The organism is Bacillus cereus, from assembly GCF_002561295.1.
Classification (GTDB): domain Bacteria; phylum Bacillota; class Bacilli; order Bacillales; family Bacillaceae_G; genus Bacillus_A; species Bacillus_A cereus_S.
In genome coordinates this window covers 1-57,671 of sequence record NZ_NTUG01000031.1, presented here as the reverse complement: position 1 = coordinate 57,671, position 57,671 = coordinate 1, and the positions used below count along the sequence as shown (strand labels likewise).

Here is a 57,671-nt window from a genome sequence, read left to right as displayed (position 1 = left end):
ACACGTTTTTTCATGACATGTGTCCCCCTATATAAAAGTTTGTTAACTGTTCTCACACAGATTTGCTTTTGACAGCCTGTCTGACTGACAAATTCATCGTAGCACACAAATTGCCGGAAAAAAGATGGAAAAAAATACATAGACTATAAAATTACCTAATTTATCCTAGAATAGAATAAGAGATAAATTAGGAGAAAACTAGATTGTAAAAGGAATTTTCAGCATTTTTCATTCAGGTGATGAGGGGTGTATTTTGGTTAAACTTACCTATATAGAAGTTAGAGAAACCTATTGTACCAAGGGTTTCTCTGCTTTTTTGAGGAATATAATGGATGGATTTTTACAAAGTTGTAATCTTTTTGTTGTTCTTTTTTTATAGACAGTAACATATTTTTAATCTTGTAGCGAATAAAAAAAGCGGCTATCTCTTTACATAGAAGAAGGAGATAGCCGTTTTCATATTGTTACATATATTACGAATTGTATTCAGTTGCCTCTAATAATAAATCTACAATGTGAATGCCTCTCATCTTATGAGAGAGTTTTTCTCGTTCAATACCGAGCTTCATCTGTAGTAAACAACCTGGATTTGCAGTGACAATGGTTGTTGCCTCTGTTTCATGAACACGTTCCATTTTATAATCTAAAAACTCCATGGATAATTCAGAGTGTACAATATTATAAATACCAGCAGAACCGCAGCAACGATCTGCCTCTTTCATTTCTCGATACGTTATGCCTTGAATAGCTTGCAGCAATACACGTGGCTCTGAAGCTGTTCTCATGACGTTACGTAAGTGACAAGAATCTTGATACGTAATAATTTGCGGTGGAAGGCGTAAATCAGTTCGTTTATGAAAATCTAATTCTACTAAAATAGCAGTAATATCCTTTATTTTCGCAACAAAATGTTTTGCACGTTCTGCCCATTCAGGATCATCTTTTAATAAATGATCATAATCTACAAGAAACGCTCCGCAACCACCAGCATTCGTAATGATATAATCAATTTTTAAATCTTCAAAGGCTTTGATATTTCGTTTTGCCAGTTCTTTTGCGCCACCTTTTTCTCCAGCGTGGCCATGAAGTGCTCCGCAACAACTTTGCTCTTTCGGGATGACAACATCACAGCCGGCAAGCTGAAGGAGTTTCATTGTCGCATTATTTGTTTCTAAGAACATTGTATCCATTAAGCAGCCAGTAAAGAAAGCAACGCGTTTTTTCTTTGTTGTTTCAGCTGGTAAAAACTCAGGACGATTTTTCATTTCTTTCATTTTAGGAACTTTCGGTAAGACAAGATCCATTGTTGCAAGTGTGTCTGGGAATAACTTCATAATACCTGTTTTATGCGTTAACGTTTGTAAGCCAGAACGCTGATAAAAACCAATGAGCCCTGTTAATGTTCGCATGCGGTTTTGATGAGGGAATAAGCCCTCAAAAACAACTTTACGAACAGCTTTAACTGGTATAGAGAATTTTTTATTTTGATTAATAATATCGCGTGCTTCTTCTAATAAATGTCCGTAGCTTACACCAGACGGACAAACAGGTTCACAAGCGCGGCAACCAAGACAAACATTTAATGTATTTTCAACATCTTCATCTGGCTCAATTAAACCATCAACAACGCCCTTCATTAAAGCGATGCGACCACGTGGAGAATGAGATTCTTTATAACCAGATTGAATGTAAGTAGGACAAGTCGGTAGGCAAAATCCGCATCGCATACAGTTTAATAATTCATCTTCGCTTAGACGCTCTTTAAATTCTTTTTGAATTTGTTCTTTGTTTAGAGTTGTCATCTTTCTACCACCACTCTTTTGCGAGAGTCATTAGCAAACATCTTTCCAGGATTCATAATGTTATGTGGGTCGAAAGCTTGTTTAATACCTTTCATAGCAGCTATGCCTTCTTTTCCTAACTTCAACTCTAAATAAGGAGCTTTCATAGCCCCAACGCCATGCTCCCCTGTAATCGTACCACCAAGTTCGATTGCTTTTTGGAAAATCTCTGCAAAGGCTTGTTCAGCACGGTGCATCTCTTCTTTATTACGAGCATCTGTCATACATGTTGGATGTAAGTTTCCATCACCGGCATGTCCAAATGTACAAATAGGGATGTCATATTTTTTTGCAATCGCATTAATTGCCTCAACCATTGGGGCAATTTGAGAACGCGGTACAGTCGCATCTTCTAGGATTGTTGTAGGTTTTAGTCTGGCTAAAGCAGAGAGCGCGCTACGGCGTGCTGTACGAAGTGCATCTGCTTCTGTTTCATCCTTTGCAACGCGAACATCAACTGCATGCATAGAACGGCAAACTTCAGCCATTTTTTCAATATCACGGTTCACAACTTCAGGAGATCCATCTTGTTCGATTAGAAGAATTGCTTTTACATCGGTTGGTAAACCAATCTGTGCGAACTCTTCTACTACTTCAATTGTTGGTTGATCTAAAAATTCAAGTGTTGCTGGAATAATTTTATTAGCAATAATTGCTGATACAGCGCGAGCAGCTTCATTAATGTCTTGATATAAAGCAAGCATCGTTTTCTTTGTTTCAGGCATTGGAACAAGTTTTAAAATCGCTTCTGTCACAACACCAAGTGTGCCTTCAGAGCCGATGAATAGGCGAGTTAAATCGTAGCCAGCTACATCCTTTGCTAATTTACCACCAGTGCGAATGATATCACCATTTGGCAGGACAGTCTCAAGTCCCATTACATAATCTCGTGTTACGCCATATTTTAAACCACGTAAGCCACCAGAATTCTCATTAATGTTACCGCCGATTGTAGAAATTTTCATGGAGCTTGGATCTGGCGGATAAAATAATCCTTTTTCTTCGGCAGCTTTAATAATATCAAGTGTAATAACACCAGCTTGTACAGTAATTGTTAAGTTTTCTTCATCAATTTCTAAAATTTGATTCATATGGCGGAAAATAAGAACAACTCCGCCTTCAAGTGGACACGTTCCAGCACAAAGGTTTGTCCCAGATCCGCGAACATAAACAGGAACTTTATGTGCATTACATACCTTTAATATTTCAGCTACCTCATTTGTATTACGCGGTGCGACAACTGCATCAGGCATCGCTTGGAAATTTGGAGTCGCATCGTAACTATACGTTAAGCGTCCCATGTTGGACGTATCTACATTATCTTGGCCAACAATTGATACGAATGAATCGATAATATGTTGTTCTAACATTAGAAAATCCCCCTCAAACTGTTAACTTGTTTATCTTATTTATTATTCAGTGGTATCTGACGAATGATTGTAAGAAAATAAGGTTATACACGTTCTAACAGTGTTTTCATTATAATCATAAGAAAGTAGGGGATATCTTTCTATGTGTAATCAACCGAATATTAATTGATTTTGTTATCTTTTTTTTGTGTGATTATCTAATAAAAGAAGTGCGAAGTATAAAATAATTAGATCTTTAAATTGTTTTGGATCAAGCCCGGTGTAATCTTCTATTTTTTTTAGTCTGTAATGTAAAGTATTAATATGAATGTGCAACATTTCTGCTGTTTGTTTATACGATTGATTATGGTCGATGAATAACCGCAGTGTTTGCATGAGTTCAGTTGCAGGAAGTAAATGATAAATCGTACGTTGAAGAAATTCTTCACGAGTTTCAGTTGTAATATCTTGTAGGCACATTTCTAAACGTAAATCTTCATTAAATATAATGCCTTTCGTTTCAATGGCTACTGAAAGTGCACGCAATGCTTGCTCGTACGAGACATGCATCTCATTTGGCATGACAGTTTGTCCAATACCGATATAGAGTGTAATAGGAAATAAAGATTCACAATCTTGTTTTAATCTCTTTAAAAATTGAAAGGTTCTCTTCTTTGTTTCTTTTGCTGTAAATAGTATAAAACGGTCATTTCCCCAGCGGACAAATAGTTCCTCTTTTGTTAACAAGTTGCGAATATGCTGCCAAATTTTGCGTTGTAGCATTGTGTCATCTTGATCAAATGAAAATAAAATAAGTTGTTTTTTTGTATGTAAATCAATGCCGAGTGTTTTCGCCCGATCAAGAAAACTAGGAGACCAATCATTGCTTTGTAACCAGTCAAAAACAAAGGCTTCATAGGAACGGTGCTCAAGTTCTAGTTGTTCTAAAAAATAATTTTCGTGAATTAATAATTCGGTCATTTTCCGTAATATTTCTCCGTATTGTGAAATGTTTTCAGGTTCCCCTGTAATGCCGATGACACCAATTACTTCATCGTGGAAAAGAAGCGGGAGATTCATTCCTGCTTTTACTCCCTGTAAATGCTGCTCGTCTGTCTTTGTAACAATAACAGTTTTCTTTTCTTTCGCGCAGCGAAGGGCACCTTCGTGGAATTGTCCAATTCGCGCTATATCTGTACTAGCAATAATTGTTCCTTTTATATCAATAATAATAATATTTTCATCAATTAGCCTTCGAACCTCACGGACAATTTTGTTTGCTAAATCGGGAAAAAGCATAAATTGTACACCTCTATTTCTATTTGTTGTACCATTATATATAAATCCAAGTTGAAAAACTAACATCAAACCATTCTTTTTATGTGGGCGAGAGCATCAGGCCATGCATAGGAGCGGTCAGTGCTTTTTTCGTCCCGTGCCTTGAGGAAATAAGTGGAGAACTGTTTTTGTTTTCATAACCGCAGCTACTATGTCGAAAAATCAAAATGTATTTATATATATGTAGTTTTATTAAGGTAGAAAGATTTCACACTTTCCTCACAAATCTTTGCTATTTTACAATTATAACGAAATGATCTAAAGATGGAGGGAATCTTTTGAAGAAATACTTTTTTCTGCTATGTTTTTTGTTTCTGTTAGCAGGATGTCAAGGTAATTCATATACACCAATTGCTAAAAATAAAAGTATCATCATAACAGCCAATATCAAAGAAGGTAGTGTTAGTTTTATTGATGAAAAGTCGAAAAAGACAGTAACAACATGGGACTTAAAAGAACCGATCACAGGGGTCACGCTATTGCCAAGTGGGGAAGAGATGCTTGTATATGGAAAACAGTTAGAATACGCATATATATACTCCTTAACAGAAGGAAACCTAGTGGACAAATGGAAGACGGGAAAAGGGATTACGAATGTCATTGTTGCAAATGATGGAAAACAATTATTTATGGCGGATCAAAATGAACAAAAAGTACGTTTCTTTACGACAAGTGGAAAAGAGACTGGAAGTGTTTCGGTAGGGAAAGGCCCGTTAACAATGGTGCAAAATGATAAACAGTTACATGTATTGAATTTTTATGATACGCAGCTATCTACGATTGATTTAAATCAAAAGAAAGTTGTTCATTCATTTATGGTACCACCAGCATCAACAGGTGCCATGGTTAGCGCTGATGGAAAGGAAATATGGATTGGCGGGCATGGTGATGGTACGCAAGTGAATGAGAAAGTATTGGTCTATTCTTTAGAAAATGGACAGATGCTACGTTCTTTACATGCACCATTTATGCCAGTTAGCCTTGCGGGAGATGAAAAGTTCGTGTATGCATTAAGTCACGGATCAAATATATTAAGGAAATTTGATACACAAACATACAAAGAAGTGGGAGCCCTTGAAGTAGGATCTAATCCATTTTCTTTTTTGAAGAGCGAAAAAGAAGGTTATGTAGCTAGCTATGATAGCAATGAAGTGTATGTAATTGATATACAGAATATGAAAATAAAACAAACGATTTCAGTTGGTAAGGGACCATTTCAACTCGTGCAGCGAGAAGGGAGAGAGAAATGAAGAAGTATAAAGTGCTACTTGTAGATGATGAAAGTGATATGAGACAGCTTGTTGGCATGTATTTAGATAATTTCGGATATGAATGGGGAGAAGCGGAGAACGGAAAAGACGCCCTTCATATGCTTCAGGCAGAGCATTATGATTTTGTTATTTTGGATATTATGATGCCAGAGATGAATGGGATTGAAGTTTGTAAAGAAATCCGCAAAACCTCTGATGTACCAATTATTTTTTTAACAGCGAAAGGGGAAGAATGGAATCGAGTGAATGGCTTACGAATGGGAGCAGACGATTATATTGTGAAGCCATTTAGTCCTGGGGAACTGATCGCTCGTATGGAAGCAGTATTAAGAAGATACACAAAGCAAGAAGAACAACAAGAAGAGCTTCAATTTGGTTCAATTCGGATTAATGAAAAAAGCAGAAAAATTGAGACGAACGGTGAAACAATCTCCCTGACGGTAAAAGAGTTTGATTTACTGCATTTTCTTTGTGAGCATAATGGACAAGTGTTCAGTCGCGAGCAATTGCTTGAAAAAGTATGGGGATATGATTATGCAGGAAGTACAAGAACGGTAGATACTCATGTCAAAACGATGCGTTTAAAACTTGGAGAAAGTGGAAACTACATTCAAACGGTTTGGGGTGTAGGTTATAAATTTGAGGTGTAGCATGTTTACGATGGTACAAAAACTTTGGCTTACGGTAGTATGTGCAGTATGTGTCACGGTTTCTTTTCTATATTTCGTGTCCTTATATTCATATGAAAAGTTATATGTTCAAAATATTGAAGATTCATTAGTAACGGAAGGGAATCGACTTGTATCAAAATATAATAAATATGAAGATGTTTCGGTATTTGAAGAGAAAGTCCGTGCGTTTGACGGTATCTCGAGTGCGGATGTACTTTTTGTGAGTAACCCTCGTGATTTAAGCGCTTGTTTGCCTTTTGATGTACATCACCAATCTCTTATTAGTGAGAATGATAGACAAACATTGTTAGATGGGAAGACACTTACAAAAGTTGGATATGAAGAGCACTTTAATCGTAATATTATGGGGGTTGTCATTCCTGTTTTAGAAGGTAAGAAGTTAGTTGGGATTGTGTACTCGTATATTCCATTAAAGAGTATAAAAGATTTAATTTATGATATGGGGCTTATTTTGGCTCCGTTAGCTCTAGTTATGATCTTACTTACAATCTGGATTGGTCGAAAAATTATTATTGCAATTACAAAGCCGATTTCACAAATGGAGCGAGTGGCTAATCATATGGCGACAGGAGATTTTTCTGAGCGTATTACTGTTTCGTCGGAAGATGAAATCGGGCGTTTAGGAAAAGCATTTAATAAAATGGCCCATTCATTAGAAACGGAAGATGCTAAACGTAAGGAGTTTTTAGCAAATGTTTCTCATGAATTGCGGACGCCACTTAGTTATATTAAAGGGTATAGTGAAGCAATTTTAGATGGCGTAGCAAAAGGAGAGCAGCAATCGAAATTTATGCAACTTATCCATAAAGAAGCGGGGCGTATGCAGCGGCTTGTGCACGATTTGTTAGACTTAGCACAGTTAGAGGGAGAGCATTTCCCATTAAAAAAACAACCAATTGTATTCGCGCAACTGATTGAAGATGTACTTGAAACGTATGAATTGAAATGGACAGAGAAACAACTGCGTATTTCAAAGGACCTTGACCCAGATATTATTGTAATGATTGATGAGGACCGGATGCAACAAGTGCTTCATAACTTGTTAGATAATGCTATACGGTATACAAATCAAAATGGTAGTATCGCCATACGTTTGGAGAAAAAAGACAATTCTTGTGAACTGAGAATAGAAGATACGGGAATCGGAATTGATTCGGAACATCTAGAGCAACTTGGAGAAAGGTTTTACCGAGTAGATAAGGCGAGAAGTCGTCAGCATGGTGGGACTGGTCTAGGGCTTGCTATTGTAAAACAAATTGTATATATCCATGAAGGAGAGTGGCAAGTCGAAAGTGAGAAGGGAAAAGGGACGACAGTCATTATAACATTATATATGAAGGAAGAAGGAAGTATGTGTTAGAAAAAGCATGCTTCTTTTTTATCCTGATATTTGCAGGCTCTCTTCAACATGAAAAAAGATAAGGTATGTAAATAAATGATAAAGGTGAAAGATACAGAAAAACACCATATATAACCCAATAATGGATATAATAACCATTATTTCCCTCCATATAGTAAAAAAATGACGATTTTATGAACAAAACATTTGTACTTCTTACCAATTCGTTCTAAAATAAGTATGGATGCTAAGTTCTTATAAATCGTTTTAATTGTTGTTTGGATGATACTGAGGTGATTTAACTGGAATACAAATCTATTAAACCGAAAAAAATTTACGAAGAGGTATCTGAAGCCATTTTAACAATGATTAAAAATGGTACATTAAAACCTGGTGACAAGCTTCTTCCTGTTCATCAATTAGCTGAGCAGTTTCAAGTTGGCAGATCTGCAGTTCGTGAGGCACTGAGCGCATTACGGGCAATGGGCTTAATTGAAATGAAGCAAGGGGAAGGAACATATGTGAAAAACTTTGATTCTTCAGCATTAACAAAGTCTTTAAATCATACGTTGTTAACGAAGAAGGAAGATATTTTGGATTTATTAGAAGTACGAAAAGTGCTTGAAGTGGGGGCAGTTCGGGCAGCTGCAGCAAGACGTACAGAAGAGAATTTACAAAATATGAAGCATTGGTTAGATGAAATGGCAAAAAGCATTGGAGATGAAAGAGCTGGTGAAAAAGCAGATTTTCGTTTTCATATGGGGATTGCAGAGTCTTCACATAATAACATTTTGCTTGAACTCATGAATCATGTTTCAGAAATGATTGCTGAAACGATTGGTGAATCAAGACGCATTATTTTATATGGTGAACAAATAACAGCAGAACGACTTTTAGAAGAGCATCAAGCTATTTATGATGCGGTATTGGCGCGAGATGTAGAATCTGCACAGCAAGCAATGCTAGATCATTTAACAAATGTAGAGCATATTGTCACAGGTAGAACAGATATGAATTCGTGATTCAGTCTTTCGAAAATTCAGTTTTCTGATAAAGTAGAGAAAGATTGAGTAAGCGTTTTCTTTTAGAAAAGGGGAAGAGATAGGCAAAGTTGGCATGTCTGGCTTCTTCTCTTTTAAGTCATCTGATGACCATATGATTGTAGACGAAGTTGTAATGAGGGGGAATTATAATTATGAAAGTTACTTTGTTTGTTACTTGCTTAGTTGATATGTTTGAAACAAATGTCGGTAAAGCAACGGTTGAATTGTTGGAGCGTTTAGGTTGTGAAATTGAATTTCCAGAAGCCCAAGTTTGCTGTGGACAACCAGCATATAATAGTGGTCATGTAGAAGCGGCGAAAGAAGCGATGAAGCATATGATTGAAACTTTCGAAGATGCAGAATACATCGTTACGCCATCGGGTTCTTGTGCGACAATGTTTCACGAGTATCCACACGTTTTTAAAGATGACCCCAAATGGGCAGCACGTGCACAAAAAGTGGCAAATAAAACATATGAACTTACACAATTTATTGTAGATGTGTTACAAGTTACAGATGTGGGTGCTAGCTTAGAAGGAACAGCGACTGTTCACAAATCTTGTCATATGACACGTTTGTTAGGAGTCAAAGAGGCACCAGGGATTTTACTATCAAATGTAAAAGGGCTAACTGTAAAAGAATTACCAAACGTACAAAATTGTTGTGGGTTTGGGGGAACGTTTTCAGTTAAAATGACACCTATCTCTGAGCAAATGGTAGATGAGAAAGTTGATAGTGTAATGGAAACAGGTGCTGATTATTTAATCGGTGCTGACTGTGGGTGTTTGTTAAACATTGGCGGACGTATTGAGCGCTTAGGTAAAGAAGTAAAAGTAATGCATATTGCTGAGGTATTGAATAGTCGCTCATGAAGGGGGAACATAAGCTATGTCTATGAAAATCAGTGAGAAAAAATTTAACGATCGCGTTGGCGATGGGATTCAAGATTCATTTATGCGCGGGGCAGTATCTTCTGCACAAACGCGTTTATACACAAATCGATTAAAAGCAGCCGATGAACTAGGAAACTGGGAAGAATGGCGTGAACTTGGTGAACAAATTCGTCAACATACGTTAGAAAATCTAGATTATTATTTAATGCAATTAAGTGAAAATGTATCTAAAAGAGGCGGACATGTTTTCTTTGCGAAAACGAAAGAAGAAGCAGCACAGTACATTCAAGAAGTAGCGAAAAAGAAGCAAGCTAAAAAAGTCGTGAAGTCAAAGTCGATGGTAACGGAAGAAATTAGTATGAATCATGCGCTTGAAGAAATAGGCTGTGAGGTGCTAGAGAGTGACCTAGGTGAGTATATCTTGCAAGTGGATAACGATCCACCATCTCATATTATTGCACCAGCACTGCATAAAAACAGAACGCAAATTCGTGATGTATTTAAAGAAAAGCTTGGATATGAAAATTCTGATGATCCATATGAAATGACAAAGTTTGTTCGTAAACAACTTCGTGAAAAATTTATGGATGCTGAAATTGGGGTAACAGGATGTAACTTTGCAGTTGCAAATACAGGATCGCTTTGTTTAGTAACAAACGAAGGAAACGCGGACCTTGTTATGTCGATTCCGAAAACACAAATTGCAGTAATGGGTATGGAGCGTATGGTTCCAACGATGGAAGAATTAGATGTTCTTGTTGGTTTACTGTGCCGCAGTGCGGTTGGACAAAAACTAACAAGTTACGTAACGGTAGCAGGACCAATTCAAGAAGATGAAGTAGATGGACCAGAAGAATTCCATTTAGTTGTTGTAGATAATGGCCGCTCGCAAATTCTTGGGTCTGAATTCCGTCAAGTGTTGCAATGTATTCGATGTGCTGCTTGCGTAAACGTATGCCCTGTATATCGTCATGTTGGTGGTCACTCTTATGGGTCTATTTACTCTGGACCAATTGGTGCTGTATTAACTCCGCTTTTAGGTGGATATGATGATTATAAAGAATTGCCATATGCATCTAGCTTATGCGGCGCTTGTACAGAAGCTTGTCCGGTAAAGATTCCATTACATGACTTGTTATTAAAACATCGCCAAGTTATTGTTGAACAAGAAGGGCGCGCACCTCTCGCTGAGAAATTAGCAATGAAGATGTTTAGTATGGGCGCCTCTTCAGCAGCCTTATACAAAATGGGTTCTAAAATGGCACCAACTGCCATGAGTCCATTTACATCTGGTAATCGTGTAACGAAAGGTGTAGGACCGCTGAAAAATTGGACGGATATTCGCGAGTTCCCAGCCCCAAGTAAAGAAAGATTCCGTGATTGGTATAAAGATCATAAGAAAGGCGGGGACAAGTGATGACAGGGACAATTCAAAACCGTGATTCTTTTCTAGAGAACATTGCGAAAGAACTTGGTCGTGCGCGTAAAACAGAAGGCGTGCAGCGTCCAGTTTGGAAAAGTAATGTAAACGTGGAAACATTGAAAGATTATTCAGAGGAAGAATTGCTGGAAGTATTCAAAAGACAGTGTACAAACATTCATACGACTGTAATTGAAACGACAAAAGATGGATTAAGTACAGCGATGCAAAAAGTAATTACTGAAAACGGTGGCGGACCTATTTTATTATCAGAAGACGATCGCTTCGCTACATATGGTCTGGAATCGCTATTTTCTAAAGAGCTTCCAAGTCAAAACGTTGAAGTAAACACTTGGAATCCAGAAAAAAAAGAAGAGAACATTCGCTTAGCTGAAAAAGCGAATATTGGTATTGCTTTTAGTGATTATACGCTAGCAGAATCTGGTACAATTGTTGTGCAAAGTCATAAAGGGCAAGGCCGTTCTTTACATTTCTTACCTACGGTTTATTTTGCAATCATTCCGCGTGAAACGATCGTACCACGTATTACACAAGCAGTTCAGGATATGAACACGCGTGTAGAGAATGGGGAAGCAGTAGCCTCTTGTATCAACTTCATTACCGGCCCAAGTAACTCAGCTGATATTGAAATGAATCTTGTTGTAGGTGTACACGGACCATTAAAAGCATATTATTTTGTAGTGTAAAATGGGGAAAAGCAGGCTAAGAAATAGCCTGCTTTTTTATTAGAATAGAGATAATGCGAAATGGAAGTACCACACTCTTTTTGTTATATTTTTTGGGGAAGGAGAGGATGGTATGACATTTTATTTATATGCTTTTGTGATAGGAACGGTTCTTGGTTCTTTTTATACGGTTGTAGCAGTACGTATTCCAATAGGGCAATCTATTATTACTCCGTGTTCGTATTGTCATGGCTGTCATCATACGCTAAGTCCGAAAGAACTGATTCCAATTGTTTCGTTTTGTTTGCAAAGAGGCCGCTGCACGCATTGCAAAATGAAAATCCCCTTTATTTACACATTGTTTGAGGTGATAACAGGAGCCGTATTTCTTTTCTTTACGTATGTGATTGGAAGGGAGAAAGAACTCATTTTTATATGGACGTTACTTTCTTTACTCATTATTATTACGATGACAGATTTGTTTTATATGTTGATTCCGAATATAATTTTAGTCTTCTTTGCTTGTTTATTTCTAATAGAGCGTATTTTTATTCCTCTCGTTCCTTGGTGGGATAGCTTGATAGGCGGAGTAATGATATGTATTGTACTATATTTCGCTCAAATCATATTTCCGAATGGACTTGGCGGAGGTGACGTGAAATTACTTTCACTACTTGGATTTATAGTAGGGGTGAAAGCGATTTTTATTGTACTTTGCTTTGCTTCTAGCTTGGGTCTTTGCTTTTTGGGAATAGGTATGTTGCTAAAACGTATGACAGCAAGGCAACCATTGCCATTCGGACCGTTTATCGCACTGGGGATGGTATGCTATTTGATCATAGTATATTTGGAGTGAAAGGAGAGATAGAGAGTGAACGTATATATGGATGATCAAAGGCCTTGTCCATTCGGTTATATGTTAGTAACAACGGTGGAAGAGGCTATCAAAATTGTTAAGGAGCAGGATGTGAATGTCCTATCTCTCGACTATAATATGGGATGGCGTCAAAAAAATGGTTTGGATTTTTTAGAAATCTTTTGTACAGAAGGTCTTTATGCAAAAGAAATTCATTTACATACAAATGATTCAATTGGTATGCAGTATATGTTAGAGCGGATAAATAAGGGGAAAGAAGCGAGAGAAATTCCCTCAAATATACAGGTGAAATGTACGGGAAGTTAAAAAGTTCCAAGGGATTCCTTGGAACTTTTTTAGTGTTTCATATGTGCTTGTAAAGGTATAATTTCTTCTTGTTGAATTGCTTCTAAGTTATCTTCTACTACTTTAGGCTCTGGATTTTCTTTAGTTAAATAATGATATACCATACCAACGAATACAGATCCGCCAATAATGTTCCCAATTGTAACTGGAATTAAATTATGAATAGCACCAGCGAAAGAAATTGTATCAGGGTGCGGTGATACTAAAGATAATGCAAATAGTGATAAGTTTGCAATGCTATGTTCATAACCAGATAAAAAGAAAGTAAAGACAAGAAACATCATCATAAGTATTTTTGCTGTATCTCCTTTTACTTGAGAAGGAAGAAAACATGCAAGACATACGAGCCAGTTACATAAAATTGCCTTAAAAAATAATTGCATTGTAGTTGCTCCCATTTTTCCTTCAACGACTGTGTTCATTAAATGTCCATGATCAATTGATCCGAAAATACCAGTTGCATAAAATAATAATGCGAAAAAGATTGCTCCTGCTAAGTTACCTAAATAACAAGCTCCCCAATTGCGAAGTGTATCGGCAATTGTTGTTTCTTTTCGTAAAGTTGAAACTGTAAAGTACATTGTATTCCCTGTGAAAAGCTCGGCTCCACCATAGATGATCAACATAAGTGCGATTCCAAAAAACATAGAAGCTGCTAAATATGTCGCAGGTGAATTAGCGATATGGAAAAAGTTCCCTAGTTTAAAGCATAATACGATAATAAAACCGATATAGACGCCAGCAAGTGCTGCGCGAATGAAATATTGCATTGGGTTTGTATCCAGCATTTGTTTCTTCTTCTGTGCAAGTTGTACAACGTAAGCCAACCCTTGTTCTAGCATAAATAATACGCTCCTTTAGTACATTATCTGTAAATACTCCTTATATGAATAAGGTACACGTATTTCCTTCTCGTTTCAATAAGTTTGTGCAACATTTCACAAAAAGGACATACCTCCAAAATGAAAGCGTTAACAGAAAGTGTTATAATATTATATGTTTGAAAAATAGAGGGGATTGTAGGAAAGTAAAATCTAATGGATTCGCTATTTTTATCCGGCTATTTGCGGGCAGTAAGATCCTCATCTCAAGATTCGGCGAAAGAAATGTCCCTACCATTTTGACTTTTCTAAAGAAGATAGGTGGGGGTTCAACTAATAATCAGTGGGGATGAAGAACCCCCACTGATTAAAGTTTCACTTTATCTATTTTTGAGGGGCTAGTGAGTGAAAGCAATAAAAAAAGCGCTGTTATTACAGCGCTTTTTCATCCATATTCTTTTGTGTAGTTTGGACACTTGTATCTTTTGAGAAGAACCAACCGCCAGCTGCGATTCCAAGTAATACAGTCCAGAATATTAATTTCCATGTAGTAGACTCTGGGAAACTGTGTGGAATAACACCTAAAGCAGGGTGAGCTAATGTGTAAATAGCTAATTTAACACCAACCCAACCAACAATTAAGAAAGCAGCAGTTTCTAATCCTGGTTTACGTTTTAATAGTTGTACGAACGCAGTCGCAGCAAATCGCATAATAATTAATCCGATCATTCCACCTGCAAAAATAACTAGGAATTGTCCTGTATCAAGACTACCAATTGTACCAAGGCCTGTTTTTGGTAAAGTCATTGCTAATGCAACAGCCGCTAAAATAGAATCAACAGCAAACGCAATATCAGCAACTTCAACTTTAAATACTGTCCACCAAAAATTTTCTTGTTTCTTCTTTGCTTCTTTTGCTTCATTTTCTTCATGTGAATTTTTCTTAACGTATGTTTTGAATAAATGGTTACCAGCGATAAACATTAAGTAAACCGCACCGATTGCTTGCACTTGCCATACATCGACTAGGAAAGAAATCATAAACAATGATCCAAAGCGGAAGACGAAAGCACCTGCTAAACCGTAAAATAGCGCCTTCTTTCGTTTTTCTTCAGGTAAATGTTTTACCATGATAGCAAGAACGAGGGCGTTATCAGCTGCTAAAATTCCTTCTAGTGCAACTAAAATTAATAATACCCAACCATACTCCAATAATAATGATACATCCATGTACATTCTCCTCTCGTTTGTATAAATATTAAACAAGTGAAGAGGTTTCCCCACTGTTTAGTCTCCCCATACTCCAGCCTATCAACGGTGGGATAGACTGGAAAAAACAAAAAAGACCTATGCCGTTGATAGGCAAAGGTCTTGCTAGACATATGTAATGAAAATGCCAACAAAGCCGGAAGAACAGAGTTCTACGTAATGACGACTTTGTTTCCAAGAATAGATTCTTGGACGCTACTCCCCTTTGGAGATATGCTATTGTATTTTCATTATATGGGTGATGTAAAAGTTTGTCAACCTGTTAAAATGTCCTCGTTCGGATATTTTATCTTTCTTTGTTTTTTTCGTGCAAAAGAAAATGCTAATGTTAAAGGACCCATCTTGCCGAAAAACATCATAAATATAATGGTTAGCTTTCCGATTATTGTAAGTTCAGGCGTAAGCCCCATACTCAGACCGACAGTCCCAAATGCCGAAAATACTTCAAAGGCACTCATTAGGAGGGGGACATGTTCAGTGATACTTAAAATTAAAATGGCGAAGAAAATAAATGAGATTGAAATAACTACAATGGCAAGAGACTTTACAATCAAACCGTCTTTGATTGATTTTTTAAAAATAACAATATCATCTTGCTCTTGTAAAAACTTCAATACGCCTAATAACATAATTAAAAAGGTTGTTAATTTAATACCACCGCCTGTTGAGGCACTGCCAGCACCAATAAACATCAGTAACATCATTAGTAAAAGCGATGGTTTTGTTAATTGTGCCATATCAATAGTATTAAATCCAGCTGTGCGTGTAGAAACAGCTTGGAAATAGGCTGCGAGCCCTTCTTCAAACGGTGTAAATCCTTTCATGGAATTTGGATTATGGAATTCAAATATAAAAATTAAAATGGTAGCAGCTATATTTACGATAAGAGTAGATGAGAGCATAAGTTTAGAGTGTAGCGTAAGGTTTTTAAAGTTACGTTTTCTCTTTATATCGACTATGACTGTGAAACCAATTCCACCTAAAATAATAAGAGAAGAGATCACTATGTTGACGAGTATACTATGAGATTGTGACATTAAGTTATCAGTCCAAATGGAAAATCCAGCGTTGTTAAATGCCGAAATAGCGTGGAAAAAACTATAATATAATCCCCTTGCAACACCATATTTTGGGATCCATTCAAAGGCAAGAAGAAGTGTAGCGAAACATTCGATTGTAAAGGAAAATAGAAATAATGATTTTGCAAGGCGAATCACTCCGCCAATATTTGTTTGGTTTAATGCTTGTTGTAGTAAAATCCGATTTTGAAGGCCGATTTTTCTCCCAAGCATAATCGCGATTAATATAGCAAAACTCATAATGCCAAGTCCCCCCACTTGTATGAGTGTTAAAATAACAAGTTGCCCAAACATGGTGAATACTTTTCCAGTGTCAACAACACCAAGTCCTGTCACTGTAAATGCAGAAACAGTTGTAAATAAGGCATCTAGCCAAGAAATTGAAGTTGTAGTGGAAATTGGTAGTTTTAACAGACATGTTCCGATAATGGATAGTGCAATAAAAGATAATGTAAGTACATGAGGTGGGCTCATTTTGATGTTAATCCGTTTCATAGCATACATCTGTCCTTTCAGTTTGCTCTTTGTAGTATGTGAAGAAGGATTATAATGTATGTTGAAAAAGAAAGGAGGCAGAATGTGTCTGCCTCCTGAAGCTATTGTTTATAGAATTATCCACGTAATTGCTGTTGTGCTAAGGAAACGAGACGTTTTGTTACTTCCCCACCAACAGACCCGTTAGAACGAGATGCTGTGTTAGAGCCTAAGCTTACACCAAATTCTTGAGCAATTTCATATTTAAATTGTTCCAATGCTTGCTCAGCTCCAGGAACAAGTAATTTATTTGTTTTTACCATTGATCACACATCCTAATTTATATTCCAGTTTATTTGATTTTAATGAGCGGTGAGAAGATGTATTCACTGTATAAACTGGTATCGTTAGTGTATGTGTTATATGTTTGACCATACACGGAAGTAATCGGTGTGATTAGAAGTTATTGGATATAAAAAAGAGTAGCACAGTTGCTACTCTTTTTTTAGTATGGTTGCCGTCCCTTCGACAACTAGTTCATTCAATTGATTATATACATTTGTTTGTAACGTGATAATTTTTTTATCATCACGTTTTTTGATCACTTCTGCGACTACGCGCAAGGTGTCACCAATTTTTACAGGTGCTCGAAATGATACATTTTGTGATAAATAAATTGTATTTTTTCCAGGTAATTTTGTTCCAAGAACGGTAGATATAAATCCAGAAACAAGCATACCGTGTGCAATTCTTTCTTTAAACATTGTTGTTTTTGCAAAAGAGTCTAGGATATGAATTGGATTTACATCCCCAGTCAGTTTTGCAAAAGTGATAATGTCTTCACTTGTAATCGTTGTTGTTAAGGATGCTTGATCGCCAACTTGAATCTCATCATAATGAAGCTCTTGAACAGAATGTGCTTCTTGAAATGGATTCATTTTTTCCTCCTTCTTTTCCATATCGAAAAATGTAAGCCATCTTGATGTAATGGGAGGAAGAAAGAGTTTAGATTGTTCTGCGGTAAGCTGCCACATTTTCCTTATTTGATGGAAGTAAATAGATTTTTTGAGTTTTCCTCGAACTTTTGTACGAGTTCCAATTGTGTAGATTTGAATTCTTCCAAAAAACCCTCTAGTTGTTTTTGAACCTCATCACGTTGAAGTTGTTGTTGCTCAATGAATTGCTTTGTTGTTTCTTCAAACTGACCGCTTGTTTGAGTAAGAATTGACAAAGATGTTTTTGTTGGAGAAACAGTCAATTGATGAATATGACTTGAAAGTTCATTCCATTTTCCTTGCCATTCGTTAATTTGATCGTTTAAAGAATTGCCTGTGAATTGCTTCACGTATTCTGTATATTGACTATTAAATTGAGTAGTGAATTGTTGCAGTTCTTTTTCGAGTTCATCTACCCCTGTTGTTAATTTATGCAAAGCATCCTGTTGTTGTTTTAACGTTTCTAAAGTAAGTTGTTCCAATTGTTTCCCTGCTGAAGAGAATAGGGAAAGAGAATGTGACCAATTTTTCCAAAATGCATCGACAAGTTCGTGTGGCTTAGTTTCCATGATTTGACCCCCAAATGTTTTTTTGCATATTGTGAACGCAGATTATTCTGCTGTACCACCAGGTGAAGATGAAGAGTTTTTCTCATCCTTTTCTGGAGAAGTAGAAAATGGAAAGAATGCGTTGGTGTATAACGTAAAAAACGTCCGCAGCATAGTTTGGTAATGCTCAAAAGAGGTCGCGCATGTTGCTAAATATTGCTCTCCATATTCTGTTAAAGAATAAATTCGTTTGGCTGGCCCGCCTTCACTTGTATCCCAAGTAGAAGAAATAAGATTTTCTTTTTCTAACTTGCGTAATGTTCTATATACATTACCTTGATCAACGGAAGAGAAGCCGATATCCATTAGCATTTGAATCAGTTTGTAACCGTGAAGACTCCAGTCTTTTAGACATAGAAGTAAGAAGGGAACTAAGAAGTTTTTTGGCATGGAGTTTGGTTGTTTCGCTTGGTTTTTTTCCAAACCTTCTGTTTGTTCTGGTTCATTATGTAGCATGATTGTGCATCACCTCATGAATCAGTTAGATGGAATTTTTTGCTTATAAGTGCAATTTACACTTATCTGTTTTCAATGTCAATACATTTGTTGGAATATAGAAAAAAATAAAATACAGACTTGAAGTTTTATTCAGAATATTAGAAAATAGTGAATAGGTTGAATTGTTTCAAAAACGAATAAAGGAGTGTAGGAGAAGTGATTGATCAAAAATTCGATCCACTACAAGCATGGAAAGAAGCTTATGAACAGACTGAAACATTTTGGGGAAAAGCTCTCAATGAAACAATCAAAACAGAAGATTATTCTGCTTGGATGGGAAGCGTTCTAGATTTGAACTTGTTTTATCAGAAGACGTTGAATGATACAACGAAGGGTTATTTAGAAAAAGTGAATATACCAACTCGAGAAGATATTGCAAGAGTAGCTACGCTTGTTATCAACTTAGAAAATAAAGTTGATAACATTGAAGAATTTTTGGAAGATAAAGCAGAATCTCTAGGACAATCTCCTACGCTAAAGCGTGATGTAACAAAAGTGAAACAAGATATTCGAACTTTAGAAAATAAGGTTGACAAGATTTTAGAATTACTTGAAAAACAAAATGAAGTATTAGCAAAATTACAGGAACCCGTGAAAGAAGCGGCAAAAGCACCTGTGAAACCAGAAAATAAAAAATAGTTATGAAGCGCCCTGCTTACATGTTTCAAAAAGGGGAGGGAGAATCCTTTTTGGGGACAGTATAAACGGCGAAAAAATATTATATATAGTGCTTTTTATATAAGTGCTAATTCGATTCATTCATCATTATTATCGTTCACAAATTCATTAAAGGGGGAAAAGAAATGACTCAATTAAATGGTAAAGTAGCAATCGTAACAGGTGGAGCAAAAGGAATTGGTAAAGCGATTACAGTAGCATTAGCAAAAGAGGGTGCAAAGGTTGTTATTAACTATAATAGCAGTAAAGATGCAGCTGAAAATCTAGTGAATGAATTAGGATTAGAAGGTCACGATGTATATGCGGTACAAGCGGATGTTTCTAAGTTAGAAGATGCAAAACGCCTTGTAGATGAAGCAGTGAATCATTTTGGTAAGGTAGATATTCTTGTAAATAACGCTGGGATTACAAGAGATCGTACATTCAAAAAGTTAAATCGTGAAGACTGGGATCGTGTAATCGATGTCAATTTAAGTAGCGTATTTAATACATCGAGCGCGGCACTTCCTTACATAACAGAAGCGGAAGAGGGAAGAATCATTAGCATTTCTTCTATTATTGGACAAGCTGGTGGGTTTGGACAAACAAACTATTCAGCAGCTAAAGCTGGTATGTTAGGATTTACAAAATCATTAGCGTTAGAACTTGCGAAAACAAATGTAACAGTGAATGCAATTTGCCCAGGATTCATTGATACGGAAATGGTAGCAGAAGTACCAGAAGATGTTCGTCAAAAAATCATTTCTAAGATTCCAAAGAAACGTTTTGGACAAGCTGATGAAATTGCAAAAGGTGTTGTATACTTGTGCCGTGATGGAGCGTATATCACTGGTCAACAGTTAAATATTAACGGCGGATTATACATGTAATGAAGCAAGAAGAAGGTGCATATCCATAGCAGGAGTGCACTTCTTTCTTGAAGAAGGAAATCAATCAAAAAGGAGATAGAAAAATGACTACATTCGTAACAGAATGGGAAAAGCAATTGGAACTATACCCAGAAGAATATCGAAAAGCATATCGTCGTTTTAAAAGAGCGAGTGAGGTTTTACTGCGTGAACCGGATCCACAAGTTGGTCTAACTCCTAAAGAGGTCATTTGGACGAAAAATAAAACGAAGCTGTATCGTTACATTCCAAAGCAGGAAAAAACACATTCGGTTCCAATTCTATTAATCTACGCACTAATTAATAAGCCGTATATTATGGATTTAACACCTGGAAATAGTTTGGTGGAATATTTAGTGGACCGTGGTTTTGATGTGTATATGCTTGATTGGGGTACATTTGGGTTAGAAGACAGTCATTTGAAATTTGATGATTTCGTGTTCGATTATATTTCCAAAGCAGTTAAAAAGGTAATGCGAACTGCAAAATCGGACGAGATTTCTTTACTTGGTTACTGCATGGGTGGAACGCTAACATCCATTTATGCGGCACTTCATCCGCATATGCCGATTCGTAATTTAATTTTTATGACAAGTCCATTTGATTTCTCTGAAACAGGATTATATGGTCCGTTATTAGACGAGAAATATTTTAATTTAGATAAAGCGGTAGATACATTTGGAAATATCCCTCCTGAAATGATTGATTTTGGAAATAAAATGTTAAAACCAATTACGAATTTTGTCGGTCCGTATGTTGCTCTACTCGATCGCTCAGAAAATGAGCGCTTTGTAGAAAGTTGGAAGCTTGTTCAAAAATGGGTTGGAGACGGTATTCCATTCCCAGGTGAATCATATCGACAATGGATTCGTGATTTTTATCAAGGCAATAAATTGGTTAAAGGTGAGCTCGTAATCCGAGGCCAAAAAGTAAACCTTGAAAATATTAAGGCGAATGTTTTAAACATTTCTGCAAAACGTGATCATATTGCATTGCCATGTCAAGTCGAGGCGCTCTTAGATCATATTTCTAGTACGGATAAACAGTATGTATGCCTGCCAACAGGACATATGTCGATTGTATATGGCGGAACAGCTGTAAAACAAACGTATCCTACTATTGGAAATTGGCTTGAAGAACGTTCTAATTGAAATAAAGTGAAACTTTAATCAGTGGGGGAGGCTTTATCCCTCACTGATTATCAGCCCTCACCAATCGGGCTTTTACGGGCAGTTGATCTCACCTACCTTCCTTCCTCGTTTCTCTCTGAATCTTGAGGTGGTGGTCTTACTGCCCGCAAATAGCGGGATAAAGTAGTGACTTTTATGATTGATTGAGCAAATATCTTTTTTATTCATACGAATGAAACGAAAAATCCAGCTAGGAACATACTAGCTGGATTTTTTCTTATAAAGTAACAAAGCCTAAAAGAGTGAGTAATTAAATTTTAGGAGCATAGTTATGAAATTAGCCTTAGGGAAGTTATATTGGAATGAAGAAGCTTGTATGCCTTGTTATCCGCCGTTAGAAAATGATATGATATGTGATGTGCTGATTGTAGGGAGCGGTGAATCGGGATCGCATATTGCGTATTTCTTAGCGCTTTTAGGTATGGATGTTGTACTCATTGATAAACGAAAAATTGCAAATGGAAGCACACTGGCGAATACAGGCTTACTCCAATTCGCTCACGATAAATCTTTAACCTCTATGATTCATTCATTTGGTAAAGAAAAAGGTGTGCGTGCGTATCAACTTTGTTATGAGGCACTGAAAACTTTGGAACAGGTTGTTCCAAAGTTGGATATAGACCCTTGCTTCATCCCAAGAAGTAGTTTGTATTATGCAAGTCAAAATGAAGATGTTTCGTTTTTGCAAGAAGAATATCATACATTACAGCATTACGGATTTCCTGTTGAGTACTTTACAGCATCTGATATTAAGAAACGGTATTCATTTACAAAACTAGCGGCATTATACACACATGGAGATGCGGAAGTGAATCCGTATATGTTAGCGTATGGTCTTATACATAAAGCAAATCAACTAGGAGCCTCTATTTTTGAACATACAGAGGTTGTTCATATAAAGTCTATTCACAAAGATTTAGTTTCTTATACAAAAACAGGTAAGAAAATTGTAGCAAAGGCAGTGATTATGGCTACAGGATATGAAGATATATTTGGAAAAAAAGAAGCAAATACAACAGTAGAGACCTCTTATGCAATCGTTACAAATGAGCAGGAGCATTTTAATGGATGGCATGAACAATCATTAATTTGGGAAACGGCTCGGCCATATTTGTATTTTCGTACGTATAAGAACCGAATGATTGTAGGTGGATTGGATGAATCCATGCAACTTCAGAAATTTGGTGATACAAAGCTATTGCACAAACGAGATTTGCTTACTAAAATAATACAAGAGATGTTTCCAAATCTTTCAAATGTAAGAGCTGAATATTATTGGGCTGCTGCATTTGGGGGGAGTCATGACGGACTTCCTATTTGCAAAGAAGATAGCAAAATCTCTAATTTATATTATGCATTACCCTATGGGGGAAATGGGACTGTATATGGGATGGTATTTGCAAAACTATTTCAGCAGTTATTTGCAAATAAAGAAAATGGTGATTTTTCTTTGTTTAATCGATAGAAAAAAGGTAGCGAAGTGATGGAATGAGAGAGATAAAGAAATTTTTGCAAAAATTACGTCCTGTACAACTTATTGTTTTATTTTATTTCATAGCAGTAATTGTTTCGGTCATTTTATTAAGTTTTCCATTTTTCATTAAACCGGGCGTAAAGTGGACGTTTATAGATGCGTTATTTACATCTGTTAGTGCTGTAAGTGTTACAGGGCTTTCCGTCGTTTCTATTCCAGATACATTTAATACAGCTGGTATTATTGTTTTAGCGCTTGTATTACAATTAGGCGGTTTAGGAATTATGGCACTTGGTACATTTGTGTGGATGTTAACGGGGAAAAAAATTGGCCTGCAACGAAGAAGATTAATTATGGCAGACCATAACCAAGGAAATTTATCGGGGCTTGTTGAGCTGATGCGTTCTATTTTAATTTTGATTGTTTCAATAGAGGCGGTTGGAGCACTCCTCTTAGGTACAAGGTTTTTGCAGTATTTCCCAACTTGGCAAGAAGCGTATTTTCACGGTTTTTTTGCAGCCGTTAGTGCGACGACGAATGGTGGATTTGATTTAACAGGTCAGTCGCTTATTCCATATAAAAATGACTATATCGTACAAATTATTCATATGCTGCTTATTATTCTAGGAGCAATTGGATTTCCAGTGTTAATGGAGGTAAAGCAGTACTTAAGTAAGAAAAGACATGAATTGTTTCGTTTTTCACTATTTACAAAACTGACGACAACAACATTCTTTTCTCTTGTAATTGTTGGAACAATCGTTATTTTTTTATTGGAGCGAAATCAATTTCTAGTAGGGAAATCATGGCATGAAACAATCTTTTATACACTGTTTCAGTCCGTTACAACGAGAAGTGGTGGGTTAGCGACAATGGACATAAGAGACTTGTCACAGCCAACGCTTTTATTTATGAGTGTCTTAATGTTTATCGGTGCTTCTCCAAGTTCAGTTGGAGGAGGAATACGTACAACAACATTTGCTGTAAATATCCTTTCCTTATATACGTTTGCAAAAGGTGGTAGAACAGTACGCGTTTTTAAACGTCAATTGCATGAGGAAGATATTTTAAAGGCGTCGGTTGTTATGACAATGGGGATTGTGTTATGTGCTTCTGCATTATTTATTTTATCAATGACTGAAAACGTACCATTAATGAGTTTAATTGTTGAAGTATGCTCTGCATTTGGAACGACTGGATTATCAACAGGCATCACTTCTGAGTTAACAACAATTGGAAAGCTTGTATTAATTGTCTTAATGTTTATTGGTCGCGTGGGTATTTTAACATTTATTTTAGCTAGTGGTGGAAGAGAGCAACCGCCTCGCTATAAATATCCGAAAGAAAGAATTATCATTGGATAAAGAGAAACCATTCTACCTGTAAAGGCAGAATGGTTTTTTTAATCATTAATGCCAAATTGAGGGTGCATAAATGAATCTTCAGCTCTATCTGCCTTGTTCTGTAACAATTCTTGATTTTCTTCTGAAATCCACCCAATATCATTTGTCGGATGAATCCACTCCTTTCCAGCCATAATAGCCGGATCAACTTCATCACTCCAATTGTTAAGGGGGCTATTTTTAGAATTGTATTTACTATCTCCAATTACAACATCATATTGATTGATAAACGGTTGTTGCATTTGTTTTCCTGTCCCTTTAAAGGAAGGGAAATTCATCTGATGTGGGAGCGTCTCGTCTAAAATGGGTGAGTCAATTTGTTGTTTTTTCTTCAAAATAATCGTTCCTTCTTTATTATAGTAGGAAGTATAAATTCCTTGTTCCTATATAATGTTCCCTTATATATGTTACTTTGTACTTGTTAACACTTCCCATCAATAATTTTCGAATGTTTCCCCAAACTAAGATAGAAAGTGATATGTCATTACAGTGAGGGAAGGTATTATAAATGGTAAAACGAAAAGTAAAGCAACATGCGGCAATGAATCATAATAAAACCCCAAAAGAAAGTCTACCAGATGCGGAATTTGCGGTAGAGTATGAAAATGAAAATCCAGCGAAATATGCTAATCGGAATTCAAAAAAAGGTAAGCAAAAATGAGGCGTTTTTACAAACGCCTCATTTTTTTGTAGGATTTTTAATCTTTTTTTAATTATTTGTAAATTTTCTGTTTTTTAGCGAGAAAAAAATATGTAAAAACATTGAAGTAGCAACGTATTACACAAAAACAAACAACAAACAAAAGATTAATGTTGGTTTAATATTGCTTTTACACTTAGCGTTTATATTGGAGTTGTACATAAGAAAAATAAAAGGAGAGAGAAACAGTGAAAAAAACATTCTTTAAAGCTGTAGCAACCGGGGTAGTATTTTCTTTATTAATGGGGTGTGGTGCTAAGAAAGAAGAAACTGCGGGGGCGGAAGCGAAAGGTGACAAATTATCCGGATCATTAACAGTTTACACAGCGATTGAAGAAGAACTTGTACCTATTTATCTTGATTCCTTTAAAAAGAAATACCCAGATGTGAAATTAAATATCGTTCGTGATTCAACTGGGGTTATTACAGCGAAATTGTTAGCGGAAGGAAAAAATACACAGGCAGATGTTGTATGGGGAACAGCAGCTTCTAGTCTTCTAGCTCTAGAAAAGAAAGAAATGTTAAAAGAATATTCTCCAAAAGGTGTAGATCGTGTACTTCCGCAATTTAAAGATGATAAAAAGCCGGAGAAATGGGTTGGAAATACGGCGTTTATGACAGGGATTGCTGTTAATAAAGAAGAGCTCAAAAAGAAAAACTTACCGATGCCAACATCATATGAAGATTTAACAAAGCCAGAATATAAAGGAACAATCGTTATGCCGCATCCAGCTTCTTCTGGAACAGGATTTTTAACAGTATCTGCATGGCTGCAAATTATGGGTGAAGATAAAGGATGGGATTACATGAAGAAACTTCATGACAACATCGCAACTTATACACACTCGGGATCAAAGCCTGCAAAATTAGCAGGTGCGGGAGAATATCCGGTTGGAGTATCTATGATTTATAGCGGTTTAAAAGAAAAACAAAAAGGTGCGCCAGTTGAAGTTGCTCTTCCGAAAGAAGGATTGGGCTGGGAAGTAGAAGCTAATGCATTAATTAAGAAAGATAATGCGAAAAACGATAAGATTGCGAAAGCGTTTTTAGATTGGGCAATTACAGATGATGTGATGAAATTATATTTTGAGAAAAATGGATTTGCAACGATTAAAAATGATTATAAACTGCCAGATGGTTTCCCGAAAGATGTAACAAATAAGTTATATGAAAATAATGATTTCAAATGGGCAGCTGAAAATCGCGATAAAATTTTAGAACGTTGGGAAAAAGAGTTTGGTCAAAAAGCAGAACCGAAAAAGTAAGTGGGAGAGAGAAAAATGAGCGAATATTTATCAATTCAACACATTCAAAAACAATTTGATGCATTTACGGCGTTAAAAGACATTTCTTTTACAGTACAAAAAAATGAATTTGTTTGTTTGCTTGGTCCAAGTGGCTGTGGTAAAACGACGTTACTTCGTATTTTGGCGGGTTTAGAAGAACCGACAGCAGGGAGTATAGCTGTTAATGGAAAAGATATTACAGCATTACCACCTGGAAAGCGAAATTTAGGGATGGTGTTTCAATCATATGCGTTATTTCCAAATTTAACAGCACTTGAAAATATTGAATATGGATTGAAAACGAAGCGGTATTCCAAAGCGGAAGTAAAAGAGAAAGCGATAGAAGCATTAGAGCTTGTTGATTTGTTGAATGTGAAAGATAAATATCCTGCTCAAATGTCTGGGGGACAACAGCAGCGAGTTGCACTTGCGCGTGCGCTCGCGCTGTCTCCTGATATTTTATTGCTGGATGAGCCGCTCTCGGCACTTGATGCGAAAGTGCGTGAGAAATTACGTAGAGAGATGCGTGAGTTACAAGAAAAAGTAGGAGTTACAACAATTATGGTGACGCATGATCAAGAAGAGGCATTAACGATGGCTGATAAAATTGTTGTCATGAATCATGCGGAAATTATGCAGATTGGAACACCACAAGAGATTTATCAAAAACCATCAAATCCGTTTGTTGCAGATTTTATTGGTTCTATTAATTTCTTTTCAGAGAATGACAGAAAACAGGCAATTCGTCCAGAACATGTTGTTATTGTGCAAAATAATGGGATGAAAACAGTTGTAGAAAATATGGAGTTCCGTGGATCTGTATATCGAACGGAAGTGCGTGTGATAGAAGAGGACTCCCATCTTTATAATGAGCGAATTGTAGTGGATATATTAGCTATGGTGGCAGAGCAAAATTGTATTCGAAAAGGAAAACCACTTCAAATTTCATTTTCAGAAAATCATATGCTGTCATATGGAAAGAAGGTCATTGTATAGATGGAAGTGTTAGAAAACTATAAAACAGAAGCTTCTAGAAAAACGGTCAAGAGAAGTATTGGGAAAGAAGAGTGGATACAAAGGTTATTAGTTAGCAGTATGCTTCTTGCATTTCTTGTCATGCTTGTATTGCCGCTGCTGCAATTGTTTACACAAGCTTTCTATGATAAAGACGGTTCTTTTATTGGCATTGCGAATTTTAGCAAATATTTCACCACACCAACTTTAGTTCAATCGTTACAAAATACTGTATGGGTTTCAGGACTTACGACCATTATCTCCGTTACATTAGCATTTGCTTATGCATATGCCATTGCACGTACAAATGTTTTTGGGAAACGATTATTTCAGTACATTGCTTTATTACCGTTATTTGCGCCAACGATGATGCATGGGATTGCACTCACGTACTTATTCGGTAATCAAGGATTAGTAACAAAAGGGCTATTTGGTTTATTTGAAGGATTACAGATTCCACTTTATGGACCTGTTGGAATTACAATTGCTGAAGTTATCTATACGTTTCCACAAGCGTTTCTCATTTTATTAATTGCTTTTCAAGGTTCAGATTATCGCCTATATGAGGCGTCAAACATGCTAGGGGCAGGAAAGATAAAACAATTTTTCACCGTTACATTACCGGGTGTGAAATATGGACTAATTAGCGCAATGTTTGTCGTGTTTACACTTAGTTTTACTGATTTTGGGGCGCCAAAAATCGTAGGTGGTCAATATAATGTGCTCGCAACAGATGTATATAAGCAAGTAATTGGCCAACAAAATATGCCAATGGGTGCGACGGTCGGCATGATTTTGTTAATTCCAGCTATTTTTGCATTTGCAGTAGACCGAATTACTCAAAGAAAACAAGCAAACTTTTTATCTTCAAAAGCAGTACCATATCGAATTTCGACTAATAAAAAGAGAGATGTAATTTCATTTGTATATTGCACGATCATTACACTCATGATCATTCTTTTATTTGTTGCAGTTGGTGTTGCAGCAAGTGTAAAAGTATGGCCATATAATATGACATTTACACTTGAACACTTCAACTTCTCAAGTTTAACAGGAGATGGCATTGAAGCTTTTAAAAATAGTGTCATTGTTTCAGCGGTTACAGCGGTTATTGGAGCAATTTTAACATTTGTGTTTGCATATGCGATTGAAAAAATTCAGCAGTTAGCATTCTTTAGAAAAGTAGGATACTTTTTCTCGATTGTACCGCTTGCTATTCCAGGGTTAGTACTGGGACTAGGATATGTCTTTTTCTTTAGCCAACCGACCATTCAATTTTTTGGATGGGAAGTAACAAATCCATTTCATCCTTTGTACGGTACGATCGCGGTTCTTGTGCTTGTAAATATCATTCACTTCTATTCTGTAACTTTTGTTACAGCAACGACTGCGCTAAAGAAGTTAGACCGAGAGTTTGAGTTTGTTTCACAATCGATGGGAATCCCATTTTATAAAACGTTCTTTAAGGTTACGGTACCGATGTGTTTACCTGCAATTTTAGAAATGGTGATGTACTATTTTGTAAATTCAATGGTAACCGTATCGGCGGTCGTTTTCTTATATGCAGCTGATTTTAAATTAGCAGCGGTATCCATTGTGAATATGGATGACGCCGGAAACGTTGCACCTGCAGCGGCGATGAGTGTACTTATTGTTGTAACAAATATTGTAGTTAGGGTTCTTTATGAATGGGGAACAAAAGCAGTTCGTAATCGAACATCATTATGGCAAAAAAGATAAGAAGGGTGATGGGTAGGATGAAAATTGAAGCGGTTATTTTTGATTGGGCTGGTACGACAGTTGATTATGGATGTTTTGCACCATTAGAAGTGTTTATGGAAATCTTTCATAAACGCGGTGTTGTCATCACTGCAGAAGAAGCACGTAAGCCAATGGGGTTACTCAAAATTGATCATGTCCGTGCATTAACAGAAATGCCTCGTATTAGAGAAGAATGGAAGCAGGTTTTTGGACAATTACCAACAGAGATAGATATAGAGGAGATGTACGAAGAGTTTGAGGAAATTCTCTTTTCTATCTTACCTCGATATGCAACGCCGATTCATGGAGTGAAAGATGTGATTGCGCATTTACGTAACCGAGGTATTAAAATTGGTTCTACAACAGGTTATACGAGAGAGATGATGGATATTGTTGCAAAAGAAGCAAAAGAGCAAGGGTATGAGCCAGATTTTCTTGTCACACCAGATGATGTTCTGGCTGGTCGCCCATATCCATGGATGTGTTATAAGAATGCGATGGAATTAGGCGTATATCCAATGAATCATATGGTAAAGGTTGGAGACACAGTTTCAGATATGAAGGAAGGAAAAAATGCAGGGATGTGGACTGTTGGCGTCATTCTTGGCAGTAGTGAGCTAGGTTTAACAGAAGAAGAAGTAGAAAATATGGATCCGGTAGAACTGCAAAAAAAAATGGAAGTGGTGCGTAAGCGTTTTGTAGAGAATGGGGCTCATTTTACGATTGAAACAATGCAAGACTTACTAAAAGTCATTGAAAACATCGAAAAAGAAGAACTTATCATTTCATAAAAGGGGTATGAGTCATGAATAACAATCATTATTTACTATTAACGCCTGGTCCATTAACTACAACAAAAACTGTAAAAGAAGTTATGCTATACGATTGGTGTACATGGGACGCTGAATATAACACAATGGTACAAGAAGTGCGCAGTCGTCTTGTGGCATTAGCAACAAAGGAAGAGGAAAGCTATACAGCTGTTTTAATGCAAGGGAGTGGTACTTTTTCTGTTGAATCAGTGATCGGTTCGGTTATTCCGAAAAGCGGAAAGTTACTGGTTTGTACAAATGGTGCGTATGGAAAAAGGATTGTACAAATGGCAGAAATGTTACATATTGATGTTGTTGTTAGTCAAACAGAGGAATGGGAACCTACAAATCTTGTACAAGTAGAAGGCTTGCTACAAAAAGATCCAGAAATTACGCATGTTGTTGTCGTACATTGTGAAACAACGATAGGGATTATAAATCCAATTGCAGATGTATGTAAATTAGGGAAACAATATGGAAAAGTTACAATTGTTGATGCAATGAGTAGCTTTGGTGGTATTGAAATGGACGTTTCAGATTTGCAAATTGATTTTATGATTAGCAGTGCCAATAAATGTATTCAAGGTGTTCCAGGGTTTGGATTTGTGATTGCGAAGCGTGAGGAATTAGAAAGATGTAAAGGGCAAGCCCGCTCTCTCTCATTAGATTTATATGATCAGTGGGAAACGATGGAATTACAAAATGGAAAATGGCGTTTTACATCACCAACGCATATTGTACGTGCTTTTTATCAAGCATTACTTGAATTAGAAGAAGAGGGCGGAATTAAAGCTCGAAATGTGCGCTATCGTAATAACCAGCAAGTATTGGTAAAGAGAATGAGAGAAGTTGGTTTTCAGTCGTTAGTAAATGAAAAGTATCAATCTCCTATTATTACATCTTTTATTTATCCAGGAGAAAGTTTTGAATTTAATAGATTATATAATGAGCTCAAACAGCAAGGTTTTGTCATTTATCCCGGGAAAATTTCGAAAGTAGATACATTCCGAATTGGAAATATTGGAGATGTGCACGAAGATGATATTCACCGATTAGTAGATAGTATTGCAAAAGGAGCTGTTATAGGATGAAAGTATTTTGTTTAGGTGGAGCCGGGAAAATTTGTCGCGAAGCAATTTTAGACTTAGTTCAATTTTCATCTTTTGAAACGATTACAGTTGCAGATTTTAATGAAGAAGAAGGACGAAAAGTAGTAGAGTGGTTAGATGATCCGCGTGTTGACTTTGTGCGAGTAGACGTTACAAATCATGAAGATACCGTAGCGAAAATGAAGGGTTATGACATTGTCATGGATGGCACAACAATTAAGCTAAATGGATTATCTACTCGGTGCATTGCTGAGGCTGGATGCCATGGTGTGAATCTGAATGGATTTGGTGAGGAAAATGAGTCGCATGATGTATTTGTTCAGAACGGAAAGACTTGTTTGCCGGGATTTGGTATGACGCCAGGTGTGACACAAATGATGGCGATGTATGCAGCAAATCAGTTAGATTCAGTAGAGTCAGTACGAGTGAGTCATGGATCCTATCGTCCGATTGCATTCTCAGCTTCGATTACAGAAACAACAACATATGAATATGATCCGAAATTACCGACGCGTACAGTATTTGAAAATGGTGAATTCAAACAAGTACCTCCGTTTGCACGCCCGAGGGAAATTGAATTACCTGAACCATATGGTAAAGCGGTGCAGTATATTATCCCTCACTCTGAAACAATCACGCTAGCTAAGGCGTTAAAGAATAAAGGAGTACAGCTTATTGAAACACGCGGAACTTGGCCGCAGCAAAATATGAAGCTTGTTCGTGCTTTATACGATTACGGTATATTACGTAACGATACAATTGAAGTGAATGGTAAAGGGATTGGTATTATGGATTGTATTTCAAACTATTTGCTGCAATCGAAAGAAGGACAAGAAACAGCGGTATACGGATATGCACTGCATGTTGAAGTCATTGGGGAAAAAAATGGTCAAAAAGTGCAGCATATTTTATATCATACGCACCCTACTTCAGATGGATCTGTAGAAGGATGGGAAAACTTGCGAGCTTATACGAGAAATGTAGGGATTCCATTTGGAATTGCAACGGAGTTAATTGCAAATGGTGAAGTGAAAGAACCGGGCGTTGTAACACCTGAAGAAGCTTTTCAAAATCCAAAAATTATTTTTGATGAGTTAGAAAAACGCGGCATTCATATTCATGAAGAAGTTCGTGTCGTAAAAGAAAACTATGATTTTGTATAAGGAAAACTTTTATTAACCTATCCCCATATAAATTCCATCTCAAAATCTTGAGATGGGATTAGGTTGCCTATATAAGCGAGATAAATGAGGTGAAGTGATGTCTGTTGTTGGAGAAGAAAGAAAACGTAGCATTCTTGAAAAGGTAGAATTTAAAGGGAAAGTGAAAGTTTCAGAGTTAGCACGTGAATTTGCAGTATCAACAGAAACCATTCGTAGATATTTAGAAGAGTTGGATCGGGAAAAGAAGCTGAAGAAGGTATATGGAGGAGCAGTCCAGCTTCCAGGAGTCGGCATAGAGCCACCGATGTTAGAAAGAGAAATGCTACATATTGAAGAAAAGAAAAGAATTGGTTATAAAGCAGCGACGTTTGTAGAAGATGGGGATGTAATTGTTATCGATGATGGAAGCACGCCACTCCAAATGGTCCCTTATTTAATGCATCGGAAAAACTTAACTATCGTGACGAGTTCATTTCCTGTTGCAACTCAATTGATTTCTTCTATAAATAAAAAAATGTTTGATGGCGAAGTATTGTTTATTGGAGGAAAGGTGTCTCCAAAACATTGCCGCGTATCAGGATCTGTTTCACAGCAAGTCATTCGTCAGTTTCATTTTCATAAGGCGTTTATTTCAATTGATGGATTATTACCTAGCTTTGGAGTTTCGAGTTTTGAATTGGAAAAAGCTAAGTTATCAGAAGCGATGATTCAGTTAGCGGAAAAAACATTTGTTTTATGCGATCATACAAAGCTTGGGCTAAAAGGAAATTATCGAATTGCTAGCTTGTCTAATATTGAGCACGTTATTTGTGATAAAAAAATGCCGCATAGTTTTGAAGAATTCATTATAAAAAATAATATTCATTGGACGGTTAGTTAAATATATGTTTCTTGTCCTAGTGAAGAACGGATATAAAACCATCTCTTTGGGTGGAAGAGAGGATCCGCTCATGGCTAGAAACGGTCAGGGCCTTTTTTAGCCCCACCCCATATGAAAACAGAAGAAGAAAATGAGCGGAAAACTTTTTTTGTTTTCATAACCGCGATTTATATGTTGGAAAATCTAAATGAAGATATGGTGATGAGTAATCGATACCCACCCTTATTTTAGTTGAGAGAAAATCAGATCATGCATAGAACCGGTCAGATCTTTTTTTATCCTCGGCCAGGTGAAAACAAAGAGAGAAAACAAGTAAAGGTCACTTTTTCTTCTTCATAGCAGCGACTGATATGTTGAATAATCAAAATGGATGTATATGGTGATGCGAGAGGATTTAAAAAGTTTTGCATCAGTGCAAAAAATGGACACATTTTTCAATTTCCTTCATATAATTTACCAATAGAAAAAAAGTTGACTGGAGGAAAGAAGGGAGAGAGGTGTCGGAACGTTTGTATAATAAACTTATATTATATGCGAATATATTACAAAAGCTCGGGATTATTAGTGAACAAGAAAAGGATGAAATGCTACAAACAATGAATAAAAAGGCTCTGTAAAAGAGTCTTTTTTTTGTTATGTAACATGTGCCTAATTTTCAAGTGGATGCAGAAATCATATTGACAAAAAGAGATTCTCATGTGATAATTCAATTAAATTTTTAGAATAATCAAAAAATACTTCTTGTACATAAAAATAGTGAAATCATTATAGTGAGATTCTCATGGGGGTGACGAAATGTTATTTTTTTTAAAGAAATGGCAAGAGTTGAGGGATATAAAGATGGAATTAGCTCTTCGTGATTGGTTTTATGGTACAAAAATTAGTCTATCTATGCGGACATCACAAGAGCCATTAACGTTTTTAATTAATATTGAAGGAAGAGACAAAGGCTTGTATGCAGAAGAGGATTTTATTGTAGTAAATAGTATGTGTGAGCCTGTATTTGAAAATGATGAAAAACCTGCAAGTGAGTCCTTTATGCATGCTGACATTTATAAAAAAGGCAACGCAGATTGTATTTTACAAGTTCAAACTGTAGATAGTCATTTAATGGCAGAGCTATATGGAAAAGAAGGAGAAGTCACATTTGAAAAGCGGACTGTAGAACGTGTTTTTGGAAAAGAAGGTATCACAGAGATTACAATTCCGATTGTAGAAAATGAAAAGAAGTTCGCTGATCTATTAGAGAATCATGTTCCTAATTTTATAGAAGATGGAGGAGCTGTACTTGTTCATAATTATGGCATGCTCGTATGGGGAAAGACGCCAGAAGAGACGAAAAAATGGTTAGAAGGATTAGAGTATTTAATGAATTATCATGTGAAATTATTGATGATTAAAGGGACTAAGAGTTCTTCAGTTATATAATAAAAATCATGCATTACGCGCAAACCAATAAATGAAAGCGTTTTAAAAAGATTTCACTCATAAAATATGGGTCTCCTTATTATATATAGATTACATGTCGTCATGTGAGGAGGAACGTATTTTGCGAGTTAAATATCATTTTCTGCCGAAACAACAGGTGATATTTTGTAAGGATAATGATTTGGGGGAACAGGCGTTACAATTGATGAATGAAAATGGGTATAGAGCGATTCCTGTTCTTGCAGAAGATGAGAAGGAATTTAAAGGGATTATTTATAAGGTAGATATTTTAGAAAATAAATGTAATGAAGGTTTAGAGGATATAGGTGTGGCAGATATTATGGAAGATAAATCTGCATTTATCTTTGAAACGGATTCCTTTTTTCGAGCTTTTTATGTAATTAGACGTCTTCCCTTTTTAGCTGTGTTGAATGAGTATCATGAGTTTGCTGGCATTTTAACACATTCGAATATATTTGATGTCATTGAAGATTCATTTGGGATGAAAACAGGTGGTTATATAATAACAATCGCGACACAAGATTGTAAGGGGACAATGAAGGAGCTAGGAACGCTTCTTAAATCTTATCATATTGGTGGATTATTTACATTGGATAACGGTGATCAATATATGAGGCGTGTTATTGTGAACATTACGGATGATTTAAGTGAAAAAGAATTAGAAACATTGATTGCAAAAATAGAGAAAAAAGGGTTTCGTGTTAGTCATGTAGATCATATATGAGATTCTTATACGAATGTTTGTCAAATAGCATTGGTGTAAGCGTGATATGAAAAATAGAGAACAGCATATAGCTGTTCTCTATTTTTATTTGGAAACAGGTGGTGGTGAGAGGGCGAGATCGGATAAGAAAATAAAGTCAGCATGTTCACGAACTTTCGGGATACTAGATTGAATAACCTGAGATGTAATTTCTCCAGGAGGACCAACATGACCGATTGCAACTACGACAGGTTTTTCTTGAATTCTTTGTAAGAGTACCTGTGCTTGTTTTGTCATATGTGATGATGTATAAACATCGTCAAAGAATAATTGGTTTTCTACAATAGGAACGCCTAATTCTTTTCCAATTTTCGGTACTACACTATTAGGATTTGTTTTACTATCTAAATAAAAGAGGTTGTGCTTTTTACATACGGATAGTATGATTCGCATAATTCTTTCATCAGCTGTCACTTTCGAGCCCATATGATTATTCATTCCAATGGCATGCGGTACGTCTTGAATCGCTTGTTCAATCCGCTTTTCAATTTCCTGATCATTTAAATCGGTTGTAATCGCTTTAGGGCCAAGCCATTCTTTCTTCCCTTTAATAGGTTCCATTGGCATATGAAGAATGACTTCATGTCCTTTTTGATGAGCAGCTACTGCATCTTGTTTTGTGGAGGGGAGAAAGGGCATAACGGCTACAGTAAGTGGAATTGGGAGGGAAAGCATCCTTTCTGTTCCCTTCATGTTATTTCCGAAATCATCGATTACGATGGCAACCTTATTTGTATGTGCATATGTTTGAAGAGGGAAAAGGCCAATAAATAATGCAATGAAAAAAATAATGATATGTTTCTGCATATAAGAAATTCCTTTCTAATTGAATAATTTACTGTAAATGATGCGCTATAATAGTGGTTTTTTCTTCATCCCCACTGATTATGAGCGTTCACCAAACGAGCTTTTACGGATAGTTGGTTTCCTACTGATCTTCCTCGTTTCTCCCTGAATCTTGAGATGCAAATCTATAATTATAATTTACATTTTTGACATAAATTAAACGGGAAAAATGTCGAAGTAACGTAAATTAAAAATGGAAAAAGCGGAGTTTATATGTCGTTTACAAAAAATAACATAAAAAAAATGTCTATTATTGCGAATGTATTTACAAAGATAGAATAATTTGTAATAATTCTCAAAGTGAGGATAAAGATTTGTAAATTACAGGGAGAAAATGTTTAAAATTCTGGGTAGTCTAATTTGAATGCAGTATATACGTTGTAGCTATGAATGCCTGGCATGAAAATGAAGTCGAGAGTATGGAAGAATAATGAGGGGGATATGGATGTTTACAGCAAAACGAAGGTACACAATGGAAAAGCTTTCGCGTGATATTCATATGAAACGTGAAGAGATGATTCATTTAGGTTTAACAAATGGATTAAATAGTAGGGAAACAATTCAAGTGAGTCAAGAGTTGGACAAGCTTATTTTACAGTACCAACGCTATAAAGAACAACAAACACCAAGATGGTTAGCATTTGTGAAGAGACCTTTCTTTCAAATAGAATATGAGGGGAAATCAAGTGCTTTTTGGAAAATGTTTGTGACTGCTTTTATGAAATAAACATAATTATCCTCCTAGGAGAAGGATAATTATGTGAGATCTAATGGAAGTTTTATATGGACAGTGGTTCCTTGATTTTCTTTGCTATCAATCACAATTTGTCCATCGTACATTTCTATAATTCGTTTGCATATGACAAGGCCAAGACCTGTTCCGGTATCTTTGTTGGTAAAGAACGGATGAAAGAGGTGTTTTTGAATATGCTTTGGGATACCTTTTCCTGTGTCAACAATGTGTAATTGTGCGTATTCGTTGTTACTGGTAACTTGAATTGTTAACATATCACCAGACGACATAGCTTCAATTGCGTTTTTTGTAATATTTAAAATCACTTGTTTCATATGATCTTTTGAACAACGTATATGAACAGGGTGGTCTGGTAACTGCAAGGTGAATATAATGTTATATAAATGTGCTTCCGATTGAATAATTAATGCTACCTCTTGAATAATATCTCTTACATCATACCTTTTTTCACTAATCGCTGTTGGTTTGCCAAGAATAAGAAATTCGCTAACAATTTCATTAATACGTTCTATTTCTTGTTCAATAACAGAGAAATAGAATTGGTCTTGTTCTTGTGTATGTTTTTCTTTTAAAAGTGTTACAAGGCCTTTAATTCCGGTAAGTGGATTCCGGATTTCATGAGCGGTACTAGCTGCAAAAGTACCAACTAATTCAATTTTTTGCATTTCATTTTGTTGTCTCTCTAATTTTGTTTGTCGTTTCAGCAAAATATATTGAATGAGTAGAAATAAAATCGTCATTAAAAATAAAGTAACGAGACATTCTACCACAACCATTTGGTATAAAGTTGTCTTATGAATAGGTAATGGAGAAACGGAAACTTGCCAGTTTAACTTTTGTAGCGGAGTGGAAATCATGTTAGTATGTTGTCCAATCGGTTCGTTATTATCATCTGTTAAAAAGGTTACACCATGTTGATCAGTTACTTCAAAATGATATTGAGGTTTAATAGCATTTAAAGCAGAAGATATGTAATCAAAACGTAAACTGGCCAATAATAAGCCGGAATTTTGTTTCTGTTTTGTAAAAATGGGGGTTGCAATCATAATAGCTTGGTGCCCAAGAACACGATCTGTAATGACAGATGATACAGTTGTTTTTTTAGATTTAAAGGCTTCTATTATATAGTCTCGATCTGCGACAGGAATTGGCTTTGTCAAGCCTTGTGATGCTACGGTGATTATGCCTTGCTTATCTGTATAATATAGTCCAGAAAAATGCCCGTCTTTTTCATCGGTATCCTGTAATATTTGCTGAATTCCTTTTGTATTTTCTGTTTCTGTATTTACGACCATAGCAAGCATCTCTAATGCAGAAATTGCCTCACCAATATGATGATCTAAGTAGTCTCTATATAAAAATAAAACAGTATGAGCAGCTAGTTTGTTTTCCTTTTGCATCTGGTATGTATGATAAGAATAGAAAGTCACACCGATTCCTAGCGTTGGTAATATAACAAGCAATATATATAAAGCGATGCTGCGTAAATTCCTGTTCAAAGTTGTTACTCCTTCTTTTTTAGTATCATTATATATAAACTGTGTTAAAATTGTCATGCTTTTATTTAATATGTGATGGTTCGTATATTTTTAGTAGAAGGAATGAGTGAAACTGATAAGTGATTGAGCAATCACTCGGAGACAAAAGGGGCGATTGATAGGGATTTGCTTTATGAATAAACTTTTTATTTAGTAGATTGCCTAGAATGCTTGTGAATTTAGGTGAAGGGTTGAAATTGTATGAAATTAAATGATGAACGAGAAGATATTTCTCAATCTTTAAAAGTGTTTATTGCACTGTCACGTGTGCACCGTGCTGTTATGAATACGACAAATAAGTCAATACAAAGTAATGGATTAAATCCAACTGAGTTTGCTGTTTTAGAATTGCTATACCATAAAGGTGGTCAACCGCTTCAACAAATTGGAGAGCGTATTTTAATTGCAAGTGGAAGCATTACGTATGTTGTTGATAAGTTAGAAAAAAAGGGGCTTGTGAAACGAATTCCATGCCCAAATGATCGTCGTGTTATATATGCACAGTTAACAGCGGAAGGAGAGGCCTTTATCGCTTCTATTTTTCCAAATCATGAAAAAGTTATACATGATTCCTTTGAAATGTTAACAAAAGAGGAGAAGGATGAGTTATTATTTTTGCTTAAAAAAGTTGGAAAATATGAAAAGTGATATGTGTAAGTACAAATTGAAAAAACGATAGAAAACCATTCTTTTTTTGATGGAAGAGAGCGTCCGTCCATACATAGAAGCGGTCAGATCCTGTGATAAGTGAAGATAAAAGGAGAAGATGAGTGCATGTGATTTATTGTTATACACAGCAGGGTATTATATGTTAAAAAATCAAAATGTATATAACATGTGTAAAAAGCTTTCGATGTAAAATAATCAAAAGCTTTTTTGTCTATTTTTTATTCTATAATAAATAGTAATAGAGTTCATTGACTGTTTTGCAAGAAGTATAGAAGGCGTGTTACAGTTTGTGCCGGTTTTTGTTGAAGAATAAAAGGAGATTCAGAACGGGAAATGGAATTATAGTAGTGGTACATATAATCGAGAGGAGGCATATTCATGTCGTTTCAGAACTATGAATATAAACGCCCAAATACAGAAGAGTTACAAGGGAAATTTACTGCAGCTTTAGAACGATTTGAGAATGCAAAGACAGTAGACGAGCAAAAGCAAGTCATTGGTGAAATTAATGAAATTCGCAATGATTTTGGCACGATGGGAAATATTTGTTACATTCGCCATTCTGTTGATACAACAGATGTATTTTATAAGGAAGAACAAGACTTCTTTGATGAATATTCTCCAATTGTACAAGGCTATACAACGAAATATTATAAAGCATTGATGAATTCTCCATTTCGTGAGGAGCTAGAGGCTTATTATGGGAAACAGTTATTCGCTTTAGCAGAATGTGATTTAAAAACGTATTCAGATGAAATTGTGAAAGATTTACAGTTGGAAAATAAATTATCTTCACAATATACACAACTTTTAGCGGCTGCAAAAATTGACTTTGAAGGTGAAGAAAGAACATTATCACAGCTTGGACCTTTTATGCAACACAAGGATAGAGATATGCGTAAAAGAGCAAGTGAAGCATATTATGGTTTCTTAACAGGGCATGAAGAAGAGTTAGACCGTATTTATGATGACCTTGTAAAAGTAAGGACGAAAATTGCTACAACACTTGGTTTTAAAAACTTTGTTGAACTAGGTTATGCAAGAATGTACCGCACAGATTATAATGCGGAAATGGTGGCAAATTATCGTAAGCAAGTATTAGATTACATTGTTCCAGTTGCAACAGAATTACGAGATAGACAAAAGGCTCGCATCGGTGTAGAAAAGTTAGCTTACTATGATGAGGGTTTTGAATATGCAACAGGGAATCCTACTCCAAAAGGAGATGCAGAGTGGATTATTAATCATGGAAAGACGATGTATAAAGAATTATCAACAGAAACAGATGAGTTCTTTAACTTTATGCTAGATAATGAATTATTAGATCTAGTTGCGAAAAAAGGAAAAGCTGGCGGCGGTTATTGTACATACATTGAAAATTATAAGGCCCCATTTATCTTCTCCAACTTTAATGGAACATCAGGAGATATTGATGTGTTAACGCACGAAGCAGGTCATGCATTTCAAGTGTATGAAAGCCGTAAGTTTGAAATTCCAGAGTATAATTGGCCAACGTATGAAGCGTGTGAAATTCATTCTATGAGTATGGAATTTTTCACATGGCCATGGATGAAACTATTCTTTGAGGAAGATGCGGATAAATATTATTTCTCTCATTTAAGTTCAGCACTTCTATTTTTACCATACGGTGTATCTGTTGATGAATATCAACATTATGTATATGAAAATCCAGAAGCATCTCCAGAGGAACGTAAAACAGCATGGCGTAACATTGAAAGAAAGTACCTACCGCACCGAGATTATGAAGATAATGACTATTTAGAACGTGGTGGTTTCTGGCAACGTCAAGGCCATATTTATAGTTCTCCTTTCTATTATATTGATTATACATTGGCGCAAATTTGTGCACTGCAATTTTGGAAGCGAGCAAGAGATAATAGACAGGAAGCGTGGGAAGATTACGTGAATCTTTGTCAGCAAGGAGGAAGTAAGTCTTTCCTAGATTTAGTGGAGGTAGCAAATTTAACATCTCCATTTGCTAATGGGTGCGTGCAAGGGGTAATCAATGAGATTCAAGCGTGGTTACATGCAGTGGATGACACAAAATTGTAAAAATGATTCTTAGTTTTTGCGTATTTTGTAATCGACACATGTATAAAATAATGAGATAATATAAGAAAATTCAGATTTTTAAAGGGGTGTTTCTAAACTAGAAGCGCCTCTTTTTACCAAAAAAGAGGGGGGAAAATTATGCTTCAATCTAATATGAATGTTAGTTTGGAAACTTTGCTGCAATCGTTACAATCTACAAGAAATACATTATTATCAGAAATTGAGATGTTAAATGATACGGAAGTGAATGTAAAGCCGCGCCGTGATAAATGGAGTATCATTCAAATTTTGCATCATCTGCACCTAGTTGAACAATCTGTTACATCAGCTCTTGTGTATGCCTTGCAGAAAAAAGAAAGAAAAGTAGTTCCACTCAAAGATCTCCAACTTACCCTTGATCGAACATACAAACGAGAAGCTCCTCAACAAATGCAACCAACAGAAACGTTAATGAAAAAACAGCAAGGAATTCACTTGCTTGAACATTCGCGGGCAGAGTTACTGCATACGCTGCATAGTATTATAGATGAAAAAGAATTATTTGAAAATTCTTTAAAACATCCTATATTTCATGAACTTAATTTATATCAATGGCTTCAATTCCTTGATTTACATGAACAGCGTCATCTTACACAATTAAAAGAAGCGAAGTACGCGATTTTGCAAAGATAAAGAAAAACTCCTGTTACATGGGAGGTATATTGAAGAACTAAAACGAAGCGAGGGAGGAAATATCTCGCTTCGTTTTAGTTTACCTCGCTATTTGTGGGCAGTAAGACCTCCACTTGAAGATTCAGCGAAAGCAATGTCCAGCTCTAGCCGCTTTCGCTTTTGGGGGTCAACTGCCCGTAAAAGCCCGATTNNCAGTGGGGGATGAAGCCCCCACTGATTAAAGTTTCACTTTACCCCGCTATTTGTGGGCAGTAAAATTTCTACCTCGAAATTTAACAAAGGAAAGAAGTTAATGGATTGAAGTACATTTTTATCTCTTATTTTGGAATAATACAGAAAGACAACAGGGAAGGAGTTGAAAGCATGTCACACAAGAAAAAAGAGCAAGAGCGTAGTTGGAAGGCGCGAAAAGAAAATCAAAAACCGCATGGGAAAGTAAAGACTTTTGCGGAACTTGTTGATGAAACAGAAAAAACGTGATGAAATCTTCATCACGTTTTTTGAATGAGTGGAAAGGTTAGTAAGAAGGTTGTACCAATATCCCTTTCACTTGTAATATTAATTTTTCCATCCATTGCTTTGATGATGCTGAATACGACCATCATTCCAAGCCCTGTTCCTTTCTCTTTTGTTGAATAGAAAGGGGCACCTAGACGTTTTATTTGTTCTGAATCCATGCCAATACCAGTATCTTTTATAGATAATTGTATATGTTTATGGTTTGGTATTAATGTGAGAATAAGGTTTCCTCCCTCAGGCATAGCTTCGATACAATTTTTTAAAATGTTTAATAAACATTGATTGAGTTTTTGTTTTTCTCCAGAAATGTAAAAGTTGTTACTTTGTTTTGTATAATTTATCTGGACATTCGTCAAGTTTGCTAGTGGAGTTATAAGAGATACAGCATGTAACAATTCTTCTTCTATTTGTAGTATTTGTTCTTTTTCAATACTTGGTTTTGAAAAAGTTAGATAATCTGTCAGTACACGATTCGCTTGTTCAATGCTATTGATAGCAATGTCCGTATATAATTTCCGCTCTTCTTCAGAACAGTTCTCTGACTGTAATAGTTGTAAAAATCCTTTTGTTGAAGTTAGAGGGTTACGAATTTCATGAGAAATAGAAGCAGCCATTTCTCCAATAAGATGAAATTTCTCAGCGTTAATAAGTTCTTCCTGTAAACGAGCCTGTAATTGGAGTATGTTTAATAGATAAAGAATAAGAATTGTACCAATCATTGCACATAATTCATAAGCAATAATATGAGGAAGATGGTACATGGTACTAGGAACTTTAATCAGGAATAAAGGGACCCAAACGAGTCCATATGTAAGACTGTATAAAATGGTTAGTAAAAGCTTTATACGATTCGAGCCTTTAGTGAATCGTTTGTAAGTAAAAATTAAAACCACATATAAAAGAATAGAACCAATAGCCGATGGGAAGAATCCGATACCTCCTATGAAGAACCGGTATACGTTTAATACAATTAAAATAGCTCCACCGGCAACAGGACCTCCTGTTAAAGTACTGATAATTAATACGATATGGCGCATATCAAATTGAAAGCCGTGGATTGTTTGTGCTGCAAAAGAGATACAAAAAATTGCAGAAATACTGCAAAGTAATATAAAGATAGTTGAATTTAATTTAGGCGAATGTTTTCCTTTTTGATTCCAAAACAGATGATACAATAGCATCATAACGAGGATAAACAGTATATTTAGAAAGAGATGAATAACAAAATGTGCCAGAGGTATGCCCGCCTTTCTTGTATATAATCTCGCTTAAATATAATCATACTATTAAAATACAAGAAAATGAATCTGAATTTCGTTAAAAAAAAGAAAAATCAGAAGTTTCCCCGGAAGAGAGACAGTATGTTACAATATGTGTTGTCAATGAAAGAAGAAATTCCATGTATAACATGGGAGAGGTTCGTGAACTCCCTCTATAAAAAACTATGGAAACAACAATATCCTAAGGTATTGTTTTGTTTTTTTATTGTGACAGTTCAAGAACGTTCTTTCTTCTTATTCGTAGTAGAGAAGGAGAATGAGTGAGATGAAAAAAGAAAAAGCAGTTGTTGTTTTTAGTGGTGGGCAAGATAGTACAACATGTTTATTTTGGGCAATGCAGCAGTTCGCAGAAGTAGAAGCTGTGACGTTTAACTATAATCAACGTCATAAATTAGAAATTGATTGTGCAGCCGATATTGCGAAAGAGTTAGGAATTAAACATACAGTACTTGATATGAGCCTATTAAATCAACTTGCTCCAAATGCGTTAACGAGAACGGATATGGAGATTACACATGAAGAAGGTGAATTGCCATCAACATTTGTAGAGGGGCGAAATTTACTATTCTTATCGTTTGCAGCTGTGCTAGCAAAACAAGTTGGAGCGCGCCATATTGTAACAGGCGTATGTGAAACAGATTTTAGCGGTTATCCTGATTGCCGTGATGTATTTGTGAAATCGTTAAACGTTACTTTAAATTTATCTATGGATTATCCATTTGTTATTCATACACCACTTATGTGGATTGATAAAGCCGAAACATGGAAGTTATCAGATGAACTTAATGCATTTGATTTTGTTAGAGAGAAAACATTAACATGTTATAACGGAATAATCGGTGATGGTTGCGGTGAATGTCCAGCTTGTAAACTTCGTAAAGCAGGTTTAGATACGTATCTACAAGAACGCGAAGGAGCGAATGCATAATGGAACAGAATTTTTTTGGATTTCGCATCGTAGAAAATTTGCAAAAAATGGACAAGGATATTCAGCGTGAACAACTGAAATATCATAATAAACGAGTGATGGTAAGTAAGGAATTTACATTTGATGCAGCGCATCATTTGCACTGTTATGAAGGAAAATGTAAAAATTTACATGGTCACACATACAAAGTTGTTTTTGGAATTAGTGGATATGTGAATGAGATTGGACTTGCCATTGACTTTGGAGATATAAAAGAAATTTGGAAAAATGAAATAGAAATTTATTTAGATCATCGCTATTTAAATGAGACGTTACCAGCGATGAATACAACGGCTGAAAATATGGTCGTTTGGATTTATGAAAAGATGGAAGAAGCGCTCAAAAAAGAAAATCGTGCGAATGAATATAAAGGAGCACGTGTGGAATTTGTACGTCTATTTGAAACACCAACAAGTTATGCGGAAGTAAGACGGGAGTGGATGATCGGTGAGTAAAATTCCTGTTTTGGAAATTTTCGGGCCGACCATTCAAGGTGAAGGAATGGTTGTTGGACAAAAGACGATGTTCATTCGTACAGCAGGTTGTGACTATAGTTGCGCGTGGTGTGATTCATCCTTTACATGGGATGGATCGGCGAAAGAACAAATTCGGCAAATGACTCCAGAAGAAATTTGGAGTGAACTTGTTGAAATTGGTGGGAAAAATTTTTCGCATGTAACAATCTCAGGTGGGAACCCGGTGTTATTGAAAAATCTAGAGAGTTTTCTGTCTTTGTTACAAGAAAAGAAAATTCGCACTGCCATTGAAACACAAGGAAGTAAGTGGCAAGAATGGTTACTTCATATTGATGAAATAACGATCTCACCGAAGCCGCCAAGTTCACAAATGAAAACAGATTTTAGTATGTTAGATTCTGTTATTGAAAGATTAACAGGAAAAGATTTTAGTTTGAAAGTTGTCGTGTTTGATGATCATGACTTTGCATATGCGGTAAAAGTACATGAGCGTTACCCACATGTACCATTTTTCCTACAAGTTGGAAATGATGATACAAAAACAGTAGATGATGCAATGCTGATTCGGAATTTGTTGCAAAAATATGAATGGCTCATCGAAAAAGCTGTTCAGTGCAAAGAGATGAACGATGCAAAAGTATTACCGCAGCTCCATGCGTTAGTATGGGGAAATAAGCGAGGCGTATAGGGAAACTCTTACGAATTGAATTGAAGGGACGTATAAAGAATGACAGGAAGATTAGACGAAGATTTAAAAGATGTAACGTTACTTGGAAATCAAAATACAAAATATTTATTTGAATATAGCCCAGAAATTTTAGAGACATTTGATAATAACCATCCAAACCGTGATTATTTTGTAAAATTCAACTGTCCTGAATTTACAAGCCTATGTCCAAAAACAGGACAACCAGATTTTGCAACGATTTATATTAGCTATATTCCAGAGCAAAAAATGGTGGAGAGTAAATCATTAAAATTATATTTATTTAGTTTCCGTAATCATGGAGACTTCCATGAAGATTGCATGAATGTAATTATGAACGATTTAATTAAATTAATGGACCCACGTTATATTGAAGTGTGGGGGAAATTTACACCACGTGGCGGCATCTCAATTGATCCATATTGTAACTATGGTCGCCCTGGTACAAAGTACGAACAAATGGCAGAATATCGTATGATGAACCACGATTTATACCCTGAAACAATCGATAATCGTTAATGAAAAAAGGATCTGTATGTATTTATCATACGGATCCTTTTTTTCTATTATATTATGCATGTTGATTAATAACTGTATAGTTTTTATGATTTACAACTGTAAGAGGCTCCATATCTAGTTCTCTAAAATTCTCCATGATTGTTATATCGACAATAACGGAGTTTTTATTTACTTTTTGAACACGGCCTTGCATGCCACCTTTAAATTCGATAATATCTCCAGTTTCTGCGATTTTCATAAACAACTCTCCTTGTTACAGTTTTGCCAAAAAAGAACAAGTGCGTTCTTTTTTATTTCCCTTTATTTTGAACTATATTCCCCAATTTGTAAATGTTTCCATGAGAAAAATTCGAAAAATAGTCATTTTTCGTAAGATATGCATAAAGTGAAACTTGAATCAGTGGGGGGCCTCTTGTCCCTCATGATTAGGTTTTTACGAGCAACAGTATTTTTTGTAGGAGAGAGGGAATGGATAAAGAAGTGCTTATATCACTATATGGGGGTATAATAAACTGGGGGCGGTAAAAGTGGTATTTAAAATTGTTGGAAGTTCTATAATGATTCTTTTATTCTTATTTTCATATAAGCATTTAAAAATAATTCGTAGTCATGAAACTGGGACATACTTTGATGGATTAGACGGTGTACATGCTACCGCTACTCATGAGAGTGGGACAGATATGTAAGAGTGTATGCCTTTCTCAGTGGTATGATGATGATAAGAAAAAAGTGCATAATAATATAGGAGATAAGCGGTGAATGGAGAGTGGAGAAGATGCGAATTTCTTTTATTCGTCACGGTCGCTTACATACTGTTACAGAATTAATGACAGCTTCATCATTTCACAAATGGATGGAGCGATACGATTTAGAAGGTATCGAAAAAAGTAAGGATATACCAATTGAGACAATTGAAGCAATTGAATCGGCAAAGCTTATTGTATCAAGTGATCAAAAACGTGCAGTACAGTCAGCCGCAGAATTAATGAATTCTCTTTCTTTTATACAAAATTCTCTTTTTAGAGAGGCAGAAATCCCGTCTAAATTTTTCGTTCCTGAATGGGTGAAATGCAAACCGGAAGTATGGACGCTTATTGGGCGTACTTTATGGATGATTGGATATTCTAAAGGTGTTGAGTCGTATCGTGAAGCACAGGGAAGAGCAAAGCAAGCAACTGATACGTTAGTCGGATATGCGTTAGTACATGGGCATATTGCTCTCGTTGGGCATAGTTATTTTAATATGATGATTGGGGCTGAACTACGTGCTAGAGGATGGTCCGGTCCCCCTATATTTCATAGAAAGCCATGGAGTTGTACAGAATATACATTTCATGAAGCAATGAATGGAAATATATTGAATACGAATTTAACATAAAAGCACACGATTATAATGAAGAATCGTGTGCTTTTTCTTAAGAAACGAATGCTTTTTTATAGAGTGGCTTCACTAAATGAGCATATGGCTCTCCAACAAGCATAACCGTTTTATCCTCTTGATAACCAAGCTTTTTATATAAAGAGAAAGCTCGTTTATTTTCTAAGTTTACAAGTAATGCAATTTTTTCATAGCCTTTTTCATAGGCATCATTTTCTGCTGCTTGAATCAATTTTGAGCCGATTCCTCGTCCGCTATATGTGCTTGAAACGGATAATGTATCAATATAATATTCATCGAGTTCAGCTTCTTTTTCGAGTGTAATAGATGAATCTTGATGGAGTCTTCGTAAGTGTTTTACAATTGGGGTATCCAGTTGTTTTGCATGACTGCCATGATAGGCTACGATGATTCCAACTGCTTGTCCATCTTGTTCTTCAACGAAACAGTTCTCATAACTTAGTCGATTTTCTTTTTTTGAAAACCAAGTTTCTAGCCCTGTCAATACGTCTACTTTCGTCTTTGCGCCTGTGATCTTTTCAGCAATTTCGTGCAGAGCATTATACAATAGAGGAGCTATTGCCTTCGCATCTGTCTTTTTTGCTTTCCGAATCATATTATCCCTCCTAGTTGTCATTCTTATTGTAACATAAAATGAAATTTCAACCAGTGAGTCATCAATTCCTTACAGTGTATAAGGTTAGCTCAAACATTGAATGGAATTAGTAAGGGTGAACCGCTATGTCAGTATATAATATAGGATGTACATGTAAGAAATTAAACATTGTCGACTTGTGGAAGATAGGATAGAATATTGCAGAGAGGTGAAATACATGGATAAACAATTCGCAAATACAATTTTAGATCAACTGAAAAATGGAGAGATAGAAGAGTATCTTGTAACTAAGGATGTATTTTATACGTTTCGTGAGGTTGTAGTAAGTCGAGAAGATTTTAAACATTTCAGTGGAAATGCACAGCGCGGCGGAAAAATTATTTATACATATACAGAGACACCACGTTCTTAGTAGATAGAAGGAAAAGGAGAGGAGAATTATGGGAGAATTTAAACAAGGTATTTTACCGCATTGGGACTATATGTGGAAAGATGGTGCAGGAAATCGACTTGTAGGAATGGTTATGTTTCCTGAGAAACGGAAACGTACGAAAGAAGTAATTGAAAAGTTAAAAGTAGCATATGAGCAAGAAACCCAAATTCGAGCAACTGTGAAATTTCAGCATATGAATCAATTTGTAGAGGGAACAGTTGTATATTTTGATGAAGAAGCACCAGTATTTACAATGCAAGATAAAGAGGGGAATTTGCATCATTTATTTATAAAAGATATTTTGCGTATTGAACATTGTGAATGAATAATGCTTTGTTTACGTTTTTTTATTCTCAGCACACTAATGAATAGATTGGTGTACCATAATCATTGTTCTTTTCAATATAAGGATCTTTTTTATTATGTAACAAACAGAAAAGTATATGTATTTTGAGTCATATAAGTTTCATTCATAAGTAAGTGGGAACTCCTTACTTGTGTAATGTAAATAATGTGTAACCGGTTTCGAACAGATTACAACTTTAAGTCTGTTCTTTTTTGCGTAATGCTGGAGAAATAAGTTTCTCCAGCATTTATCGTTTTTTTACAAAAAATATAGGAAACATTTTTGGGAAAATGGTTAAATTCGTTGACAACTTTTTTGAAAAGCACTTTATTGACATGAGTTTTAGAATGTTGTTTCATAGTCTTTGTATTGAAAAAAAACGACTTGTCATGTCGAAAAGTAAAAGTTAAAAAAAGAAAGAATTTATACATATATCTTGTGTCTTATTTCGAAACGTAATACAATATATAGAGAAATCATGAAACGACATCTAGGTATGAAAGAAAGAAAGGGAGGGTCGGAAATGTTAGTTGCATATGATTCTATGACAGGAAACGTGAAGCGTTTCATCCACAAATTAAATATGCCGGCCGTTCAAATTAATGAGGATCTAGTAGTAGACGAAGATTTTGTTCTTATTACGTATACAACAGGTTTTGGAAATGTGCCGGAACGTGTTTTAGAATTTTTAGAGCGCAATAATGCAAATTTAAAAGGCGTATCTGCAAGTGGCAATCGCAACTGGGGAGATATGTTCGGAGCAAGTGCAGATAAAATCTCAACCAGATACGAAGTACCTATTGTATCAAAATTCGAGTTATCTGGAACAAATAAAGATGTAGAATATTTTAAGGAAAGGGTGCGGGAGATTGCGACACATTGAACTGAATAATGAAATCACGCAAATGCAAGACGGTTTCTATCAGCTTCATAAAGATAAAGAAGCATTAGAAGTCTTTATGGAAGAAGCGAGAGCGAATACCGTTCATTTTGATAGCGTGGCAGAGCGAATTGAGTATATGAATGAACAGGATTACTATTACAACGTTCTGGACGAGTATAAGTTGGAGGAAGTAGAAGAAGTATACAACGTTGCATACGGTGAAAACTTTGAGTTCCAATCTTATATGGCAGCATCTAAGTTTTATAAAGATTATGCGTTAAAAACAAATGATCAAAAACAATACTTAGAAAGCTATGAAGATCGTGTATCAATTGTGTCATTATACTTAGGACGCGGTGATGTTAACAAAGCAAAACAATTTGCAAGCATGATCGTAAAACAAAATTACCAACCAGCGACACCAACCTTTTTAAATGCGGGAAGAAGCAGAAGAGGAGAAATGGTGTCTTGTTTCTTGTTAGAGATGGATGATAGTTTAAATTCGATTGGATTTAATATTAATACAGCGATGCAGTTATCAAAAATTGGTGGAGGCGTGGCGCTCAACTTGAGTAAATTACGCGCACGTGGTGAGCAAATTAAAGGTATTGATAACGCAGCAAGTGGTGTTGTACCAGTTATGAAATTGCTTGAAGATTCGTTTTCGTATGCGAATCAGCTAGGACAACGAAAAGGTGCCGGTGCAGTATATTTAAATATTTTCCATTGGGATATTATTGAGTTCCTTGATACAAAGAAAATAAATGCCGACGAGAAGAGCCGTATTCAGTCTCTATCAATCGGTATCATCGTTCCAACTAAGTTCTTTGAGCTTGCAGAGAAAAACGAACCATTCCATGTTTTCGCACCATATACAGTATATAAAGAGTATGGAAAACATTTAGATGATATAGATATCGATGAAATGTACGATGAACTAATGAGCAATCCAAAGGTGAAGAAGAAGCCACTTGATATTAGTGCACGTGATATGCTTATTAAAATTGCAATGATTCAGCTTGAGTCTGGTTATCCATACTTAATGTTTAAATCAAATGCAAACAAGCAACATCCATTAAAGGGTATTGGAACTGTGAAGATGTCGAACTTGTGTTAACTATGTAGCACCTTCTAGTAGAAATGCTAGTCGAAAACTCCGTTAAACGGGGAAAGCCTCGATTAAGAGGTAACCTACCGTGCTAAATCTTATCTTAGAATGAATCGTATACGATTCAGAAGGTATCTTATTATTTTGTATAGTGCATAGATTACGGAACAACATAAAATAATAAGAGACTTTCTGAAAGAATAAGATAAGTAAAAGCCTAACGACTATCCCAGATGGGAGTAGGGCGCAAGCAATTGGCGTTCGAAAAGCGGAGCACCTAATCAGGTTATGCTGTAGGTGATGATATAGTCTGTCCTGTATGGTGACATACAGCAGTTGCTTGAGCAACGGGCTGAGAGTAGCGACCTCAGTTGAACATTAGAGACCGAAATCTTCCAGTTACAAGAAACATCTGAAATCAATGATTACGGTACAGATGACATTATCCGTCGTGATATTAACTGTAACTTAGGGTCATTAAACATTGTAAACGTTATGGAAAATAAAGAAATTCGAGAAGCGGTTCATGCAGGAATGGAAGCTTTAACAGCTGTGTCTGATATGACTGTTATTCCAAACGCACCAACTGTGAAAAAAGCAAATGACGAGCTTCATTCAGTTGGCTTGGGTGCAATGAACTTACACGGATACTTATCGAAAAATAAAATCGCTTATGAAAGTGCAGAAGCGAAAGAATTTGTTCGTACATTCTTTATGATGTTAAACTATTACTCGATTGAAAAGAGTATGGGTATTGCGAAAGAAAAGGGCGAGACATTTAAAGACTTCGATAAGTCGGATTATGCAAACGGCACATACTTTGAAAAGTATGAGACAACAGATTACAGTCCTGTAACAGAGAAAGTACAGCAGTTATTTGAAGGAATTTATATTCCAACAAAAGAAGATTGGACGAGTCTAAAAGAAGAAGTGCAGAAGAACGGTTTATATAACTCATATCGTTTAGCTATCGCGCCAACACAATCCATTAGTTACGTTCAAAATGCAACTTCAAGCGTAATGCCAATCGTAAGTCAAATCGAATCAAGAACGTATGCGAATGCGACAACATATTATCCAATGCCGTATTTATCAAAAGATACGTTCTGGTATTATAAATCTTCTTACGACATGAATCAGTTTAAATTAATTGATTTAATTGCAGAAATTCAAGAGCATATTGACCAAGGGATTAGTACAATTCTGTATGTAAATAGCGACATTTCTACTCGTGAATTAGCACGCTATTACATTTACGCGCATAAAAAAGGACTTAAGAGTCTGTATTATACAAGAACGCGTAAGTTAAGCGTGGAAGAGTGTGTAGCTTGTACGGTTTGATGATGTATTGCTATACAAATTGAAAACCCCACTTCTAGAATAAAAGTACAACGGTATGAGCAGGGTTAAAATAACCCTGCTCATACTTAGTTATACAATTCCCGTTCAATTGAACGGTTAGGTTTTCATTCATATATGGAAGTTTAACCGTTCAATTGAACAATCAATGTTATAAAAGGGGCGATTCAATGCGCGCTGTAAACTGGAATAAAAAAGAAGACGATTTTAGTTTAATGTTTTGGAAGCAAAACATCGCTCAATTTTGGACAGAAGAGGAAATCGCAGTATCTTCTGACAAAAATACTTGGGCGCAATTATCAAAAGAAGAACAAATTGCTTATAAGCGAGTACTAGGAGGATTAACGCTTCTAGATACAAAACAAGGCGGCGAAGGGATGCCACTTGTACTTGTTCATCTTGAGAATTTACAAGCGAAAAGTGTATTAGCTTTCATGGGTGCTATGGAAGAAGTACACGCGAAGAGTTACAGTCATATCTTCACGACACTCGCAACAGAAGAAGAAATTGATGAGATCTTTGACTGGGTAGATAACCATCCATTACTTGAGAAAAAAGCAGGGATTATTACAGGTTACTATCGTCGTTTATTAAAGCCACAAGTAACGAAAAAAGAATTATACATGGCTATGGTAGCTAGTGTATTCTTAGAAAGTTACTTGTTCTATAGTGGGTTCTTCTATCCACTTTACTTAGCGGGACAAGGAAAGTTAACTGCAAGTGGTGAAATTATTAACTTAATAATTCGCGACGAAAGCATTCACGGCGTATTCGTCGGCATTTTAGCACAACAAATTTTTGCAGAACTTTCTGCTGAAGAGCAACAAGAAGTGCAAAAAGAAACACAAGAACTACTAATGGAACTGTATGAAATTGAAATGGCATATACAGACGAAATTTATACATCCATCGGTCTTGTAGAAGAAGTAAACCGCTTCGTTCGTTACAATGCGAACAAAGGGCTTATGAACTTAGGGTTAGAGCCACGCTTTGAAGAAGAAGAAATTAACCCAATTGTATTAAATGGTTTACGTACAGATACGAAAAACCATGATTTCTTCTCTGTAAAAGGAAACGGGTATGTAAAAGCAACAAATGTTGAAAAATTATCAGATGATGATTTCGTATTTGATTTTTAATAAATAGTTTTGAAAAAGCTGTCTTTCATGGAAAGACAGTTTTTTTGTTATATATAGTTTACATAATGTTATTATTTCGTGATACGTTTTTTGTTTTTGGCTAATTAAAGTGTTACTAGGGTTATGAGAGATTGAATAACTTATGTCGAAATGAATAGAAAAACGAAGATAATGAGCGAGTTATTCCACCTAGACATTCTTTTTTCACAATGAGTTTTTTGTATTTAGAAATTTTGGCTCAAAAATTGCATGAATATTTAAAAAAAGGAGGGGATTTCATTATGCGTGGCAGGATGTTTACAGTTCACTGAAAGCGTTTTCTGTTTAGTTACCAATCTTTACATGGAAATTAGATAGAGAAAGCAGGAGGAATGATAGGTGGAAAAAGTAGTTGGTTTAAAACGTTCATTAGGACTCTGGTCAATTGTTATGCTAGGTGTCGGCTATATGACACCGATGGTGGGATTTGATACATTTGGAATTGTTTCTGAAAAAACGGACGGGCATGTTCCAGCGGCTTATCTGATTGCATTAGTAGGGATGTTGTTTACAGCTGCAAGCTACGGCAAAATGGTAAAGGTTTTTCCTACTGCGGGATCTGCTTATACGTATACACAAAAAACAATTAGTAAAAGGCTTGGGTTTCTTGTCGGATGGTCAGCGTTGTTGGATTATTTGTTTTTACCGATGGTTAACGCACTATTAACGAGAATTTATATGTCAGCACTTTTTCCAAGTGTTCCAGATTGGGTATGGGTTGTTGGCTTTATTCTATTCATTACACTTATTAATATCATTAGTGTAAATGTTACTGCCAATTTCAACACGTTCTTAGTAACATTTCAAGTGATCGTAATGATTGTGTTCGTTTTTCTCGTTATAAAAGGCTTATTAGCAGGGGAAGGAACAGGAGAAGTCTTTTCCATTCAGCCGTTTTTTCAATCAGATATACAAATATCACCGTTAGTTGCAGGAGCGACAATTCTTTGTTTTTCATTTTTAGGTTTTGATGCAGTAACGACATTTGCAGAAGAAACACCAAACGCAAAGAAGACGATTCCTCGGGCGATTTTTCTTACCGCTCTAATTGGCGGTATTTTATTTATCGTTACGACGTATTTTACACAATCCTTTTTCCCTGATGCAGCTGTATTTAAAGACACAGAATCAGCGGCGCCAGAAATTGCGCTATATGTTGGCGGGAAATTATTTCAAAGTTTCTTCTTAGTAGGAACCTTGATGGGAACAATAGCGTCTGGTTTAGCTTCTCATACAAGTGTATCGCGATTATTGTACGTAATGGGGCGAGATAATGTAATCCCGAAGAAAATTTTTGGATACGTTCATCCTCGCTTGCGAACTCCAGTGTATAACATTATCTTTGTCGGAATTATTGCACTCTCAGCTATGTTCATGGATTTAGAAACAGCAGCATCTCTTATTAACTTTGGAGCGCTTATTGCGTTTACATTTGTTAATTTATCAGTCATTTCTTACTATGTGATTAAGAAAAAACGATATAAAACAGTAAAAGACTTTTTAAATTTTTTAGTTATGCCTACTTTAGGAGCAGGTACTGTAGCTGTACTTTGGTTTAACCTCAATATTCATTCACTTATTCTTGGACTTAGCTGGGCTGCTATTGGAATCGGCTATCTTCTGTATATTACGAACATGTTTCGTTCCGCTCCTCCTCAAATGCATTTTGAAGAAGTGCAGGAAGTATAAAATAACAAAAACATCGGAATGTATCCGGTGTTTTTGTTATTTTGGGGATTGAAAAGTCATGCAAGTTTGCATACATCATTCAACTATTCATAAGGAAGGAAAGGAAAAGTATAAGTGAGTAGGCTGAAACGATACAATCAGCATTCTTTTATCCCGCTATTTTCGGACAGTAAGGCTCCAAAAATAAAGAAGTTAGGTGGGAGAGTAACTGTCCGTAAAAGCTCGATTTGTTGGGGATGAAGAAAACTTCAACTGATTAAAGTTTCACTTTATCATTTGGCACGATTATTGCTTTCTAATTACTAGTAAAAATAAATAAATGAGGTGTTATCGTGGCAATTCGATCAGAAAAAGAAGAGGTAATACAATCTACTCAAGAAAAAATTGAGGTAGAAAATCCTTTAGAGGAATTTCAAGCGATATTAAAAGAGGCACTCCAAGCATTGCGTTATCCAGAGGAAGTATTTGATTTTCTTAAAAGTCCGATGCGTTTTTTAGAAGTAAGCATTCCTGTTCGAATGGATGATGGAAGAACAAAGATATTTCAAGGGTATCGTGCCCAGCATAATGATGCAGCAGGGCCAACAAAAGGTGGTATTCGCTTTCATCCAGATGTTACAGCAGAGGAGGTAAAGGCGCTTGCCGGTTGGATGAGTTTGAAATGTGGCGTAACTGGACTTCCGTATGGAGGTGCGAAGGGCGGGATTATTTGTAATCCGCAGGAGATGAGTTTCAGAGAACTAGAGTTACTTAGCCGTGGTTATGTAAGAGCAGTAAGTCAAATTGTTGGACCTACGAAAGATATTCCGGCGCCTGATATGTATACAAATGCGCAAATTATGGCTTGGATGCTAGATGAATATGATCATATTAGAGAATTTGATTCTCCAGGTTTTATTACTGGCAAGCCATTAATGCTAGGGGGATCACAAGGTAGGGAAACAGCTACGTCTAAAGGCGTATTTTACACGCTTCAATTAGTCAGTGAATTAAAAGATATTCCGCTTCAAAATATGCGAGTGATTATTCAAGGATTCGGAAACGTCGGGAGCTATTTAGCAAAATATTTATATGATATTGGTGTCAAAGTAGTAGGTGTATCTGATGCATTAGGTGGTATTTATAATCCAGACGGCCTAGATGTTCCTTATTTATTAGAAAATCGGGATTCTTTTGGTGTCGTATCGAACCTCTTTAGTAAAACAATCTCGAACCAAGAGTTGTTAGAAAAGGAATGTGATGTCCTCATTCCAGCGGCAATTGGAGGGGTGATTACGAAACATAATGCGAAAAAGCTTGGATGTAAGATTGTCATTGAAGCCGCGAATGGTCCGACAACAAAAGAAGCGATAGCAATGTTAGAAGAGGAAGACATTTTAGTCGTCCCGGATATTTTAGCGAATTCTGGAGGCGTTATTGTTTCTTATTTTGAATGGTGCCAAAATAACCAAGGATATTATTGGACAGAAGAATATGTAGACCAATGTTTAAAAGAGAAAATTACAGCTAGTTTTTTTGATGTATTCAACACTTCTAAACGTTTTGGGGTAAATATGAAAATTGCTGCATATATAGCGGGAGTTCGTAAGATTGTAGAAGCATCTCGTCTTCGAGGTTGGTTGCATTTTTAGTATAGAGGGAGGGAATATATGAAACTGGATATTTTGCTAGAACAAGTTGAAAAACAATCCATTGGTTATTACTGTATTGTATCGAATCAGCATCGATATGATATAGCAGTTACGTATTCACAGCAGTTTTTTGGAAAAGCAATGGTTACCTCTATTCAAAATGGAAGAATGATTCTATTAAGTCAAGAAGATATCGCAGAGGAACAATATTGGGCACCTAAGCTAGGGATTGAAGTGGAGGATATAGAGGACTTTCAGAGCTTTTTTCATATGATCCTTCAGTCACAAATGTTAGCAGAACAATATTAATAGAAAAAAAGAAAGGAATGATGCATGTTGTATTATGAGATTGTTACAAGCCCATGCTATGGAACGGTTGAAAAAGTATCTATTAATAAGGACTCTCGAATTTATGAATGGGAGCCACTATTTGCTATTAAAAGTATGGATGGTAAACTGGAAGTAATCAAAATGGGATGTAGTGGAGAAGTACAGTCTTTAGAAGTAGAGGCAGGGGATAAAGTCATTCCAGGTATGGTGTTAGCTTATATTCAGGAAGACATTTTAATTAGTGGTAGTGATTAATAATAGAACAACGAGGAAGATGAACTGCACCCCAATTGT

The 57,671-nt window shown here is 36.0% G+C and carries 61 protein-coding genes, 1 pseudogene and 2 riboswitches (1 of these 64 running past the window's edge); of the genes and pseudogenes, 45 read left to right on the top strand and 17 right to left on the bottom strand.

Annotated features, from left to right (window positions below):
- The 4 genes from CN373_RS17655 to CN373_RS17640 all read right to left on the bottom strand — a co-directional run.
- A protein-coding gene (locus tag CN373_RS17655) for a CAP domain-containing protein (protein WP_000747559.1) crosses the window boundary here: on the bottom strand, nt 1–14 show its 5' portion. It extends 787 nt beyond the left edge of the window; only the first 14 of its 801 coding nucleotides appear in the window; the start codon lies at nt 12–14; the stop codon falls past the left edge of the window.
- Between the two features lie 459 nt (nt 15–473).
- Nucleotides 474–1,802, bottom strand: coding sequence for a (Fe-S)-binding protein (locus tag CN373_RS17650; protein WP_098359813.1), 1,329 nt, complete (start codon nt 1,800–1,802; stop codon nt 474–476).
- Complete coding sequence (gene glcD / locus CN373_RS17645) at nt 1,799–3,211, bottom strand: glycolate oxidase subunit GlcD (RefSeq protein ID WP_000893070.1); 1,413 nt, start codon at nt 3,209–3,211, stop codon at nt 1,799–1,801. Before glcD ends, CN373_RS17650 begins: the two co-directional genes overlap by 4 nt.
- Before the next feature lie 174 nt (nt 3,212–3,385).
- Complete coding sequence (locus CN373_RS17640; protein WP_098359819.1) at nt 3,386–4,489, bottom strand: CdaR family transcriptional regulator; 1,104 nt, start codon at nt 4,487–4,489, stop codon at nt 3,386–3,388.
- A gap of 317 nt (nt 4,490–4,806) precedes the next feature.
- Between CN373_RS17640 and CN373_RS17635 the strand changes: the two genes are divergently transcribed.
- The 9 genes from CN373_RS17635 (at nt 4,807) to CN373_RS17595 (ending at nt 13,055) form a co-directional block, all read left to right on the top strand.
- Nucleotides 4,807–5,778, top strand: a complete 972-nt coding sequence (locus CN373_RS17635) for a YncE family protein (protein ID WP_000759758.1) — start codon at nt 4,807–4,809, stop codon at nt 5,776–5,778.
- Nucleotides 5,775–6,449 carry a response regulator transcription factor gene (locus tag CN373_RS17630; protein WP_000760220.1) on the top strand — a complete coding sequence of 225 codons (675 nt, stop codon included), beginning with the start codon at nt 5,775–5,777 and terminating at the stop codon, nt 6,447–6,449. Before CN373_RS17635 ends, CN373_RS17630 begins: the two co-directional genes overlap by 4 nt.
- A 1-nt stretch (nt 6,450) precedes the next feature.
- Entirely contained in the window at nt 6,451–7,851 is a 1,401-nt protein-coding gene (locus CN373_RS17625) for a sensor histidine kinase (RefSeq protein ID WP_000494822.1), read from the top strand.
- A gap of 311 nt (nt 7,852–8,162) precedes the next feature.
- Nucleotides 8,163–8,852, top strand: a complete 690-nt coding sequence (locus CN373_RS17620) for a FadR/GntR family transcriptional regulator (protein WP_255266944.1) — start codon at nt 8,163–8,165, stop codon at nt 8,850–8,852.
- A 173-nt stretch (nt 8,853–9,025) separates the two neighbouring features.
- Nucleotides 9,026–9,745, top strand: coding sequence for a (Fe-S)-binding protein (locus tag CN373_RS17615; protein ID WP_000869137.1), 720 nt, complete (start codon nt 9,026–9,028; stop codon nt 9,743–9,745).
- A gap of 16 nt (nt 9,746–9,761) precedes the next feature.
- Nucleotides 9,762–11,183 (top strand): LutB/LldF family L-lactate oxidation iron-sulfur protein, encoded by a 1,422-nt coding sequence (locus CN373_RS17610; protein WP_000061920.1) that lies wholly within the window; start codon nt 9,762–9,764, stop codon nt 11,181–11,183.
- Nucleotides 11,183–11,893: a LutC/YkgG family protein gene (locus tag CN373_RS17605; protein ID WP_000148152.1), complete on the top strand. Its 711-nt coding sequence runs from the start codon at nt 11,183–11,185 to the stop codon at nt 11,891–11,893. The genes CN373_RS17610 and CN373_RS17605 overlap by 1 nt, the downstream gene beginning before the upstream one ends.
- An 85-nt stretch (nt 11,894–11,978) precedes the next feature.
- Nucleotides 11,979–12,728: a prepilin peptidase gene (locus CN373_RS17600; protein WP_165771899.1), complete on the top strand. Its 750-nt coding sequence runs from the start codon at nt 11,979–11,981 to the stop codon at nt 12,726–12,728.
- A gap of 15 nt (nt 12,729–12,743) precedes the next feature.
- Nucleotides 12,744–13,055 (top strand): cyclic-phosphate processing receiver domain-containing protein, encoded by a 312-nt coding sequence (locus tag CN373_RS17595; protein ID WP_098359811.1) that lies wholly within the window; start codon nt 12,744–12,746, stop codon nt 13,053–13,055.
- A 29-nt stretch (nt 13,056–13,084) separates the two neighbouring features.
- Here the strand turns inward: CN373_RS17595 and CN373_RS17590 are convergent, their stop codons facing one another.
- The 7 genes from CN373_RS17590 to phaQ form a co-directional block, all read right to left on the bottom strand.
- Entirely contained in the window at nt 13,085–13,936 is an 852-nt protein-coding gene (locus CN373_RS17590) for a formate/nitrite transporter family protein (protein ID WP_098359810.1), read from the bottom strand.
- A gap of 411 nt (nt 13,937–14,347) precedes the next feature.
- Nucleotides 14,348–15,145: a TerC family protein gene (locus CN373_RS17585; protein WP_000383332.1), complete on the bottom strand. Its 798-nt coding sequence runs from the start codon at nt 15,143–15,145 to the stop codon at nt 14,348–14,350.
- Nucleotides 15,146–15,225: 80 nt separating this feature from the next.
- Nucleotides 15,226–15,400: riboswitch (yybP-ykoY riboswitch) on the bottom strand.
- Nucleotides 15,401–15,438: 38 nt separating this feature from the next.
- The gene (locus tag CN373_RS17580) at nt 15,439–16,758 is read right to left on the bottom strand and encodes a TrkH family potassium uptake protein (RefSeq protein WP_098359818.1); all 1,320 of its coding nucleotides are present in this window, start codon (nt 16,756–16,758) and stop codon (nt 15,439–15,441) included.
- Nucleotides 16,759–16,874: 116 nt separating this feature from the next.
- Nucleotides 16,875–17,060: an alpha/beta-type small acid-soluble spore protein gene (locus tag CN373_RS17575; protein ID WP_000241213.1), complete on the bottom strand. Its 186-nt coding sequence runs from the start codon at nt 17,058–17,060 to the stop codon at nt 16,875–16,877.
- Between the two features lie 171 nt (nt 17,061–17,231).
- Nucleotides 17,232–17,675, bottom strand: a complete 444-nt coding sequence (locus CN373_RS17570) for a MaoC family dehydratase (protein ID WP_001067910.1) — start codon at nt 17,673–17,675, stop codon at nt 17,232–17,234.
- 101 nt (nt 17,676–17,776) lie between these two features.
- The gene (gene phaP, locus CN373_RS17565; protein WP_000448572.1) at nt 17,777–18,301 is read right to left on the bottom strand and encodes a polyhydroxyalkanoic acid inclusion protein PhaP; all 525 of its coding nucleotides are present in this window, start codon (nt 18,299–18,301) and stop codon (nt 17,777–17,779) included.
- A 42-nt stretch (nt 18,302–18,343) separates the two neighbouring features.
- A complete protein-coding gene (gene phaQ, locus CN373_RS17560) occupies nt 18,344–18,796 on the bottom strand; it encodes a poly-beta-hydroxybutyrate-responsive repressor (RefSeq protein ID WP_000903024.1) in 453 nt (150 codons plus the stop codon).
- 198 nt (nt 18,797–18,994) lie between these two features.
- Between phaQ and phaR the strand changes: the two genes are divergently transcribed.
- The 5 genes from phaR (at nt 18,995) to CN373_RS17535 (ending at nt 24,431) form a co-directional block, all read left to right on the top strand.
- The gene (gene phaR, locus CN373_RS17555) at nt 18,995–19,477 is read left to right on the top strand and encodes a polyhydroxyalkanoic acid synthase subunit PhaR (RefSeq protein WP_000566938.1); all 483 of its coding nucleotides are present in this window, start codon (nt 18,995–18,997) and stop codon (nt 19,475–19,477) included.
- Nucleotides 19,478–19,641: 164 nt separating this feature from the next.
- Nucleotides 19,642–20,385: an acetoacetyl-CoA reductase gene (locus CN373_RS17550; protein WP_000192726.1), complete on the top strand. Its 744-nt coding sequence runs from the start codon at nt 19,642–19,644 to the stop codon at nt 20,383–20,385.
- Nucleotides 20,386–20,468: 83 nt separating this feature from the next.
- Complete coding sequence (gene phaC, locus CN373_RS17545) at nt 20,469–21,554, top strand: class III poly(R)-hydroxyalkanoic acid synthase subunit PhaC (RefSeq protein ID WP_000206833.1); 1,086 nt, start codon at nt 20,469–20,471, stop codon at nt 21,552–21,554.
- 310 nt (nt 21,555–21,864) lie between these two features.
- On the top strand, nt 21,865–23,058 hold the full coding sequence (locus tag CN373_RS17540) for an NAD(P)/FAD-dependent oxidoreductase (protein WP_098359809.1): 1,194 nt from the start codon (nt 21,865–21,867) through the stop codon (nt 23,056–23,058).
- 23 nt (nt 23,059–23,081) lie between these two features.
- Nucleotides 23,082–24,431 carry a TrkH family potassium uptake protein gene (locus tag CN373_RS17535; protein WP_001206930.1) on the top strand — a complete coding sequence of 450 codons (1,350 nt, stop codon included), beginning with the start codon at nt 23,082–23,084 and terminating at the stop codon, nt 24,429–24,431.
- A 38-nt stretch (nt 24,432–24,469) separates the two neighbouring features.
- Here the strand turns inward: CN373_RS17535 and CN373_RS17530 are convergent, their stop codons facing one another.
- Nucleotides 24,470–24,805: a DUF3905 domain-containing protein gene (locus CN373_RS17530; protein ID WP_000730169.1), complete on the bottom strand. Its 336-nt coding sequence runs from the start codon at nt 24,803–24,805 to the stop codon at nt 24,470–24,472.
- A 173-nt stretch (nt 24,806–24,978) separates the two neighbouring features.
- Here CN373_RS17530 and CN373_RS25620 point away from each other — a divergent pair, with 173 nt between their 5' ends.
- The 10 genes from CN373_RS25620 (at nt 24,979) to cbpA (ending at nt 35,368) form a co-directional block, all read left to right on the top strand.
- The gene (locus tag CN373_RS25620; protein WP_000240797.1) at nt 24,979–25,131 is read left to right on the top strand and encodes a hypothetical protein; all 153 of its coding nucleotides are present in this window, start codon (nt 24,979–24,981) and stop codon (nt 25,129–25,131) included.
- 227 nt (nt 25,132–25,358) lie between these two features.
- Nucleotides 25,359–26,435 carry a putative 2-aminoethylphosphonate ABC transporter substrate-binding protein gene (locus CN373_RS17520; RefSeq protein WP_098359808.1) on the top strand — a complete coding sequence of 359 codons (1,077 nt, stop codon included), beginning with the start codon at nt 25,359–25,361 and terminating at the stop codon, nt 26,433–26,435.
- A 15-nt stretch (nt 26,436–26,450) separates the two neighbouring features.
- Entirely contained in the window at nt 26,451–27,452 is a 1,002-nt protein-coding gene (locus CN373_RS17515) for a putative 2-aminoethylphosphonate ABC transporter ATP-binding protein (RefSeq protein ID WP_000006200.1), read from the top strand.
- On the top strand, nt 27,453–29,210 hold the full coding sequence (locus tag CN373_RS17510) for a putative 2-aminoethylphosphonate ABC transporter permease subunit (RefSeq protein WP_111901871.1): 1,758 nt from the start codon (nt 27,453–27,455) through the stop codon (nt 29,208–29,210).
- A 17-nt stretch (nt 29,211–29,227) separates the two neighbouring features.
- Nucleotides 29,228–30,022, top strand: a complete 795-nt coding sequence (phnX, locus tag CN373_RS17505) for a phosphonoacetaldehyde hydrolase (RefSeq protein ID WP_000687379.1) — start codon at nt 29,228–29,230, stop codon at nt 30,020–30,022.
- Between the two features lie 14 nt (nt 30,023–30,036).
- Entirely contained in the window at nt 30,037–31,134 is a 1,098-nt protein-coding gene (gene phnW / locus CN373_RS17500) for a 2-aminoethylphosphonate--pyruvate transaminase (RefSeq protein ID WP_098359807.1), read from the top strand.
- Nucleotides 31,131–32,315, top strand: coding sequence for a saccharopine dehydrogenase family protein (locus CN373_RS17495; RefSeq protein ID WP_098359806.1), 1,185 nt, complete (start codon nt 31,131–31,133; stop codon nt 32,313–32,315). The genes phnW and CN373_RS17495 overlap by 4 nt, the downstream gene beginning before the upstream one ends.
- Before the next feature lie 97 nt (nt 32,316–32,412).
- Complete coding sequence (locus tag CN373_RS17490) at nt 32,413–33,195, top strand: DeoR/GlpR family DNA-binding transcription regulator (RefSeq protein WP_098359805.1); 783 nt, start codon at nt 32,413–32,415, stop codon at nt 33,193–33,195.
- A 795-nt stretch (nt 33,196–33,990) separates the two neighbouring features.
- Nucleotides 33,991–34,623: a class II aldolase/adducin family protein gene (locus tag CN373_RS17485; RefSeq protein ID WP_098359804.1), complete on the top strand. Its 633-nt coding sequence runs from the start codon at nt 33,991–33,993 to the stop codon at nt 34,621–34,623.
- A gap of 121 nt (nt 34,624–34,744) precedes the next feature.
- A complete protein-coding gene (cbpA, locus tag CN373_RS17480; RefSeq protein ID WP_001264201.1) occupies nt 34,745–35,368 on the top strand; it encodes a cyclic di-AMP binding protein CbpA in 624 nt (207 codons plus the stop codon).
- A gap of 84 nt (nt 35,369–35,452) precedes the next feature.
- On the opposite strand, the gene CN373_RS17475 is transcribed toward cbpA, so the two are convergent.
- Nucleotides 35,453–36,214, bottom strand: a complete 762-nt coding sequence (locus CN373_RS17475; protein WP_098359803.1) for a divergent polysaccharide deacetylase family protein — start codon at nt 36,212–36,214, stop codon at nt 35,453–35,455.
- A gap of 484 nt (nt 36,215–36,698) precedes the next feature.
- Between CN373_RS17475 and CN373_RS17470 the strand changes: the two genes are divergently transcribed.
- A complete protein-coding gene (locus tag CN373_RS17470) occupies nt 36,699–36,980 on the top strand; it encodes an aspartyl-phosphate phosphatase Spo0E family protein (protein ID WP_098359802.1) in 282 nt (93 codons plus the stop codon).
- 29 nt (nt 36,981–37,009) lie between these two features.
- Here the strand turns inward: CN373_RS17470 and CN373_RS17465 are convergent, their stop codons facing one another.
- Nucleotides 37,010–38,563, bottom strand: coding sequence for a DUF3149 domain-containing protein (locus CN373_RS17465; protein WP_430794192.1), 1,554 nt, complete (start codon nt 38,561–38,563; stop codon nt 37,010–37,012).
- Between the two features lie 183 nt (nt 38,564–38,746).
- Between CN373_RS17465 and CN373_RS17460 the strand changes: the two genes are divergently transcribed.
- From CN373_RS17460 to CN373_RS25880, 4 genes are all read left to right on the top strand, one after another.
- Nucleotides 38,747–39,193 carry a MarR family winged helix-turn-helix transcriptional regulator gene (locus tag CN373_RS17460; RefSeq protein WP_000772796.1) on the top strand — a complete coding sequence of 149 codons (447 nt, stop codon included), beginning with the start codon at nt 38,747–38,749 and terminating at the stop codon, nt 39,191–39,193.
- A 399-nt stretch (nt 39,194–39,592) separates the two neighbouring features.
- Nucleotides 39,593–41,287 carry a M3 family oligoendopeptidase gene (locus tag CN373_RS17455; RefSeq protein ID WP_098359800.1) on the top strand — a complete coding sequence of 565 codons (1,695 nt, stop codon included), beginning with the start codon at nt 39,593–39,595 and terminating at the stop codon, nt 41,285–41,287.
- A gap of 138 nt (nt 41,288–41,425) precedes the next feature.
- Nucleotides 41,426–41,959, top strand: coding sequence for a DinB family protein (locus tag CN373_RS17450; protein WP_098359799.1), 534 nt, complete (start codon nt 41,426–41,428; stop codon nt 41,957–41,959).
- A gap of 363 nt (nt 41,960–42,322) precedes the next feature.
- Nucleotides 42,323–42,439, top strand: a complete 117-nt coding sequence (locus CN373_RS25880) for a DUF6254 family protein (protein ID WP_000018497.1) — start codon at nt 42,323–42,325, stop codon at nt 42,437–42,439.
- A gap of 11 nt (nt 42,440–42,450) precedes the next feature.
- On the opposite strand, the gene CN373_RS17440 is transcribed toward CN373_RS25880, so the two are convergent.
- Nucleotides 42,451–43,659, bottom strand: coding sequence for a sensor histidine kinase (locus tag CN373_RS17440; RefSeq protein ID WP_098359816.1), 1,209 nt, complete (start codon nt 43,657–43,659; stop codon nt 42,451–42,453).
- Between the two features lie 227 nt (nt 43,660–43,886).
- Nucleotides 43,887–43,930, top strand: a riboswitch (PreQ1 riboswitch).
- A 93-nt stretch (nt 43,931–44,023) separates the two neighbouring features.
- Here CN373_RS17440 and queC point away from each other — a divergent pair.
- From queC to queF, 4 genes are read left to right on the top strand one after another with little or no spacing between them, the layout of a single operon-like run.
- Nucleotides 44,024–44,686, top strand: coding sequence for a 7-cyano-7-deazaguanine synthase QueC (queC, locus tag CN373_RS17435; protein WP_098359798.1), 663 nt, complete (start codon nt 44,024–44,026; stop codon nt 44,684–44,686).
- Nucleotides 44,686–45,180 (top strand): 6-carboxytetrahydropterin synthase QueD, encoded by a 495-nt coding sequence (queD, locus tag CN373_RS17430; RefSeq protein WP_098359797.1) that lies wholly within the window; start codon nt 44,686–44,688, stop codon nt 45,178–45,180. The genes queC and queD overlap by 1 nt, the downstream gene beginning before the upstream one ends.
- The gene (queE, locus tag CN373_RS17425) at nt 45,173–45,889 is read left to right on the top strand and encodes a 7-carboxy-7-deazaguanine synthase QueE (RefSeq protein WP_098359796.1); all 717 of its coding nucleotides are present in this window, start codon (nt 45,173–45,175) and stop codon (nt 45,887–45,889) included. The genes queD and queE overlap by 8 nt, the downstream gene beginning before the upstream one ends.
- 39 nt (nt 45,890–45,928) lie before the next feature.
- A complete protein-coding gene (gene queF, locus CN373_RS17420; RefSeq protein ID WP_000147751.1) occupies nt 45,929–46,426 on the top strand; it encodes a preQ(1) synthase in 498 nt (165 codons plus the stop codon).
- A 52-nt stretch (nt 46,427–46,478) separates the two neighbouring features.
- Here the strand turns inward: queF and CN373_RS17415 are convergent, their stop codons facing one another.
- Nucleotides 46,479–46,664 (bottom strand): YkvS family protein, encoded by a 186-nt coding sequence (locus CN373_RS17415; protein ID WP_000683952.1) that lies wholly within the window; start codon nt 46,662–46,664, stop codon nt 46,479–46,481.
- A gap of 289 nt (nt 46,665–46,953) precedes the next feature.
- Between CN373_RS17415 and CN373_RS25615 the strand changes: the two genes are divergently transcribed.
- A complete protein-coding gene (locus CN373_RS25615; RefSeq protein WP_000231404.1) occupies nt 46,954–47,112 on the top strand; it encodes a hypothetical protein in 159 nt (52 codons plus the stop codon).
- 89 nt (nt 47,113–47,201) lie between these two features.
- Entirely contained in the window at nt 47,202–47,804 is a 603-nt protein-coding gene (locus tag CN373_RS17405) for a histidine phosphatase family protein (RefSeq protein WP_098359795.1), read from the top strand.
- A 37-nt stretch (nt 47,805–47,841) separates the two neighbouring features.
- Here CN373_RS17405 and CN373_RS17400 read toward each other — a convergent pair whose 3' ends face one another.
- Nucleotides 47,842–48,420, bottom strand: coding sequence for a GNAT family N-acetyltransferase (locus tag CN373_RS17400; RefSeq protein ID WP_000619521.1), 579 nt, complete (start codon nt 48,418–48,420; stop codon nt 47,842–47,844).
- A gap of 217 nt (nt 48,421–48,637) precedes the next feature.
- Here CN373_RS17400 and CN373_RS17395 point away from each other — a divergent pair, with 217 nt between their 5' ends.
- From CN373_RS17395 to CN373_RS17345, 10 genes and pseudogenes are all read left to right on the top strand, one after another.
- Nucleotides 48,638–48,832 carry a hypothetical protein gene (locus tag CN373_RS17395; RefSeq protein ID WP_000360685.1) on the top strand — a complete coding sequence of 65 codons (195 nt, stop codon included), beginning with the start codon at nt 48,638–48,640 and terminating at the stop codon, nt 48,830–48,832.
- 28 nt (nt 48,833–48,860) lie between these two features.
- Complete coding sequence (locus CN373_RS17390) at nt 48,861–49,178, top strand: hypothetical protein (RefSeq protein ID WP_000503605.1); 318 nt, start codon at nt 48,861–48,863, stop codon at nt 49,176–49,178.
- Between the two features lie 544 nt (nt 49,179–49,722).
- Nucleotides 49,723–50,082, top strand: a complete 360-nt coding sequence (nrdI, locus tag CN373_RS17380; RefSeq protein WP_000959451.1) for a class Ib ribonucleoside-diphosphate reductase assembly flavoprotein NrdI — start codon at nt 49,723–49,725, stop codon at nt 50,080–50,082.
- A pseudogene (locus CN373_RS17375) lies at nt 50,069–51,193 on the top strand (ribonucleotide reductase N-terminal alpha domain-containing protein); the annotation flags it as partial. The gene nrdI and the pseudogene CN373_RS17375, both read left to right, overlap by 14 nt.
- 387 nt (nt 51,194–51,580) lie before the next feature.
- Nucleotides 51,581–52,531, top strand: a complete 951-nt coding sequence (locus tag CN373_RS17370; protein WP_425290449.1) for a ribonucleotide reductase — start codon at nt 51,581–51,583, stop codon at nt 52,529–52,531.
- A 188-nt stretch (nt 52,532–52,719) separates the two neighbouring features.
- Entirely contained in the window at nt 52,720–53,688 is a 969-nt protein-coding gene (nrdF, locus tag CN373_RS17365) for a class 1b ribonucleoside-diphosphate reductase subunit beta (protein WP_098359794.1), read from the top strand.
- Between the two features lie 378 nt (nt 53,689–54,066).
- A complete protein-coding gene (locus CN373_RS17360; protein ID WP_098359793.1) occupies nt 54,067–55,416 on the top strand; it encodes an APC family permease in 1,350 nt (449 codons plus the stop codon).
- A gap of 332 nt (nt 55,417–55,748) precedes the next feature.
- Nucleotides 55,749–57,047: a Glu/Leu/Phe/Val family dehydrogenase gene (locus tag CN373_RS17355; RefSeq protein WP_098359792.1), complete on the top strand. Its 1,299-nt coding sequence runs from the start codon at nt 55,749–55,751 to the stop codon at nt 57,045–57,047.
- An 18-nt stretch (nt 57,048–57,065) separates the two neighbouring features.
- Entirely contained in the window at nt 57,066–57,356 is a 291-nt protein-coding gene (locus CN373_RS17350; RefSeq protein WP_000762560.1) for an SAV0927 family protein, read from the top strand.
- Between the two features lie 27 nt (nt 57,357–57,383).
- Entirely contained in the window at nt 57,384–57,632 is a 249-nt protein-coding gene (locus tag CN373_RS17345) for a hypothetical protein (RefSeq protein ID WP_033664649.1), read from the top strand.
- Nucleotides 57,633–57,671 lie beyond the last annotated feature (39 nt).

Coding starts and splice junctions, on each gene's coding strand:
- CN373_RS17485 (WP_098359804.1), top strand. CDS start 33,991: ATGTTATTTTTTTTAAAGAAATGGCAAGAGTTGAGGGATATAAAGATG.
- CN373_RS17590 (WP_098359810.1), bottom strand. CDS start 13,936: ATGCTAGAACAAGGGTTGGCTTACGTTGTACAACTTGCACAGAAGAAG.
- CN373_RS17540 (WP_098359809.1), top strand. CDS start 21,865: ATGAAATTAGCCTTAGGGAAGTTATATTGGAATGAAGAAGCTTGTATG.
- CN373_RS17465 (WP_430794192.1), bottom strand. CDS start 38,563: ATGACAATTTTAACACAGTTTATATATAATGATACTAAAAAAGAAGGA.
- CN373_RS17390 (WP_000503605.1), top strand. CDS start 48,861: ATGGGAGAATTTAAACAAGGTATTTTACCGCATTGGGACTATATGTGG.
- CN373_RS17640 (WP_098359819.1), bottom strand. CDS start 4,489: ATGCTTTTTCCCGATTTAGCAAACAAAATTGTCCGTGAGGTTCGAAGG.
- CN373_RS17450 (WP_098359799.1), top strand. CDS start 41,426: ATGCTTCAATCTAATATGAATGTTAGTTTGGAAACTTTGCTGCAATCG.
- phaQ (WP_000903024.1), bottom strand. CDS start 18,796: ATGCTACATAATGAACCAGAACAAACAGAAGGTTTGGAAAAAAACCAA.
- CN373_RS17415 (WP_000683952.1), bottom strand. CDS start 46,664: ATGAAAATCGCAGAAACTGGAGATATTATCGAATTTAAAGGTGGCATG.
- CN373_RS17535 (WP_001206930.1), top strand. CDS start 23,082: ATGAGAGAGATAAAGAAATTTTTGCAAAAATTACGTCCTGTACAACTT.
- CN373_RS17650 (WP_098359813.1), bottom strand. CDS start 1,802: ATGACAACTCTAAACAAAGAACAAATTCAAAAAGAATTTAAAGAGCGT.
- nrdF (WP_098359794.1), top strand. CDS start 52,720: ATGCGCGCTGTAAACTGGAATAAAAAAGAAGACGATTTTAGTTTAATG.
- CN373_RS17610 (WP_000061920.1), top strand. CDS start 9,762: ATGTCTATGAAAATCAGTGAGAAAAAATTTAACGATCGCGTTGGCGAT.
- phnX (WP_000687379.1), top strand. CDS start 29,228: ATGAAAATTGAAGCGGTTATTTTTGATTGGGCTGGTACGACAGTTGAT.
- CN373_RS17460 (WP_000772796.1), top strand. CDS start 38,747: ATGAAATTAAATGATGAACGAGAAGATATTTCTCAATCTTTAAAAGTG.
- CN373_RS17510 (WP_111901871.1), top strand. CDS start 27,453: ATGGAAGTGTTAGAAAACTATAAAACAGAAGCTTCTAGAAAAACGGTC.
- CN373_RS17625 (WP_000494822.1), top strand. CDS start 6,451: ATGTTTACGATGGTACAAAAACTTTGGCTTACGGTAGTATGTGCAGTA.
- queC (WP_098359798.1), top strand. CDS start 44,024: ATGAAAAAAGAAAAAGCAGTTGTTGTTTTTAGTGGTGGGCAAGATAGT.
- CN373_RS17350 (WP_000762560.1), top strand. CDS start 57,066: ATGAAACTGGATATTTTGCTAGAACAAGTTGAAAAACAATCCATTGGT.
- CN373_RS17475 (WP_098359803.1), bottom strand. CDS start 36,214: ATGCAGAAACATATCATTATTTTTTTCATTGCATTATTTATTGGCCTT.
- queF (WP_000147751.1), top strand. CDS start 45,929: ATGACAGGAAGATTAGACGAAGATTTAAAAGATGTAACGTTACTTGGA.
- CN373_RS17585 (WP_000383332.1), bottom strand. CDS start 15,145: ATGGATGTATCATTATTATTGGAGTATGGTTGGGTATTATTAATTTTA.
- queD (WP_098359797.1), top strand. CDS start 44,686: ATGGAACAGAATTTTTTTGGATTTCGCATCGTAGAAAATTTGCAAAAA.
- CN373_RS17575 (WP_000241213.1), bottom strand. CDS start 17,060: ATGGTAAAAACAAATAAATTACTTGTTCCTGGAGCTGAGCAAGCATTG.
- glcD (WP_000893070.1), bottom strand. CDS start 3,211: ATGTTAGAACAACATATTATCGATTCATTCGTATCAATTGTTGGCCAA.
- CN373_RS17400 (WP_000619521.1), bottom strand. CDS start 48,420: ATGATTCGGAAAGCAAAAAAGACAGATGCGAAGGCAATAGCTCCTCTA.
- phaC (WP_000206833.1), top strand. CDS start 20,469: ATGACTACATTCGTAACAGAATGGGAAAAGCAATTGGAACTATACCCA.
- CN373_RS17630 (WP_000760220.1), top strand. CDS start 5,775: ATGAAGAAGTATAAAGTGCTACTTGTAGATGATGAAAGTGATATGAGA.
- CN373_RS17570 (WP_001067910.1), bottom strand. CDS start 17,675: ATGAATCCATTTCAAGAAGCACATTCTGTTCAAGAGCTTCATTATGAT.
- CN373_RS25880 (WP_000018497.1), top strand. CDS start 42,323: ATGTCACACAAGAAAAAAGAGCAAGAGCGTAGTTGGAAGGCGCGAAAA.
- CN373_RS17455 (WP_098359800.1), top strand. CDS start 39,593: ATGTCGTTTCAGAACTATGAATATAAACGCCCAAATACAGAAGAGTTA.
- CN373_RS17580 (WP_098359818.1), bottom strand. CDS start 16,758: ATGAAACGGATTAACATCAAAATGAGCCCACCTCATGTACTTACATTA.
- CN373_RS17550 (WP_000192726.1), top strand. CDS start 19,642: ATGACTCAATTAAATGGTAAAGTAGCAATCGTAACAGGTGGAGCAAAA.
- CN373_RS17470 (WP_098359802.1), top strand. CDS start 36,699: ATGTTTACAGCAAAACGAAGGTACACAATGGAAAAGCTTTCGCGTGAT.
- nrdI (WP_000959451.1), top strand. CDS start 49,723: ATGTTAGTTGCATATGATTCTATGACAGGAAACGTGAAGCGTTTCATC.
- CN373_RS17405 (WP_098359795.1), top strand. CDS start 47,202: ATGCGAATTTCTTTTATTCGTCACGGTCGCTTACATACTGTTACAGAA.
- CN373_RS17615 (WP_000869137.1), top strand. CDS start 9,026: ATGAAAGTTACTTTGTTTGTTACTTGCTTAGTTGATATGTTTGAAACA.
- CN373_RS17490 (WP_098359805.1), top strand. CDS start 32,413: ATGTCTGTTGTTGGAGAAGAAAGAAAACGTAGCATTCTTGAAAAGGTA.
- CN373_RS17395 (WP_000360685.1), top strand. CDS start 48,638: ATGGATAAACAATTCGCAAATACAATTTTAGATCAACTGAAAAATGGA.
- phnW (WP_098359807.1), top strand. CDS start 30,037: ATGAATAACAATCATTATTTACTATTAACGCCTGGTCCATTAACTACA.
- CN373_RS25620 (WP_000240797.1), top strand. CDS start 24,979: ATGGTAAAACGAAAAGTAAAGCAACATGCGGCAATGAATCATAATAAA.
- CN373_RS17515 (WP_000006200.1), top strand. CDS start 26,451: ATGAGCGAATATTTATCAATTCAACACATTCAAAAACAATTTGATGCA.
- CN373_RS17440 (WP_098359816.1), bottom strand. CDS start 43,659: ATGCTATTGTATCATCTGTTTTGGAATCAAAAAGGAAAACATTCGCCT.
- CN373_RS17495 (WP_098359806.1), top strand. CDS start 31,131: ATGAAAGTATTTTGTTTAGGTGGAGCCGGGAAAATTTGTCGCGAAGCA.
- phaP (WP_000448572.1), bottom strand. CDS start 18,301: ATGGAAACTAAGCCACACGAACTTGTCGATGCATTTTGGAAAAATTGG.
- CN373_RS17605 (WP_000148152.1), top strand. CDS start 11,183: ATGACAGGGACAATTCAAAACCGTGATTCTTTTCTAGAGAACATTGCG.